Genomic DNA, 57,671 nt, shown 5'->3' on the forward strand with positions numbered 1-57,671 from the left:
AAACGGATGGTCCTTTACAACAGCAATCGATTTGGAAATCAGCTTCTGAATGTCAGCAAGCAGTTTCCTTTCCTCATTGTCACAGAAGGAAATAGCAACCCCTCCCTGTCCGGCACGTCCCGTACGCCCTATCCTGTGGACGTAGGTTTCAGCTACTTCAGGCAGATCATAGTTTATTACATGGGACAATTCACTGATGTCAATGCCCCTTGCAGCAATATCTGTTGCAACAAGTATTCTTATCTTCCTATCCTTGAATTCCTTCAAGGCTTGCTGTCTTGCATTCTGAGACTTGTTGCCGTGGATGGCCAGAGCTTTCAATCCGGCTTTTTCAAGTAAAGTCACAATCTTGTTGGCACCATGCTTGGTTCTGGAAAAGACAAGGACAGAATCCATGTCACTGTTTTTCAAAAGGTGGATCAAAAGCTTCGTCTTATCCCTTTTGTCGACCCTGTAAACAGCCTGCTCTATTATTTCAACAGTGGACGATACGGGTGTTATCTCCACCTTCATTGGGTTCCTGAGTATTGAATTGGCAAGCTTCTCGATTTCATCAGGCATGGTTGCAGAAAAGAACATAGTCTGTCTCACTGTCGGTACATGCTTGATTATCCTTCTTACATCGTGAATCATTCCCATGTCAAGCATCATGTCAGCTTCATCCAGGACAAAATACCTGGTTTGCTTAAGACTCACATATTTCTGATTCATCAGATCAAGGAGCCTTCCCGGTGTCGCCACAAGAATATCCACTCCTCCCTTCAATGCCTTTGTCTGGGGATGCTGCGACACACCTCCGTATATAACCAGTGTCCTGACATCCATATACCTGCTATAAGCTTCAAAGCTCTTGCCTATCTGAATGGCAAGCTCCCTGGTCGGTGCCAGAATCAATGACCTGATCTGTCTTTTTCCCTTGTTGCCTCTTTTTTCCCCTGCAACTCCTTGTAAAACAGGTATTGCAAATGCTGCAGTTTTTCCCGTACCTGTCTGGGCACATCCCAGCAGATCCCTGCCTTCCAGCAATGACGGTATGGCCTTTGCCTGTATAGGCGTGGGTTTCTTATATCCTTCTGTTGACAGAGCCATTTGAATAGGCTCAATTATGTTCAAATTCTCAAATAACAATAAATTTTCTCCTTTGTTTCCCGATAATAAAATAAAGAACGCACCGAATGCGTTCTTCTCAGATTTAGTTTAAAAAATGGAATCATTTAAAACAATTCATATTCTCTTACTTACGGATTCATACTTACTCGCTTAAGTATATACCATTAACTGTTAAAAAGCTACAATTATTTTTAATCGAAAATCATTTTCACAAAAGACTCATAATGGTCTTCCGTATAATAGATCAAACCGTCATTTGTAATCCCCTTTATTTTCAATTCCTTTTTCTATAAAATTTTCAATGTTTTTTACGTTATTTACTTCCATTTTTGCAATTCCCTACATTGAGTCTCAAATATAGTCTTTGTTCCAATAAGTAATACTCATGTTCCCGGCACTAAGAGCTTTTAAATTATACCATGCAAACATATATTTTTTAGAAATTTGTCGATTATACTAGTCAAACTTATTGATTTTTTGTTTATATCAAGTATAATTATAGCAAGGAGGTATTAATAATGATTACTCGAGCCCAATACCTTAACAAACTAATAAACTGGAAAGACAAACCTTTGATCAAGGTTATCACAGGAGTAAGAAGATGTGGAAAATCTTCATTGCTTTTGCTGTTCAAAGACTATCTGAAAGACATTCAGGTTGATGATCAGCATATAATTCATATGAATTTTGAATCCATGTTGTTTAATGAAATAAATGATTACAGAGAACTATATCAAAAGATAGCCGCAACCATAGGGACCTCATCTGAAAAACATTATATCCTATTAGATGAAATACAACTGATTGACAGGTGGGAAAAATGCATCAATGGATTGATGGTAGATCACAATGTCGACATCTATATAACCGGCTCCAACTCATATTTGCTGTCATCAGAGCTCTCTACTCTCATATCAGGAAGGTACGTCGAAATCAAAATGCTTCCCTTGTCATTTAAGGAATATCTTGATTTTTGCCATGCAAGTCTTGATGATAACAGAAACTCAATAGAAAACAGATTTGAAGAATTCATGAAATATGGCGGATTCCCTTCCCTTGCTGTCTTCGGCAATCAGGAAGAATTTGCCGGTGACCTGCTAACCGGTATTTATAATACGGTTGTTATGAAGGACATAATACAAAGAAACCAGGTTAGGGACCCGACACTTCTGGAAAATCTGATACGTTTTCTTGCAGCCAATGTGGGCAGCATAGTCTCAACAAGAAAAATAAGCAACTACCTCACAAGTTCTGGAAGAAAAGTATCAAGCGACACCATAGACAACTATCTGCGAATGATTGAAAGCAGCTACATAATCTATAAGGCGAGCAGGTATGACTTGAAAGGGAAACTATTTTTAAAGACCCTGGAGAAGTATTATATTGTGGACTCAGGTGTCAGAAACATGCTGGCAGGACCTCGAAACACAGATGAGGGTCATGTCCTCGAAAACATTATTTATCTTGAATTGATTCGCAGAGGCTATGATGTTTCAATAGGAAAAGTAGGCGACCTTGAAGTTGACTTCCTGGCAGTCAAGCAAAGCGAAAAAATATATGTCCAGGTATCATTGACCATACATGACGAATCAACAAGGGAAAGGGAAATCAAACCTCTGAAAGCAATTCGAGACAACTACCCCAAATTCATTATCACCATGGACAAGGTGATATTCGATGATCTTGACGGCATTAAAGTAGTTAACGCAATCGACTTTTTGCTTGAGAAATAACCAATTAAAACAAATGCGGCCATTTCCAAAAATAGCCGCATTCACTTTAAATCATGTTTTATATAATCATGATTTAAAGAAATAACTTCGTTTAAGTTTTTTTCAATACATATTCTCCACTTTCAAGAATCTCTTGATAATTCCAAGAAACTTCCTGTCCGCTATATCATGTTCCAGAAACTTCACCATCCATTCATGGTCTACTGTGTCAAAGAATGATTTTATGTCAGCTTCAACTACATAATTCGTCTTTCTGAACTGAACATCCTCAATTACTTCCTTCACTGCCTGGTGACAGTTGCGGTTCGGCCTGAATCCAAAACTCGAGTCATAGAATTTGGGTTCATAAATTTGCGTCAGTATCTGCGCAACGACATATTCCACCAGTTTATCCTCGTAACTAGATATCCCCAGTGGCCTTTTCTTGTTCTTTCCATCTTTCGGTATGTAGACTCGTCTTGACGGTTTCGGCTTGTAACTTCCGCTTTTCATTCTTCTAACAAGATTTTCCAGGTTTTCCTCCAGATTGGCTTCGTATTCATCCTTGTTAACCTTATCGACACCATATGCCTTGTTCCTGCTCATTTGCTTATGGGCTGACCTCAGCGTGTCGATATTGATGTAGAATGCCAGATTCTGCACCTTTCCGTCGGTTCTGTCTGCTTTTGCAATATTAAACTGTATTCCAAACAATTCATTCAACATGTTTCTCAGCTCTCCAATTTGTCTTCATGTTATGTTAATTATCTGAAACACCAAAGTGTCCACCCCTTCCCTCCATCTGCTTTCACAGGTTTCTACGGTACTATGAGCGAATCGGACTTCCTGCCATACATTTGGTTCCCTGGCGCATTTCTTTGTTTTGGGTTCCATACCTCGTTCCCAAGGATATGACAGGACCTCAGCTGTTCCGATAAACTACTTGTCATCAACCTCGCCAAGCTCTCCGATCGGGGGTAGCCATTTGACTCATTGCCATATCGATTCAAACAGTATTGTCTGCTACGTATACGAGCGCATCGACCTAATCCCTCTAGATAATCATTTCCCAGCTCTATCACTTCACTTGCGTTTCGGCTCGGTTGCTCCCTGTCCTACGCTTAAACCTAATGTCACCACTTCGGTTCCAAGGACTCGGTACGAGGCGGTTGGCTAGACCTTACCTCAGCAGGTTTCCTGCTGTATTTTATCAGCTTACCAAAGCTTGCAGAATTTCTTCCACCCGCTAGGGGAAATCAGCTACGCTGATTTCGCAGCTCGCACCTATATCTATTAATACTCATACTTAATTCAAAATGAATCGATGGTTTATAGTTACACTGCCAAGCACCACATGCAAGACAAGTAGATTAGTGGTAATTAAGAATCCAGTCTTTTAATGCTTTGTATGTGCAGTAGAATTAACACTTAATGTTTCAGAATCCGGCAGCTCGTAACTGACTTCCACATTGACCTTGCCGCTCTTATATCTCACACCACCGAAAATGAATGCAAAGGCTACAACCGCCAGATTTGCCAACAGCAAAGGTATAGGCAATTCAATGGCAGACGTGATTCCTGAGAACACTATTACACCTAAATCAAGTAATACTATTACCATCAGCATAGTATTACTGATATAGAAATCCGACTTTTTCCAAGCCTCAGGCAGTACCTTAGGAAGTCTCAGCAAACACAAAACAATCATAGCCTTAGTAATAGAACCGACTGTAATGGTAATATCGCCGATTACACCTATGTCAATATTCGTCATTATAGGCACAAAGCCAATGACATAGTAGATGCCCAGCAGAATAATGGGCGTTCTGAACTTCGGATGCAGTCTTGCGAGAGATCGGGGATACCAGCCATCACTACAGGCCTGCATCAACGGCTTCGTGCAGGTAGCAATAGCACTGTTTAGAGTCGTCAATAGTGCCATCCATGCGCCTCCGATAACAAAGATATAATACAGTGGTTTGGAAAGAATGGTTTCCGCAACAAGTGTCAAGGGTTTACCTGCGACCTGCTCAACAGGTAGAACGCCGGCGGCAACGATGCCCATAAGCCCATAAAAAACTGCGATACCAAGCGTTGAAATTAGCATGACTCTAGGAATATCTTTTGTAGGGTTCTTCGCTTCTCCACTCAATGCAGTTATATACTGCGCACCATCACAAGTATAGCTCATAAGAACGCTCGCTCTCCACAGACCATAGAAGCCACCGGTCATCCAGCTGGCCTGCTCAAAGTAATTTGGCTCCAACTTCGTTAAGCCAACAACCGTAAAGATTGTCAGGGATATAACTAGCAGCGCCACAGCCAGATTTTGTATCTTCGCAAAGATATTGACACCAAAAACGTTAATTACAAACAGAATTGTCAATATGCCAAGTGCGATGGCATTTCTTGTGAAACTGGGTAAAAAGGGCATTGCATAATCAGCAAAGGAAAGCGCATACATGGACAGCGTAACGCTAGTAAGCAGAGAAATCATGGAGTAGGTTCCTGTCCATCTTGGTCCCAAAAAAGTACCAACCATCGTATAGTCACCACCTCTGTATCTTGCAACCGAGTTCAGGAAGATCTGCGGAGATCTTGCCAACAGTATAATTAAACCACCGATTAAAAAAGCTATAAAAACTGATCGTCCTGTACGTTCGATGCCCCATCCCGTCAGCGACATGATGCCTGAACCAATGATAGATCCGGCAGCTATTGCCATGAGATCCCAAAATCCCAAAACTCTTTTTAAATTTTTCGTAGATGTTAGTTTTTCCTTCATTTTTACTCCTTTCTTCTAGTCAAACCAACGCTTCAAACGCTGATTTGACAGATACTGTAACGGCCCACATCGCACAATGCTGAACCATTAAATTATTCTGTATAATTCCTAGCGAACTCAGACTTGATTCTTTCAAGTTCCTCGAGATTTGATCCGATTCTGTAACCCGTAAGCGCCATAAGCTTGCCTGCCAAAATACTCTGATCAATAGGATACTCATTACTCGTCAGTTCAGCCGTTTCGTCAGCATGTCCAACTGGCGTCGGTTCGTTATCTTCCACAATAGGGAACGTTATTTCAACTGTAGGAATCTTATAAGCTACACATCCCAGATCGGAAGACGCCTTCGGTAAATTACCAAAGGTAAATCTAGTTTTATCTATACCAAGATCTGTAGCGTAATTTGCCGTTAGTTGATAAAGACTGGGAACTGGTGTAGCTGAATACCAAGGCGCATCCCACTTATATATAGCAGTTGTGTCCGTCATCAACTCAGCACCCTTAATGGTGTTATCAACCCTCTTCATCAATGCATTCAGTTCAGCGGAATCATTTGTCCTCAGCTCTACATTAAGCGTTGCAAGATCCGGAACGGAATTAGCTGCTGTTCCACCCTTTGAGATGATATAGTGGATCCGGTTAGTTTCCAGCATATGTTCTCTTAAAAACTCCAAACCTAAAGTTGTAAGAATAACCGCATCCAAGGCACTTCGTCCCTTTTCCGGAGAAGATGAAGCATGGGATGATTTGCCCTTAAAGGTCAACCAATTATCATGCGTAGGCCAAACAATAGCTTTTCCAGTCACTTCGGAACCCCAGTCTGCGCCATAATGGCTGGTAATCATAATATCCACTTCATCCATGTATCCGCCTTCCAAAATATAATGCTTGGAGCCTTCTAGTTCTTCTGCGGGAGTTCCATATACGATGACCGATCCCTTTGTTTGAAACACTTCTTTAAGTCCCAGCGCAGCCGCAAATCCGGCAGAAGCAATCAGGTTATGGCCGCAAGCGTGGCCATTAGGCAAAGCATCATACTCAAGCATGAAACCAATAGTCGGGCCATCCTCTTTACCTTCGTATACAGCCTTAAATGCTGTTGGCATATCAATTTCATGGTCAAACTTGGGATGCTTTCCCACCAAACCTCTTTGTACCTGAAAGCCTTCCTTTTCCAGCGCATCCATAATCAGCACCGAAGAACGAAACTCTTCCCATCCAACTTCCTTGAATTCCCATATTTTCTTGGCAATCATGTGAGTTTTTTCTCTGTTGCTGTCGATGACTTCCATCATCCGCTTTTCTTCATAAATCATTTCTTCTTCACTCCTTCTTTATTATAATTATTGTATTTTTCTCCAGCCGCCAAGTTTCAGCAGCTATTCTTCAATAATAACCCCATGCCGTTAAAATTGCGTTAATATTTGCCATGTTTTTATGAATTTTTTTTAAAAAAACAGACTACAGATTTCCAAAATTGAAAATCTGTAGTCTAGATAGCTTCTCATTGAAATCGAAAACACCAATTTAATGAAAGTTTCTTACTGTGCCCTTGCAAAATACGCAAGATATCTATTATGTCATATGTCATTTTGACAGTTCCTCAAAACATTTGCTCTTTCCACATCACCACCGTATTCATAATGCCGTACCGTAAACGGAAGCAATACCTGCCACCTTTCCCCATCCTTCTGCTTTTCATAGAATTCAGCAACAGCATGATGCCAAAGTCTTCTTTTTCCCATAGAAAGGTGCTGATAGACGTAGTCTTTATAAAACTGGTGTCTGAATTTGTAAATAATATTATCGCGCAATATCTGCTCCGTCACAAAACGGTTCAGTACCAGCCGTTCCAGCACTTCGATTAGTTCCATACGATCCATTTCTACCAGCAGTTCCAAATCTTCCAAATCCGCATGTTTCAGATGAATTGACAAAGCATCCAATACCTTTCTTTGCTTTTTTGTGAGTTTTTCCAGTTGCAGCTGAATCAACATGTTAATCCTTGGTAGTGGGCTGCCTTCCTTCCACCCTTCTTGACGAATCATATTCAGCGTATCCATAAGTACCAGCGGATTACCATCCGTGCGCAGGAATATTTCATGGGCATTGATCCCAACATCCCGTCGGTCCCTCAATACATCCTTCATAATTTCTTCTGTTTCTTTATCCGTGAAACACAAAAGAGGAAGAGTTGTCGTAATATGTCGTTCATTCAACGCAACCAGAAGGCCCCGAATGTCCTGCGCCTCACTGATACGGCAGGTCGCTACCATAAAAATCTGACGGTTGCCAAGCTCTATCATAATTCTCTGCAAAAGCCGCCGACTGAAAGTATCCATCCAGTGCAAACTGTCTATATATAAAATAATCTTCCACTGTCCAGCAAGCTCCTTCATAAGATTCAAAATTTCATTCTCCAGTTCTATATAGCTGAAATGCTCCTCGTTTCCCCCACAAACCGTTTCCGTATTCTCTGACACCACCCCCATCTGTACAAGCGGAATCACCTTTGTACTGCTTTCGGTGAGACTGATCTTTCTTGTATTAAGAAGATCCTCCAACTGATTGAAACAATCTCGCCACGCTCTCAAGGGAACTTTCGATTCTGCACTGTAACAATGTGAGACAAGTTCCAATACGCCCATATCACGGTTCATTTCAAAAATCTGCTTCATAAGAGCACTCTTACCGACACCTACTTCGCCTTCAATGATTATCGACTTAGATGGTTCATTACTTAAAAACCAAAAAATTTGTTCATCAATATATTGAAGCTCCTTTAGCCGCCCGAAGAAATGGTCATTGTGATTCTTCTTTCGTCTTAGAGATACTTTTTTTCGATGGAACAACGTTCTAAACAGTAATTCTACCGCATGGGAAGGTTTTTCATCCAAACAAGTGCGCAGACATTTTGCATAATCATGGTATAATTGGATTCCCAAATCATATTGCTCCACTTGTGCATAACACCTCATACCAGTCAGTACCATATCCTCATCCCAAGGTTTCCAATACTTCCATGTATCAATCAGACGGCGCAATTTGGATGCTCGGCATACTGAAGGATCTTTCAACTGTGTTTTAATATATTCCAGATTCCTAGAAATCTGGATTTGCCTTTTGTTTTCTACCCACTCTTCAAAGTCTTGGCAGTTTTTTACATAAAAAAAATCCAAAAACCTCTCTTTGTAGAAAGAAAACTCAACATCAGATACGTCCCAATCTGTACGTATCTCGGATTTTAAATTTAGCTTAAGATCATTTTTCCCATGTTGCAGAATAACATCCTTTCCCATGCAGCGCCTAATCTGAAAAATGGCTTGTCGCAGGTTTTTACGCCCGGTAGCTTCGTCGCAAGAACCCCAGAAAACTGAAATAAGTTCATCTCGGTTGGTTTTTTTCTCTACACAAAGATAATAAAAAATTCCTTCCGCTTTGCGATATGGAAAATGAACAACCTCACCCTTATTGAAAACACTTGGTATCCCAAGAAGTGTTACTTGATATCCTGACATAACTGCAACTCCTTTATTTTTTCTAATTCTTTAACATAAATGGTACCAAAAATGATCAGAGCAAGAAACGACCTATAGGTCGTTTCAACGCTTATTCTCTCTATCAACATCCCAGATATAGTCCTAAGGCATGATAAGTCACGGTAAGTAACCAGCATTTCCCCGAAATCATCTCCCCAAAGGGCAAACACAAACTTCTTCATCATAAGCTAGTCCAAACCTTATGCATATAATACATATCAATTACCCTTAAACTATGATATTAATTAAACTCTACTGATTTCGGCCATTTTAGTATACCATATTTACTCACTAACTGAAATATTGATGTATATCTATGGTTGCTTTAATTTACTCATACTTCGCACATAGATTTTGTCTATACACCTTGAAAATTCAATACCTGGCATTAATTCAGTTGTCAAAGTTCAGCTAAAATCAGACTATTTGAAGTCTATTTTTAAAAACCGAAGGGATAACATTAATAAAGTTATCCATAAGTTCGTTTATCTTCTCTTCTGGTAGTCCACCATTTTCTGAAACTACTCCTTTGAACAATTGAAGTAACGTAAGTGTCCAATAAGACAGTGGATAGATTTCCCTAAATATTCATGAAATAATTGCCTAAACAGAATGTTAAGAGTTTTTCGAGTTAGTCGAAAAACTCCAAAGGAGGTTTAGTAAGTTATTAGACAGGCACGGTTTTCTTTCTTGGCATAGTGTGTTATCAATGTTAAAGAATTATTTTTTAGCAAAAAAGAAGAAATTGGAATCATTAATTCTATCCCAATAACTAAAAAAAACAAATATTCATACCAGTTTAATCCTCGTATTATTGTAATGTGTAAGTTTCTAACTTCTTTCTTATACACATAAAGAAACCGTTCAATCATATATTTCCTTCCATATTTTACTAGTAATATAATTATATTTATTATACAATTTATTAAAATCTAAACACTTTCATTGAGGTTAATAATGGATATAATTTCAAAAGAAGCTCGAAGTAAAAATATGTCAAAAATCAAAAGCAAAAATACAAAACCGGAAATTGAAGTCAGAAAAATTTTACACTCAATGGGTTATCGGTTCAGTTTAAATAAAAAAACACTACCTGGTAAACCTGATATATGGTTAAAAAAATATAATACTGCTATCTTTGTTCATGGATGTTTCTGGCACAGACATGAAAATTGTAAACTAGCTTATACCCCAAAAACCAGAACTGCTTTCTGGACTGACAAATTCAATAAAACAATTATGCGTGATAAAATGAATGTTGAAAAATTAAAAGAAATGGGAATAAGTGTCTTAGTAATCTGGGAATGCGAAATATTCAACAAATCCGATCCTGATCATAAAAATTTAAAAAATATATTAGACAGTTTTTTGAAGAAACAGATCAAGTAAATCACATTTGCTTTTCTTTTACAAGTCGAATAAAAGTCTTTAGATCAAGCAAGTCATTTCTATACTCTTTTGGATAAGCATTATGATAAACCTTTGGAACAACTAGAGTCACCTTATAATCAGTCATTTCCTTTAATTGAGATTTTGAAATGCCTTGTTGGAGAGTAAATAAATGTTTTTCTTCAATTTTATCTGCTTCATTTAATATTTGCCTCCACCTGTCTTTGCATGTAGTTTTTACTCCTAGAAACGTTAAATTATCAATCTCAATATTTGTCATGGCATTAACATATTCCTGTTCTCCCGGGAAAATAAAATCAGGTCTTTTTCTTCCTTCTATCTTAGCTTGTGCTGTAAACTTTAATCTATTATATTCAAAAACTTTCTTCAAGTGGTGTTCTAAAGATTTTCCAGCTCTGCTTTTTCTTCTATTCAGTACACTATTTGCAACTTGAATAAAGCTTTCAACACTATCAAATGGAGTTTTCAATATATCAGAATAAACATACAATTCTATACTCTTAAATAATTCATATTCTATGTCTAACCATTTAATTATTTCATTATCTGGCTGTTCAGAAATACGCCTAATATTATGTCCATTAATAGCATAATAGAATTCCCTTGCCTTATCTGCGACATCAATAGTTACAGGAAAATTTCCATCAATTTTTCTAAGATAGTCATTAAAAAGTCTATTTCTTAATTCATAATCATTAAAGCCTGATTCAATAATTTTATTTGTTTCAACTGATGTCATTCCTAGAGCACTAAAAAAACCTTCATACTCTTCTTCTGTTTCTAAAACATATGCGGAGTACTCTTCTTTATTTTTCTTACATAATATAAAAAGAGCTCCTAAATATTCATCTTTCAGAAAAGGAAATCCTCTCCCAAATCTAGTAATCCTATATTCATTTCTAGTACCCACACCGTAATAAACAAATCGGCTTTTTGTTATAAAATCATCCTGCCACTCAATATCAATGTAATTCTCTTTCCTCTCACCCTTTTTACCTTCTTCATCAAAAAGTATACTAAATGAATTTTTAGGTATATAAATCCCTGCCTGATGCGCACCGGTACTACCAGTGTCATTTGCTGATAGAAATTTACAAAATGCAATTTCAGAATCCTTAACAGAATTTATTGCTTTAAATAATAACTCGCTCATCCTCTATGTACTCCATTTTATCTATATGATTTATAATACTCTCAGCTAAATGTGCAATCAATGGAACAACAACAGAATTACCAAATTGTTTATATGCCTGAGTATTTGAAACAACTATTTTAAATTTTTCTGGAAATCCTTGTAATCTTGCACATTCTCTTGGAGTTAGTCTTCTCGGATTCTTGTTTTTTTGTGGTATTAATATCTCAGATCCGTCTTTATAATATCTAGCACTTAATGTTCTTGTTGTACCATTAAGGTCTGCTAAACCATAACCGAAGCCATTACCCTTAGCCTTATGCTTAGCTGCATAATTCTGCAAATAGTTCCAGAGCTTATCGGAAAGAGTGTATTTATCATCAACATTTTTTTCTAGAATATTGGATAGCACAATTTTTGATCTAGGAAGATCTGGAAATACATAATTAATTTCATTTCCAAAATAATCTTTATCAAACCCAATAATAAAGATTCTCTCCCTATGCTGCGGTACAAAAGATTTACCATCAATTACTTCATACGATATATCATAATTCATTTCCCTTAATGTTTCAGAAATAATCTTAAATGTATTTCCTTTATCGTGCGACTTTAGATTTTTTACATTCTCAAGGAGAAAAGCTTTTGGTCTTTTCTCATTAAGTATTCTTACAATGTCAAAAAACAACGTTCCTTGTGTTTTATCCATAAATCCATGATTTCGACCCATACTATTCTTCTTTGATACTCCAGCAATCGAAAAGGGTTGGCATGGGAAACCTGCTACTAGAATATCATGATTCGGAACTGTTCTTTCATCTATTAAAGTAATGTCTCCATCTGGTAAATCCCCATGATTTGAAAAATATGTTTTTTGACTATATTTATCCCATTCAGAAGAAAAAACACATCTGCCTCCGACTGATTCAAATGCTATTCTCATTCCACCTATTCCAGCAAAAAGATCAATGAATTTAAATCTGCTATCATCATCTTCATAATCTTCATTGATCCTGCTTATATATTGAGATAAAGTTTCATTCACTATTTCCTGTATTGATGTCTTTTTCTGATCTGCCAAATCACTAATTGTATCATAAATATTATCTTCAACGGTTATATGTAATTTTTTCTTGCTCATTTTATGCCTCCAGGTATTATCATATACCAATTATAACCCAGATTTGCGAATAAAGCAAGAACGTATATTCGATTTTTGCATTTAATTGCACTAATCATTAGTAATAGTAATCTAGTTATTTTTCATCAATTTCTCTACAATTGGTTTATCTGCTTCAGCCCAGTCAAGACTGGCAAGTTCTTCAACATCAAGCCAACAAGAATCTACATGCTCATTTAATACGATCTCTTCATCAGCAGCCTTGCAAACATATCCGTGCATAACAAGATCAAAAGAACTGTATTGATGGTTAACAGTCATGAGATAATTACAAATCTTAACTTCAATCTCAAGTTCCTCTTTAATTTCACGCACCAATGCTTCTTCATTGCTTTCTCCATCTTCAAGCTTGCCGCCAGGGAATTCCCATTTCAGAGCAGTTTCCCCTTTGTCAGGGCGCTGGGTGCAAAGTATTTTGTTGTCTTTTTTTATTATGGCGGCTACTACTTCTATTGGTTTCATGGGACCTCACTTCATGAATATTTCATTTCTATGGTAACTAAGATACTGATAATTTTCATGAGAAAATTCACATGAAATACCCGATTCAATCATCAACTTTTTATTATCTGTATACTCAGATAATTTTGGAGATAATATCAAAGAACCTTCACCATTAAAACTAATCCAACCCTTGTCAAATAACTTATCATGATTTGGGCATAATAATAAACCATTGTTTACATCTACTCTTTCACTGTTATTACTCTTTTTCCAAGGCTTTATATGTGATGCTACCAACAAATTCTTGTTTTCAATTCCACAAATAATGCAATCGTCAAAACGTTCTAATAACCTGTTACGAAATTTCCCCTGAGTAAGTCTCTGTTTCACATATCCTTCGCGTTCACTCTCAGAAATATACATATTCTTCGATTCATCATAACGATATTCGTATTCATCTTTCAAATTAATCATAGTATCAATTTTAAAGTCTAATTCTTTTTCTACACGAGCTATACATTCGAATCGAGTTTTCTCATACACTTCTTCCCTTCTATGTGAAGGAATTGAGAGTTCAAACCAGAATTCTCCATTACGATAACAACTGAACTTGCCCCAATATCTCATAGGATTAACTCTAATTAAATATGCTACTTTCTTTACATCATATTTCTTCCTTAAATCTTCTTTCCCTTTATCCGCAAAGGCTAAATTCTTCACATCTTCGTTATCTACCATAAATCTGTAAAAATAAGGAGCAACTTCTTCTGGTTTCACCGGTTTCCACCATTCATCAGGACCTCTTTCGAGCATAGCTAATAGGAGTACGTGTTTATACACTTTTACTCCATGTGATCTATCAATTTTATTTTTCTTATTTGTTCATACCAGAGATTATAATCCATATCTTACCTTCTAAACATTACTATAATAATCAAAAACACAGCTATCCTAAGGATACCTGCGTTCACTATTGAAATTCCATCTTATCTATTATATTTTCACCCATTCTACTTCCCCCAAAGCACTAATGATTCATTTCCCCGTTTCATTCATTAGTATACGAATTTTCTTACATTATCTATTCTATACCCACAAACCTTGAATTTCAACCACTCTTTGCACAAAACCTCGCAAAATTCAACCTAAATTTTGTATCATTTATAGAAAAACGATTTGTTGTCCACGACTCTCATTGTTGCAAGTATTCCATCAAGGTGATCATACTCGTGCTGTATGAGTTCCGACAAGTCATCTTCCAGATCCATTGTCTTCCTTTCCCAATTCTCATCCATATACACCAACCTGCATCTCTTATACCTCAGCACCTTTACCAGAAGTCCTGGAAAGCACATGCAGTCATCCATGACTTCCATTTTCTCTTCTGATTCGAATTCCAGTACAGGATTGATCATAATTGTAGGCGTACCTGTATTCATATAGATCAGTCTCTTGAAATACCCTATTTGCGGTGCAGCTATGGCCCTTCCTGATCCATATTTTTCCCTGAAGTCCATCATGGTATCGTGAAGATCTCCGGCTACTTTCTTTATCTCATCCAAATCCTCTTTCCTGCATTCAACACTCTTCTGATACAGCCTCTCATCACCCAAAAGCATAATTTCCCTGATCATCTTCTACCTCCTAGTTTTATCTCACAACACTAGTTAAGTTGATTCATGTGTTATTGGATATATAAACGGTTCAATTGTATATCAAATCAAGCCCTTCTTCAAATATCCAAGGATATCTTTGGCACTGTTCCAGTTAGCCCTTGAGTTGTTTATAATAAGGTCTGAAGTCTTGATTATCTCTTCTATTTCCCTTTCATATGAAGCAAGTCTTCTTGAAACATCAGACTCATTTCTGTCCATCATCCTTTCCTCACATTCCTCAAAAGGAGCTACCACTCCAATGACAAGAACTCTTTCCACGAGAAGCTCCTTAAGCTTCACGGCACCGTTGTTGTCGACTATTATTGTGGCCAGGCCCTTGCTGTCCATCACTTCAGTAAGTGATTCTATGCCTGTCGCGTAAATGTTGCCGTTGTATTCCGTAAATTCCAGCAGCTTTCCTTTGTCGTAAAGCTCCAAAATTATTTCCCGGGAAATGAAATGATAATCAACGCCGTCTTTCTCACCTTCCCTGGCTTTTCTGCTGGTAAATGTTACAATCCTGTCAAGTTCCATGGAATCCCGCAGCGTCGATTTTCCCGATGCGCTTGGTCCCATGAATGCAATTATATTTATCATGACGGCTCCTCCTTACAATTTAATTTCTTCTACTTTAGATTGTAATACTTTAGAGAATAAGCATCAACAATAATCAAAAAACAAAGAAAAAATCCACAAACCTTTTGCAGTCTGCGGACCTTTCACAATAAAATAAGGGGAGGAGAGTTTAAATCTATCGGTATTTAGTTAAATTCATATGTTATTTGAATACAATACAAGTATACATGTCAAACCTTAATTTAAGCTTGAATAATACTTGATTTGTATTATTTTTTACCTTCCATGCTTTCCTTTTCCACCCATCTGTTCCTGAGTTATTTCCGTTACAACTTCACCATTTACCATTACAGTGCCGCCGTTCAATTCTACTGTGCCGTCGGCATCATAGGATGATCCTGATGTATTTACGTTGATTGTTCCCCCGTTTAAGTAAATGCTTCCGTTTGAATCAAATCCATCCGTATCTCCAGATGCCATTGTTACATTTATATCCCCGTCATTGACTTCGATGACTACGCTGTAGGCTGTGCTCTTTCTTGCTGCATTTATGCCGTCGTCAGTGGAGTATATGTCTATTTCTCCGCCGTTTATCTGAACATATGTCCCTTCAATACCTTCTGTACACGTCTCTATGTTGATGGTTCCACCGTCGACCTGAACTGCACTTGTACCTCTTATCGCATCGTCTGCAGCGGTTATATTCAATGTACCGTTCTGGATGTAGATATATCCAAGAGCATCGTCGTCGTCATTTTCACTGTGCAGGGCGTCCTTGTCAGTAACTATACTTATGTACCCGTCATAGATTCTTATGGAGTCATTTGCCTCAAGACCGTCCAGACTTGAAGTTATTGCATATTCTCCACCGGTTATTTTAAGGTCGTCTTTTGAGGTTATTCCATTACCTTCAGCCGAAACGACTTCCAGCCTTCCTGTACCGTTCAGCACAAGGTCCGATTTTGAAAAGACAACTGCATCGAGATTGGTGTCTCCATCAGCTTCATAGGTACCTGAAACTTCCATATAGTTGTCGCTGTCTGTTGTAGTTACAAACACCTTGTCTCCGGACTTTACATAGATTGCCGGCGAGTCTTCATTCGTTATGCTTACACCGTCAAGCACTATCTGCACCTTTGCTTCATCGTCGACTTCAACTACAACGGTGACGTCTTCCGCCTGTCCACTCAGTACGTATACTCCCTCTTCAACTATATTCACATCGCTTCCGCTTGCAAGACTGATGTATTCTGCACCGTCAAGGTCTGCCGTCTGCTCCAGGTCCCTGTCCGTGAACATGTCTGCCGTATCCAGAAGGGATCCTTCCACAGGCGTTGTATCAGCAGCAATGCCTCCTGCCATTGGGTTCCCGCCAGTGGGCATTTGCGCTCCATCGGACGGCATCCGGTCTCCATCTTGAGGCACTTCACCTATCTCCGGCGGAGTCTGTTCATCCACTTCCGTATTTTCCACAGTTTGATCAACTGTCGCCTCTTCTGTTTCCACCTCTTCAGTCGTACATCCTACGGCAGATACCGCCAGCATCAGTGCCAATCCTATCGCTATGATATTTTTCTTGTTCATTGTTTTCCTCCTTTATGTCTTCCATGGCTATATTATCTACTACAAAAGTGGATTCTAAATGAATGGAATCTGAATTCTATGTGAACTTTGTAAAATGCATAATTATTACGCCTTCCACCTCTTCCAGGAAACCGTTTATCCTCCGGCATGTTGAAATGTGTACATTTGCTGTATTGACATTCATTCATAAATTTCATATAATTGTAACATTATACTATCGAAGGAGGAAATATGGATAATTTTATAATTAATTCCATGTGGGTGTTAATAGCAAGCGTGCTTGTATTTCTCATGCATGCCGGTTTTGCTATGGTCGAAGTCGGATTCACCCAGGCAAAAAATGCAGTAAACATAATCATGAAGAACTTTGTTACTGTATCTGTAGGCGTTATGTGCTATTATTTTATTGGTTACGGAATAATGTACGGCAATGATTTTTTAGGTTTATTTGGTACGGACATGTTTATGCTTATAAACAGACCTGCCGAGACGGCAGGAATTTCATTTGAAGTGTTCTTTTTCTTTCAGGCCATATTTGCGGCAACCTGTGCTACAATAGTGTCAGGTGCAATGGCTGAAAGGACAAAGTTCATTTCATACATAATCTTCTGTTTTGTTGCTACACTGTTGATCTACCCCGTCATAGGACACTGGATCTGGGGTGGAGGCTTCCTTGCGGAGAAGCTCCATTTCATGGACTTTGCAGGAGGAACTGCGGTACATGCAGTAGGTGGTGTTTCAGCCCTTGCCGGCGCATGGCTCGTCGGAGCAAGAAAAGGAAAGTACAAGAATGGGGTTGCCCACGCAATACCCGGACACAATATTCCGCTAGGTGCTCTGGGAGTGCTGATACTGTGGTTCGGCTGGTTCGGATTCAATCCCGGAAGCACCCTTGACATTACTTCGCCGGCTACTGCCCATTCAGCCATCACTACATTGTTAAGCGGTGCAGCAGCTACTCTCAGTGCGCTTGTATGGAGTACTGTCAAATATGAAAAGCCTGATGCAGCCTTAACTCTTAACGGCGCTCTTGCAGGTCTTGTAGGCATCACTGCCGGTGCAAATGTAATATCATTCTGCGGAGCAATAATCGTAGGTCTCATAAGCGGTATACTCATGCTTTATTCGGTGGAAATCATAGACCAGAAACTGAAGATAGACGATCCAGTTGGAGCGATATCGGTTCATGGAGTGTGCGGTATCTTCGGCACAATTGCCATTGGACTGTTTTCAACTGCAGAAGGTGCAGAAGGACTGTTCTTCGGAGGAGGTTTCTCTCAGCTGTTGAGGCAGATATCAGGAGTGGCGATAGCATGTTCGGTGGCCTTTGTCATTTCATACATAACCTTCACAATCATAAAGAAAACCATAGGATTGAAGGTTCACGAACATGAAGAAGTGCATGGCCTGGATGCCATAGAACACGGCATATCTGCATATATCAAGCTGCATTAGATCCAGTAATAATTATTACCTGTATGGTATTAAATGATATATTTATAAAATTAATGTATGGAGGTATTTATGCCAGAAAAAATGACGAAAATCGAGATAATCACAAGAGTGGACAAGCTTGATGAATTGAAAGAGGCATTAATCGGAATAGGAGTAAGGGGCATGCACGTATTTGAAGTATTGGGCTGTGGGAACCAGAAAGGTTTCAAGCAGAAATACAGAGGCGTGGATATGACTGTCGACCTTCTTCCGAAAGTCAAACTTGAAACCATTGTCTGCGAAGTCCCCGTCCAGCTTGTTATAGATACGGCTGTCAAGGTTCTTAGAACCGGTGAAATCGGAGACGGCAAGATATTCACTTACAATGTGGAGTCAGCCTTGAGAATCAGAACTGGCGAAACTGGTGTGAAAGCACTGTAGTTTAATAGTTGAGCCATTAAGCATGCCCCGGAAAACCGGGGCATGTTTTCTTGTATCATAGTTTGATGACATCCTCAAATTTAATGTCTCCTCCGAATATGTCGAGGGCGCTCCCTATGGTGTAGTTCATCCTGCCGCCGCTCATCTTTTCTATGAGCTTCACGTCTTCAATGGATGAAATGCCTCCTGCATAGGTGCATGGTATCTTCACCCACCGGCTGAGCTTTTTTATGAGGTCTTCGTCTATTCCGCTTTTCAGTCCTTCAACATCCACTGCATGTACGAGGAACTCATCGCAGAACTCCGACAGGAAGTCCATGTTTTCCTCATTCACCTCGAAGTTGGTGAATTTCTGCCACCTGTTTGTGACAACATAATACTTTCCGTCCTTTTTCCTGCAGCTCAAGTCGATTACAAGATTTTCCTTCCTGATGACCTTCCTTATCTCCTTCAGGTTTTCAAGAAAAAACTCCCCGTCCTTGAAGATGAAGGATGTTACGATGACATGGGATGCCCCCTTGTCTATATACCACTTGGCATTGTCGGCGTTTATTCCTCCGCCAACCTGAAGGCCTCCGGGATAAGCCGCAAGAGCTTTTTCTATCTGTTCCTGATTTCCGGGGCCAAGGGCAATGACATGTCCGCCTCTCAGGCCTGCTTCCCTGTACAGTTCTGCATAATACCCTGCATCCCTCTGGGAAACAAAATTCTCCTCAGCACCTGAATCATTCAGGCTTCCTCCGACTATCTGCTTCACCTTTCCTTCGTGAAGATCTATACATGGTCTGAATTCCATTTTTCCTCCTGTTATAGCTGCTGTTATAATAATATATATAATAACACATCACCCTTATCAATGCATCCCAATCCATAGAAAAAGCACCTCGAAAACTCGAGATGCTTTCCTGTTTTCATATGTTTTTATGCTTCTTTGTCAACAAGCTGGTCTACAATTACGGCACATGTAGCATCGCCTGTTACGTTTACTGCCGTTCTCATCATATCGAATATCCTGTCAACGCCAAAGAGTATGGGAAGTCCTATTACCGGTATGTTTGCAGCAATCAATACGGCAACAACCAGCAGTGACGGACCGGGAACCCCCGCTTGTCCGATCGACCCGACAGTAGCTGTAAGTATTATTGCAATATACTCCGATGCACCAAGGTCAACTCCAAACCACTGTGCAAAGAAACAGGCTGCAAGAGCATAGTATATCGCATTACCGTCCATGTTAATTGTAGCTCCCAAAGGGATTACAAAGGAGGTTGTGGATTTTGAAACACCGAGGTCTTCCTGACATGTTTCCTCGTTCAGGGGTACAGTTGCCATTGAAGAAGCTGTAGACAATGCAAAGGCCTGTACTTTTGCAAACTTTGCATAGAAGTTCCTTACCGATACCTTGCTGAAAAGCTTAATGAGCAGGCCGTAGAATCCGAATGTATGCACAATCAGTGCAACGGTGTAAATGGCCAGGAGCTTTCCTACACTGAAAAGCACTTCCCAGCCAAATGTACCGACAACGTCTGCCATTAGTGCAAATACTCCAATAGGCGCAATTATCATTACCTTTAGAATTATGTATACAAGTGCATCTGTGACGCCTCCAATAATATTTATCAAAGGCTTTTTCTGGTCTTCCTTCAGCGAATTGATTCCAAATCCAAAGAACATTGCAAAGAAAAGTATCTGAAGTATGTTTCCGGTTACAAGGGATTCGATTGGATTGACAGGCACTATTCCTATCAGCGTTTCCCATATTCCCGGTACGTCACCTCTGGCTACATATTCATCCGAGAACATGTCCTTGAAACCTTCAAGCCCTTCGGCAACGCCAGGCTGGAAAACCTCTCCAAGAATAAGTGCAAATACTACGGCGAAGGCAGTAGTGCCAAGGTAGAATGCAAAAGTGGCAATCCCCACCTTCCCGGCCGAATGCGATTTTCCTATTGCTGCTGCTCCGTTGATTATAGAAAAGAATACAAGAGGTATAACAACCATTTTAATAAGGCTTACAAAAAGTGTACCCAACGGTGCTATGACAGACACCCTTTCTTTAAGCACCGCTCCTGCAGCAATACCCAGGACCATGGCTATTAGAATCCATAGTCCAAGATTTCCAAAAATACTTTTTTCAAGTTTTTTCATTTTGACCTCCAAAAATTTTTTAATATTGCAAGCTGCATGTCATATCAAAAGCTTTTTGTCATGTAAAGTCAAATGTCTATTCAATGCTATGAATAATATAATCATATGCCTGAAGATCGTCCTTTAATTCTCTTCAACCTGAAGAAGTCTTCTCTTTCTTTTTCTTCCAGGACCTCTGAAATATATTTTGTCACCTCCCTGTATCTTGGTATCTGGATTTTATCAAGGGCATTCGCCCTCTTGCTTGTCTTCTTTATTTCCGCAGCAAGTCTGAAAACCGAGTTTTCCACTTCCGCCAGCCTGTAAAGGAGCTTTTGAACTTCATTCATCTTGACTACGGTAATGTCAAGTGCGGAATTGGTTCTGTAAAATCCATAATAAGGCTGGATGTCCGGTGTTTCATCCTTGATGAGTGGAATCTCCACGCCCATTACACTTTTGGTAAGTATGCTTATGTTTTCATCCTTGGGTATGGACAGTGCTATCTCCTCCACGTTTATCATACCCATGGTCAGCGTGGCATACACCATGGCTTCATATGCTTCCTTGAAAATTCTGTCAATCTCCACCTGGATTTCCTTCACTTCATCTATCAGGTCCATCATTTCCCTGATCAGCACATTCCTTTTTTTGTCAAGCAGTTCATATCCCTTTTGTGAAAATTCTAGCATGGATTTTGCTTTTATCAGATTGGCTTTGGTAGGTGTAAGATTTTCCATCCGATCACTTCCTGTAATATTTTTCTATTACTGCATCGTCAATTCTGTCCAGTTCTTCCTTGGGCAATATAGACAGCGCCTTCCACCCGATATCAAGACTTTCTTCCAGTCTTCTGTTTTCCTCAAATCCCTGATTTATGAACCTGTCCTCAAAGTACCTTCCGAATTTCATATACAGCTTGTCGATGTCGGAAAGGTCCTCCTCTCCTATTATCTGCGCCAGGGACCTTATTTCCTGCACTTTTGAATATGACGAAAAGAGCTGATTGGCAATGTCCGGATGATCCTCCCTTGTAAAGCCTTCTCCTATGCCGTCCTTCATCAGCCTTGACAGGGACGGCAAAACATTTACGGGAGGCACTATGCTGTTGTTTGACAGTTCTCTTGACAACACAACCTGGCCTTCCGTTATATATCCCGTAAGATCGGGGATGGGATGGGTGATGTCGTCATTGGGCATTGTCAATATTGGCAGAAATGTTATGGATCCCTTTTTGCTCTTCAGCATTCCTGCCCTTTCATAAAGGGAGGCCAGGTCCGAATACAGGTAGCCCGGATAACCCTTTCTGCTGGGGACTTCCTCCCTGGCAGAGGCAATCTCCCTCAATCCCTCGCAATAGCTTGTCACATCGGTCACAACTACGAGTATGTGCATGTCCTCTTCAAAGGCCAGATACTCCGCAGCTGTCAGAGCACACCTGGGCGTGCTTATCCTCTCGGCTACGGGATCGTCCGCATAATTCATGAACATTACAACATTGTCTATGGAGCCGCTTTCTTCAAATTTTTCACGGAAATAGGCTCCGTCATCCCTGGTTACCCCTATGGCTGCAAAACATATGGCAAATTTCACTTCTTCTTCTGAAGAAATCCTTGCCTGATTCACTATTTGGGCTGCAAGTTCCTTGTGGGGAAGTCCGTTTCCTGAAAATATAGGCAGTTTCTGGCCTCTTATAAGGGTAAGCAAAATATCTATCGAGCTGATGCCGGTTTGAATGAAGTTCCTGGGATACTTTCTTGCAACGGGGTTTATGGGTCTTCCGTTGATGTTGTATTTTTTCTCCGAAAAGAGCGGACCCCCTCCATCAATGGGTTTACCCACTCCGTTGAAGGCTCTCCCCAGAATATTCTTTGATATTGCAATTTCAAAGGGCTTTCCCGTGAATTTTACCGAAGTATTTTTGGTGCTCATTCCGGAAGTGCCCTGAAAAACCTGGGCGGCCACAAAATCTTCCTCAATCCTTACTACCTTTCCCAGCCTCTTTTCATCACCAACACTGATTTCGATTATTTCACCATATTTGGCTTCCCTTATACCTTCGAGAAATATCAAGGGACCTTGAGCCTTTTTTATTTTCAAATATTCTTTAAACATTTCATCACCCTGAATATTTAGACATCAAATTCTCATAAAATTCATCTATCCTGTTTTTTAATTCCTCTATGCCGGACAGATCATCATTGGGAATATTGTACTTCATCCTTATCATTGAATCGAAAATACCCGGATCCTTTGCCTTGGAAATGGGTATGCCTGTCTTGACGCATTCCTTGGCCCTTTCATTGAGATGGTTGATAAGTTTAAGCATCTCATACTGCTTGTTGATGGGTACATAGGTGTCATCCTTGTGAAAGGCGTTTTGCTGAAGATATCCAACCTTCAGCACCCTTGAAATTTCAAGTGTAAGTCTTTGGGAGTCTGGAAGCACGTCCTCTCCAACCAGCATCACTATGTCCAGAAGCTTGCTCTCCTCCTGAAGCAGTCTCATCATATTGCCCCGAAGTTCTATTGCATCCTCTCCAACATTGCCGTCATACCACTCTTCAAGCATTTTAATATATCCGCTGTAGCTGTCGAGCCAGTTGATGGAGGGATAATGCCTTGCATGGGCAAGGTTTTTGTCCAGTGCCAGGAATGCATTTACATATCTCTTGGTATTCTCGGTTACGGGCTCTGAAAAATCCCCTCCTGCCGGTGATACCGCTCCAATTATTGTAACGGATCCTTCCTCTCCCTCCAGGGTTTTTACATATCCCGCCCTTTCGTAGAATTCAGCAAGTCTTGAGGGAAGATATGCAGGGTATCCCTCTTCTGCTGGCATCTCTTCAAGCCTGCCGCTTATTTCTCTCAAGGCTTCCGCCCACCTGGAAGTGGAATCTGCCATTATAGCCACATGATAACCCATGTCCCTGTAGTACTCGGCCATTGTTATGCCGGTGTAAATACTTGCTTCCCTGGCTGCAACGGGCATGTTTGAGGTGTTGGCTATAAGGATGGTCCTTTCCATTATGGGCTTTCCGGACTTGGGATCTATAAGCTTTGGAAACTCTTCCAATACGTCCGTCATTTCATTTCCTCTTTCGCCGCATCCTATATATACGATGATATCCGCATCCGACCATTTAGCCAGCTGGTGCTGGGTCATGGTCTTGCCTGTCCCGAATCCGCCCGGAATCGCTGCAGTGCCGCCTTTTGCTATGGGGAAAAACATGTCAAGGATTCTTTGGCCCGTTATGAGGGGTTTTGATATTTTTAGCCTTTCCCTCACGGGTCTTTTGAACCTTACAGGCCAATTCTGGTACATCCTTATCTCATGTATCTTTCCTTTCCTGCCCTCAATCTTCAGGAGAACATCCTCCATGCCATGGATTCCATCGGTTTCAGCAAAAACAACCTTGCCCCCTTCTCCCGGGGGAATCATCAGCTTGTTGGCAATAAGAGAGGTCTCTTCAACCTGTCCAAAGACATGCCCCTCTTCCAGGTGCTGTCCTTCCTTGGCAAAAATATCCACTCTCCACTTTTTTTCGAAATCTATGGACAGCAGCCCAACCCCTTCGGGAATAAAGTCACTATTCATATCATCTATTTTTTCAAGGGGTCTTCCTATACCGTCAAATATATTTCCAATAAGTCCGGGTCCGAGCTTCAAGGACAAAGGTTCACTGAGTCCATTTATGATTTCATTCAGTTCCAGGCCCTCCGTCTCTTCATAGACCTGGAGGGTTCCTTCATCATCCAGGACACTTATCACTTCGCCGATAAGCTTGTTTTTGCCTACAAGGACCATCTCCCTCAACTTGAAGGATGACATACCCGTTCCCTTTACAACAGGTCCGTTTACATATGTTATTTTACCTTCATTTACACTCATGACCTTCACCTGCCTTATTCGTCATCAGCTTCAAAATAAGACATCCGATATAATCTGAAGCCTCCATGATTTTCCCTTCTATGGAATAGTCATACTTTACCTTTTCATTGGCTATTATATAAAATCCACCTAGAACCTCATCTGATATCTCAACGGTCATTTCACTGCCATCGAGGTATTTCCTGTCATTTTCTCTCATTATGATTCTTAGTTTGTCATCCTCGGAAAAATTTCCTCCTGCCTCTTCCAGATTTTCTAAAAACCAGGAATCATAATTATCGCTTTCAATATACTCTTGTATCTTTTCGAGAAGGTACTCGTTAAAAGAATCCAGCATCCTTGATTTGGTAACCAGTATTTCATTCTGATATGACACCTTTGCCTTTGAAATGATTTTTTTACCTTCCAGATTTCCTTTCTTTCTCATTTTTTCAAAATATTTTTCGTCTTCTTCCAAAGCCTTTTTTTCCAGTTCTTCCATCATTTCGTCATACTTTTTTTCCAGTTCCCTTAGTTTGATCTTGTTCTCGCTGGAATGCTTTTCCAAAACCATTTTTGAAAAAAGATTTATTTTGTTCTCTATAGTAACGATAATATCACCTTCTTTACAGCTTTATGCCGATGGAGTTTTTTATGTATTTCATTATATACTCACTGTCCTGCAGCCCTCCCGGTTCAGGGATTTGTACAATAAGCGTCTTCTTTTGAGAAAGCTTTCTATCCATGACGAAATCCCTGCTGAGATTCAGTATGTTTTCGGATATGAACACAAGTCCTATTTCATTATCCTGCATAAGCTCTTCCAATGAATTCTCCGTCTCCTCCTTGGTTGAAACCATCTTTCCTTCTATCCCTGCAAGCCTCATGCTCAAAAGCGTTTCCTTCTTTTCGCACAGCACAAAGGACTTCATTACAGCCTTCCCAGTATCAATATGGAAACAATGAGACCGTATATGGCTATCCCTTCAGCCAGTCCTACGAAGATCAAGGTCTTTCCAAGGATTTTCGGGTCCTCGGATACCGCTCCAAGAGCTGAAGACCCGACGCTTCCAACTGCATATCCTGCTCCAATGGTGGCCAGACCCGTTGAAAGCGCCGCAGCAATATATCCAAATCCTGAAGGGTCTGCTGCAGCTGTCGTCGAAGTGGCTGCAGCATCGGCAGTGCCGGAAAATGCCATCATTGTTCCTGCAACAATGATGGGTATGTAAATTGAAACATTGGTTCCCAATATTACCTTCAGCTTTTTGTTTCCTTCCTTAATGCTTGGCTGCAGATAATAGAAAATTCCCAATCCTATTGTGATACTGATTAAGACAAGACATAATCCAATAATTAATTTCATGATATCCTCCTAGATTTTATCGGGACTAAACAATACGCCCTCACCTTTATAATATTTGCTGAACAGTTCATAGTAAAAAAGTCTCAAGCCCTGTATGAAGACTATCAATCCTTCAAGACCTATTATTACGATATTGCCTATGATGAACATTGCAACATTGCCGGTCCTGCTTCCTATCATGTCGGCAACGGTCTGAAAGGCAATGAAAAGGCCTACATGGTTGAGCGCAAAAGCTCCAATCCTGATAAAGGAAATTCCATTACTCAAAATGCTGAGGAATGTTTCCAGAACGTTGAATCCGCTTTCCGTATAATACTCTGCGGGAGGTTCCCGGTAAAGAGGTTTCTCCCCCGTCAATAAATTTCCCAACGGTTCTTCCAATATGAGGAGAATAATTGATATTGCAAGAATTATATACAGGATCCCTTTTGGTATGATATAACTTCCTTCAACCATTCCGTATATCAAGGCCAGCAATGTCAAAAACAATGCCATCCCGTTTATGCCGTTTCTACCAAAAAACGCCTCTCCGAATTCCTCTGCCTTCACCTTGTTGAATATGCTGCAGCCATAGCTGATCAGGAGTAGGACCACACCGCTTGCCACTGCCGCCAGAAGTATGGTGTTTATATTGTCCATGGGTCTGATGTATATGGGCAATGGAATATATTTCGATATTATATGCTCATATCCAAAAAAGGAATCATATATTATTCCAAAAAAAACGCTTCCCAGCCCTATTCTCCACATCAGAGACCCGAAATTTGCCATTCCCCTTTTTTCCAAAAAGAAACCTGCCCCCACAAAGACCATGCCCTGTCCCAGGTCTCCAAACATAGCTCCGAAAAAGAACATATATACAAGCCCAAAGAACACCGTTGTATCCATTTCATCGTGGGAAGGCACCCCGTACATGTTTACAAGAGTTTCAAAGGGCCTGAAGAAAAAAAAATTCTTCAAGAAGGTTGGTATCGGAATTTTGTTGGAAACATCTTCTGCATCCTTATATGTTACAAGGGTGTTCGAATACCTTTCGAAAATACTTCCGTAGCTGTCGTTATGTTCTTCCGGGATCCAGGCTGAAATATAGCAGAAATTCCTGGTGGCAGCCACCTTTGTCCTGACATTGTCTATCTTGCTTTCCATAACGATTTTCGAATACAGCCTTTCTATTGTATCCCTATACTCCACCATATATTCATCAGATGTCTTTCGCAACTCCATGAGCTCATTTTCATACTTTTTCCTGTCGGCTGCTATCATCCTTTCCATTTCATAGGGGTATGACAGATACTTCGAATCTATTTCTATCTCAACAAAATCAGTACTCCTCAGAATCCTGGACATTTCAAGGTCGAGACTCTTGGGAGATATTATTATGTACAGTTCCTTTTCTTCATAGGCTCCAATGTGAAGAACTACAGCCATTATATTTTCATAGTTCTGGGATATCTTCCTTCTTTTCTCCCTGGTTAAAAATCCAAACTTCATTGTGAAGAAGTCAAGGTCCATCAACTCCTTGAAATCCACATTGATATTCTTGATTCTATCTATGAAACCCATGGAATCCAGTTTTTTCAGACTGTTTTTGACCGTTTGCATATCATCTGTGATTTTTTCGAATTTTTTTACAACCTCGTCAATCTCGTTTTTTATATTTTCAAACCTGTGCTCCCCAAGCATATGCTCCTTTTTAATCTCGGGCGCATATTCAAGCTTGTTGATGAAGTCATTCATTTTATCAAGATACTCCGTCACAACACTGTTTTCCTTCAATGGCACAATATCTTCCATATCAAGTATTTCGTCGGCATTCTCTTCAGTCATGCCTATGCTGAAGTCGCCCTCCTCAATTTCAGTGATTGTGTTGATAAACTGGCAATTTTCCTCTAAAATCAAATCTCTTAGCAACTCATCAAGATATTCGTTCTTGCATACAATATTCATCATGTTCAATTTCTTGACAGCCAATTTACTCACTCCTTTCAAATCTTCTGACGAGAAAATCTTCAATATTTGCCACCTTGTATCTTATGCATTCAATTATTGTTATCAAATCTCTCATTTCATATTCGCTTTTAAAAATCATTACTATGGGAATGATAATGGACATCCTGCTTTTCTTCAAGTAAACATCCAGATTTTCGAACAGGTATCTCTCCATTGCCCTTTCCATAAGATATTCTTCATCCTGGAACATCGATTTGTATTCCATGGACATTACAAGGGATTTAAACTTGTCCAAATCCATGTAGCACAAATCCTTCAATAATCTGTAATTGTACTTCAGACCATTGTTCAGGGTGAAGTTGAAAAGCTCTTCGGAAGATATTCCAAAGAATTTACGTCCTCTGTAAATCCATTGAATATTGAGAAGGTCCACATTTATTCCATACAATTCCAGCGTCATTTTTTTGTCGTTTTTTTCAAGATTACAGATCGAATCATAAAGTTGCCTGAAATACAGCCTGTCAAGAACCATTTCCATATAAAACAGTATCTTAGACGGGTTTTCATCCACATAGTTTATGAGCTGACTGTAGTAGCCGGTGTTTTTGAGCCTCCCAACAAACTCCTTGATATCGGAGGCTTCTGACAGTCCGTCATAGTCAATGGTCGAAAAGACTTCTGAATATACGAGTCTATCTTTGATGTTTTGCACATCTTCATTCCTGGCTATGGCCCTCAGCATCAATTTTATGTTTTCAACTTCATATCTCATAAGCAATGATTTGAAAAAAAATCTATACTCGTCAATATAGAAGTGGTATAGCTTTTCATAATTCTTATACATGTGACTCTTGATCAGGTACTCTATATTTTTATTCTTTTCATTCAAGTCATTGAATTCCGGTGAATAACAAGTGTTTTTCATAAGGTAATTTTCAAATTCGTCCAGGCTTTCCATTCCTGCCAGTTTGATGAAGTCATCAACCTTCAACATACCGCCCATAATTGCCATTGACTTGGTGCTTGCCGCACCATGGATTCCAACTTTATCCATCACATCACCCTTTTATCGGAATCCCAGTTTCTCAAAAACCTTGTCTCCGAGATTTTCCTTGTTTTCATCAAACAGGCTGTCCAGTTCCTTCGTACGTTCAAAACAGCTTGAAATAATAGCATTTTTTTCTTCCTCGGCCAATGCAACAAGTTCATCAAAAATTTCCCTGCCTCTGGCAAGCCTGGCTTCTTCAATTTCCTCTTCCCTCTTCTTTAGGTCCGACTGCAGCTTTTTTTCTCTTTGTTCCATTTCCTCATTTGTCATGCGTATTTCTTCTGCTGTCTTCTTGTCGATTTCAATAATTTTTTTGAGTACCGATTCGATTGACTTGTCATCCAAAATAATCACCTGCTTTCATGAATGTTTTCCATTAATAACTTAGTAACTTTATAACAATTATACACCTCCTTGATTAAATAAACAAATTCATATTCAGAATTTGATTGCCTGAGTTTTTCAAAAATACAAATCCAACTTTTTTAAATACAACAAAATCAGCACCCGAAGGTGCTGATTCCTTTTTGCAGCGAAGCTGCTTGCTTATTATATAATCAAATCGATGTTAGTGTGCGTGGTCGTGATCTTCTCCGTCTTCGTGGTCGCATTCGTCCTTGTCCAGTCCGTATCCTCTTCCGTCTCCGGGAGCGCATGTGCTTGCCCCTCCAACCAGTTCATCCTTCTTGAGGGCTTCAATGGCATCCTCAACAGTTCCAGTCACTCCAAGGATAGTCTTGATGTTGAAATCGGCAAAGAATCCCTGTGCCTTTGCTCCCATTCCACCGCATACGATGCACTGTGCACCCTTGTCGTTCAGGAAGTTTGGAATGTTTCCAGGTGCATGACCCGGATTGTCTACAGTATGTTGGATTACGGCCTCTCCGTCTGCTATGTCCACTATGGTATACGAGGGGCATCTTCCGAAGTGTTGTGCCACCATGTTTCCGTCAGTTGATATTGCTACTCTCATAATAATTTACTCCTTATTTATTAATTTATTGGTCACCTTTTCCCAAAGGCTCTTAACTTCGTCAATGAAGTCCTGGTTTCCCGCATCCACCGGGGTCTTGTATTCCTGCAGCGCCTTGACGATTGCAGGGTCGAAAGGAATTCTTCCCACTACGTCAAATCCGTTTTCAATGCAGTAGTCTTCCATCTCCCTGGTTATGTCCATGTTGAGGTCGTACTTGTTTATGCATACGAAGGCTGGAATGTCGAAGTGCCTCGAAAGGTCCAATACCCTCTTCAAGTCGCTGAGACCCGATTTTGTAGGTTCGGTTACTGCTATAACAGCATCCGTGCCTGTAATTGACGCTATTACGGAGCATCCTATCCCCGGAGATCCGTCAATTATGAGCCAGTCTTCTCCATTTTCGAAAGGTATTATCTGTTTCCTTACCTCAGTTACGAGCTTTCCCGATCCTTCCGCACCTATGTCAAGAAGGGCATGGGCGAAGGTTCCCCGTTCCGTTTTGGATACCGATGTCCATCCTGTTTTCACGTCCTCAAGATGTATTGCGTCCTGGGGGCATGCTACTACACAGGCATTGCAGCCTTCACATTTCAGGCTGCTCACCACTATGTCCTCGCTTATTGCACCGAATCTGCATGTATCTCTGCAGATGCCGCACTTGATGCAGAGGTCATAGTTTATCCTTGCTTCCTTTGCTCCCGAATAGTCCCATTTCTGCTGGTCCTTTTCTTTAAGGAGCAGGTGAAGGTTTGGAGCGTCCACATCGCAGTCCGCTATCATCTTGCTGCCAATAAGCTGTGACAGGGATGATACGAGGGTGCTTTTTCCGGTGCCGCCTTTTCCGCTGATTACCGCTATCTGTTTCATATGAGCACCTTCCCTTCTATTTCCTTGAACATGTCTCCAAATTTGTTCTTGAGGTCTGCATCGACTTCAACTGGGAGTATTCCCTTTGAATATGCCTCGGCAATCTTTTTGGAGAATGGTATTTCCAAAAGTATGTCTATGTTTCTTTCATCGCAGTATTCGTTTATTATCCTGCTGTTTTCGGAAGCCTTGTTAAGTACGATTCCGAAAGGAATGCCAATTTTCTTCACAAGTTCCACTGCAATGTTCAAGTCATGGAGACCGAAAGGAGTGGGCTCCGTAACCAGGATGCAGAAGTCGCAGTCCTCCACCGATTCCACTACGGTGCATGATGATCCGGGAGGGCAGTCTATTACCACATTTCCCTCTTCCTTCACCATATCCTTAAGCATGGCTATGATAGGTATGCTTATGGGCTCTCCTACATTGAGCTTTCCGTGCATAAAGGATTCGTCGCTGTTTGTTTCAACAACTCCTATCTCCCTCTCAACTTCAATCATGGCATCCTCGGGACATGCAAGTACGCAGGCACCGCAGTGATGGCAAAGCTCGGGGAAAATGAGAACGGTACCCTTCACTACTGCCATGGAATTGAACTGGCATGCCTTGGCGCATTCGCCGCAGCCTGTACATTTATCCTTGATAATTTCAGGCACCTTCACCATGACAGGATGTACCTTGGTGATTTCAGGCTTTAGGAATATTCCTCCATTGGGCTCTTCAACGTCACAGTCGATATACTGGCAGTTTTCTATGGATGACTTGAGACTGGCAGAAACGGTAGTCTTTCCCGTTCCTCCTTTGCCGCTTAAAACCGCTATCTTCATTCCGTCACCTTACTTCATTCCCGAGTGAGACGGCACAGTTGTGTCAATTACCTCAAGCTCGTTTTTCTTGAACATTTCCACGTTTTCATTGAGGGAAACTTTCTTTCCTCTTACTATCTTAATCTTTGCAGCTTTCAACACGTCGTTTGCATTCGGTCCCACATTTCCTGTGATTAAAACCTCAACGTCATTGTCAACCATAAGCTGTCCTGCAGCTATTCCTGCTCCGCCGCCTGATTTTGCAGCCGCATTATCTATAAGTTTGGTTTCATTGGTTTCAGTATCCACAATGGCAAAGAATTCACATCTTCCAAATCTCGGATCCATTTGACTTTCCATGGAATTTCCTGTTGATGATATACATATTTTCATATTCTATACTCTCCTTTTCGATTTTAATATATTTAACCATTACCCAATATGAGTTTACAACAATTATGAGCATATGTCAATAACAATATTAAAAAAACCGGAGCATTCCTCTCAAAATGCTTCGGTTTCCATGTTTAATACTTTTTTATTATATCATTTTGCCCGGGATAGTTCAATGTGCAAAATCCCTTGAAACACTGGTCTTTTACTTCACCACGATGTTGTAGATCTTTCCGGGAACGAATATTTCCTTGACTATCTTCTTGTCTCCTATTGCCTTCTGTACGGAAGGATTGTCCATTGCAACCTTGTTTGCGGCAACCTTGTCCGCATCCTTTGCAATGCTTATCTTCGCCTTCACCTTTCCGTTGATCTGCACAGGCATTTCTATTACATCTTCAACAGTCTTGGCTTCGTCGAATGTCGGCCACTGAGCCTGATTAAGCATTCCGCCGAAATTCTGCATTTCCCAGATTTCCTCTGTTATGTGAGGCGCAACGGGGTTGAGAAGTATAAGAAGTGTCTTCAACTCTTCAGCTGTAACGCTTCCCTTGTCGTATATATCGTTCAGCAAAGTCATCATTGCGGCAATTGCAGTGTTGAACTTAAGCTCCTCGTAGTCGTGAGAAACCTTCTTGATTGTCTGGTGGACAGATGTCTCAAGTTCCTTTGAATATCCTTCGCCCTCTGCCATCATTTCCTGCAGCTTCCACACCCTGTCAAGGAATCTCTTGCAGCCCTTTACTGCGTTAGGATTCCACGGAGCAGGCTTTTCATAGTCTCCTATGAACATTATGTACGCCCTCAAGGTGTCGGCACCGTAGTCTGCTATTATGTCGTTGGGGTTTACTACATTTCCCTTTGACTTGGACATCTTGTCTCCGTCAGGTCCAAGGATCAGTCCCTGTGCAGTTCTCTTTGCATAAGGCTCCTTTGTAGGGACTACCCCGATATCATAGAGGAATCTGTGCCAGAATCTGGAGTAAAGAAGGTGGCGGGTTACGTGCTCCATTCCTCCATTGTACCAGTCAACCTGTTTCCAGTAATCAAGGTTTTCCTTGCTTGCAAGCGCTTCATTGTTTTTGCTGTCCATATATCTCAGATAGTACCAGCTTGATCCTGCCCATTGAGGCATTGTGTCTGTTTCCCTCTTTGCAGGGCCGCCGCATTTAGGACAGGTAGTGTTTACCCATTCGTCCATTGCAGCAAGAGGCGATTCTCCTGTATCCGTTGGCTGATAGTTTTCAACTTCTGGAAGTCTTACAGGAAGGTCTTCCTCCGGCACTCCCACTATTCCGCATTCCGGACAGTGAACGATCGGGAAGGGTTCTCCCCAGTATCTCTGTCTGTTGAATGCCCAGTCCTTCATCTTGTAGTTTACGGTCCTTTCTCCAATTCCCTTTTCTACAAGAAAGTCTGTTATCTTGGCTATGGCTTCCTTGACTCTCATTCCGTTGATGATATCGGAATTCACAAGGATTCCGTCGCTTGTATCGGTATATGCTTCCTTGGTTATGTCTCCACCCTGGATTACTTCAACAATAGGTATGCCAAACTTTGTAGCGAATTCCCAGTCTCTTGTATCGTGGCCCGGCACCGCCATTATTGCTCCCGTTCCATATCCCATCATTACATAGTCTGCAATCCATACCGGGATTTCTTCGTCGTTCACAGGATTTATGGCCTTGAGGCCCTTTATTTCAACACCTGTCTTTTCCTTTGCCAGCTGCACCCTTTCGAACTCTGTCTTTGTCTGGGCATATTCCTGGTACTGGTGTATTTCATCAATATTTGTTATCTTGTCGTGGTATTTCTTCACCAGTGGATGCTCAGGTGCGATTACCATGAAAGTTGCTCCATACAGGGTGTCTGGTCTTGTTGTGAATACCCTGAGAACCTCGTCTTCTCCCTTGATCCTGAAGTCAACCTCCGCACCTACTGATTTCCCTATCCAGTTTGCCTGCTCCAGTCTTATCCTTGGAAGGTAGTCAACCTCGTCAAGCCCTTCAAGAAGCTTTTCCGCATAGTCCCTTATCTTCAGGAACCATACGTCCTTTTCCATCTGCACTACTTCGTTTCCGCACCTGTCGCAGACTCCGTCCCTGAAGTCTTCGTTTGCAAGTACAACCTTGCAGTCCGTACAGAAGTTTACATAGGTCTTGTCCCTGAAAGCCAGTCCGTTTTCGAAAAGCTTCAGGAATATCCACTGAGTCCACTTGTAGTAGTCAGGATCCGTAGTGTCTATTACCCTGTCCCAGTCAAATGAATATCCTATCTTTCTAAGCTGGTCGGAAAACACTGCAATATTCCTGTCAGTTACCTTTCTTGGATGCTCTCCCGTCTGGATGGCATAGTTTTCAGTAGGAAGTCCGAATGCATCGAATCCTATCGGAAACATTACATTATAGCCTTCCATTCTTCTCTTTCTTGAGATAACCTCAAGAGAAGTGTATGCCCTTACATGTCCTACGTGAAGTCCTGCTCCCGATGGATATGGAAACTCCACCAGATTGTAGTATTTCGGCTTTTCCGAATTGTCATCAGCCTTGAATGTCTCTTTTTCTTCCCAAATCTTCTGCCATTTCTTTTCAATGGCACTTGGATTGTATGAAACCATGTTTGCCTCCTAAACAAAAATAGAGCTTTTCATCCCATGGGACGAAAAACTTCCGCGGTACCACCCATTTTAGACAAAAAGTCTCTCTTATTTTAAATTAAGCTCACGGGTAAGTTCAGCCTCTGAAAATACTGTTTCACACCTTCCAACAGCTCTCTTGAATCTTCCTTCGGCCTACTGCTCCCCTTCAACGCTCTATTAATTTCTAAACTGTATTATATCAAAGGAATATGAATTTATCAACAGATTTTCTACACTATGCCTGCCATTTTTGTGACTTCCATCCCTTTTTCCTCCCATTTGGCAATAATCCTGTTAAGGCCAATGGAATCGCTGGCCATATGGCCTGCAATAATTATGTTTCCTATGTTTTGCTTCTTCACTTCGTCAATTACAGCCTTTGGTGCATGCATGGCAACTATGGTTCCCACTCCGGCCTCGAAATATGACTTGTACACATCCTCGCCGCCGTTTGTCCCTCCAGCATAGAGAACTGCTATCTTTCCTGCATAGCTGCCGGGACTTCCAACCCTTATAACCGGCTGCGTCAACGCTCTCTTGTATTCGTCGATTTCCATAAGAGCATCCAGAATGTCCTGAAGTGTCTTTTTGGGATTGTCCGCAAACTTCTCGTCAAGATGATTCTGCACGATTTCCTGACCTATGAGGTCCGCAGGTATGTGAATGTTCATAAAGGGCATCTTCATAAGTCTTGCAGCCGATGACACCACATCATAGTTGGCTACGTGATCGCCTATGTCTATTATATTCTTCTTCTTTTCCAGCATTTTCTGCGCCTTGTTTATTGGCACTCCGAACTCCACCATCTTGTCTATCTGGAAATCCAGCACCTTGTGGAACTCCGATACCGCACTGTCCGCCTTTGGATGGTGGCTAACCACGCAGTCGTATTTCATGTCCCTTCCAAGGAGCAGCTCAGACGTTCCCATGTCAACTCCCATCAGTATTCTTTTTATGTTTTCCCCTTCCACGCTTATTGTTGTGTCAGGGGGCATACTGTCAAGCCCGGCCATTTCAAGGGCTATATTCATCATTTCTCTTGTGTTCATGCTTAAACCTCCCGTTGTTTCGCTCTTAATTGTCTTTGTTGCTTGCACATTTAACGTTACGTAGTCTCTTTCTGGAACATGTCGCTGTAGGCAGCGAAGTGGACATGGTCTTCCCATATTCCATTGATTAGAAGATACCTTTTGGAAAAGCCTTCCCTTTCAAGTTTTAGCTTTTCTGCAACCCTCATTGACTTCAGGTTTCTTGGTATGATGTTCACCTCCACCCTGTGGAGATTGTACTCCGTAAACATAATCTCCAATCCCTTGGTTACGGCCTCAGTCATATATCCTTTATTTATTTCATCCTTGTCCAACTTGTATCCAAGAAAGCATGACTTGAAGTTTCCATAGATAATATTGCTGAAGCAGAGATTCCCGATTGTCCTTGAATCGTCTCCCTTATTGAATATCCATAATCTTATGAGCCTCTTGTTTAAAAATTCTGCAAATTCGTACTTCAGGGATTCCATCTGACCCTGCCTTGTGTAGAAGAATCCATCCCTGTCAGGATCCCACTCGGCCAGAAAGTCCTTGTTCCTCTTATAGTAATCAAGGGCAAGCTGAGCGCAATCAGGCTTGAAGATCCTGAGAACCAGCCTGTCAGTATGATATTCCTTGTGAAATGTAGGATTTCTTTTCCCGAAAATATTCATTATACTCATTTGGCAATCTTTCCTTCTTTATGTTCTATTTCTATCTTTACAACACAGGTATTGTTGCCGACTTTTTCGATTTCCTTCTCTACCTTGTCCTCAAATCCCTTGGAGAACTTGTTTCCAATTTCATGAAGGGCCTTATTCTTTTCATCCCCTTCAACTATGTAGGCATTTCCAAATACAATCACGCTGGAAAACCTTGTGTCCAAATCTTCAGGAAGGACCTGGCTCTTGTCCACAACCAGATAGCTTACCTTGCTGTTTCTCTCAATGGCATCCATCTTGTGGCCTGCATAGGCACAGTGAAAATATATTGCACCGTCCATGTATATGTGATTTACCGGAACTCCATAGCCGTATCCTCCGTCTTCGACACAGGACATCACTCCATATTCGACTTCCTCAAGAAGCTTTTCAATGAGCTCAGGTTCCATTTTCTTGTCTTTTCGTCTCAATTCTCTAAACATGACATACCTCCCATATCCTTATATTTTACAACTTCAGCAGCCTTTAAGCAAGTTTAAGCTTAACTTTTGTTACCTTTTCCTGCTATTCCAGGATGATATATCATCCTTCACGTAGCATAATGCTTAAACCAACTTAATGTCACTTTAATTATAAAAAAAACGGTCCCTTCCGGGACCATTTCAGTTTAAGTTTAACTATCAACATTATCCAGTTGTCGGCTTAACCTTTCATGAACAGCGCTTCGAATTCCTTGCCGTCGAGGGTCTCTTTCTCAAGAAGTCCTTCGGCAACCTTGTGAAGCTTTTCGATGTTGTCTCTGAGGAGAGACTCTGCTGTATGGTATGCCTTGTCTATGATGGATCTCATTTCCCTGTCTATCTGGGCCGCAACCTCTTCGGAATAGTTTCTGCTCTTGGCAAAATCCCTTCCCAGGAACACTTCATCGTCGTCCCCTGTATATGACATAGGTCCAAGGTTGTCACTCATTCCATAATGGGTAACCATTCCCCTTGCTATCTTGGTTGCTCTCTGGATGTCGTTTGACGCTCCGGTGCTTATGTCGTCAAGAACAAGCTTCTCTGCAACCCTTCCACCTAGAAGGTGAACAAGATTCTCTTCCATTTCAGTCTTGGACATGTAGCTTCTGTCCTCTTCAGGAAGAATCATTGTGAATCCTCCTGCTCTTCCCCTTGGTATTATTGACACCATATGTACAGGGTCTGAATTTGGAAGAAGTCTTGCAACAACTGCATGGCCGGCCTCGTGATATGCCGTAAGCCTTTTTTCCTTGTCGCTTATTACCTTGCTTTTCTTTTCAGGTCCTGCAATCACCTTTGTAATCGCTTCTTCAAGAGTGTCCATTGATATTTCCTTATCACCCACTCTTGCTGACAGAAGTGCCGCTTCGTTCAGTACATTTTCAAGGTCTGCAGGTGTAAATCCAGGTGTTCTTCTTGCTATTACACCAAGGTCGACGTCTTCAGCCATGGGCTTGTTCTTTGAATGTATCTTGAGAACAGCTTCCCTTCCCCTGATGTCAGGAACTCCTATATGTACCTGCCTGTCGAACCTGCCCGGTCTGAGAAGTGCAGGATCAAGGATGTCCGGTCTGTTTGTTGCGGAAATCATTATGATTCCTTCATTTTCACCGAATCCGTCCATTTCAACCAGAAGCTGGTTAAGAGTCTGCTCCCTCTCGTCATGGCCGCCGCCAAGGCCTGCGCCTCTTCTTCTACCCACTGCATCGATCTCATCTACGAATATAATGCACGGGGCGTTTTTCTTTGCCTGCTCGAAGAGGTCCCTTACTCTCGATGCTCCAACACCGACAAACATCTCGACAAAGTCGGAACCACTGATGCTGAAGAAAGGTACTCCAGCCTCTCCGGCAACTGCCTTTGATATGTATGTCTTACCTGTTCCCGGAGGTCCAACCATAAGGATACCTTTCGGTATTCTGGCTCCAAGGGCAGTAAATTTCTTTGGATCCTTCAGGAAGTCGACTATCTCGGTAAGCTCTTCCTTTTCCTCGTCAAGTCCCGCTACATCTGCAAAGGTAACTCTTTTTGCCGGATCGTCCTTGTGCATCTTGGCACGGCTCTTTCCGAACTGCATCACCTTTCCACCGCCGCCTCCCTGGGACTGGTTCATGAATACAAACCAGAATATGGCAAACAGCCCTATCATGGCTATTGTAGGGAGCATCTGTATATAGAATGGAGTAGTCGGCGTAGGTTCGCCCTCCACGACTATGGTTCCGCTCTTAACGCTTTCTTCAAGATAATCGCTGACCTTGAAGAGTTCAGGATAAGGAATGTAGGAAGTGAACGTAGTTCCGTTCCTCATTGTTCCAGTTACATTGTTGTCAATAAACTTGATTTCCGCTATATTGTCGTTCTGTATCTGAATGACAAGCTCTGTATAGGTAAGCTGTTGCGATTCGACATTTGAATTCGACAGCATGCTAACTATAAGCAAAATGATTATGAAAATCACTATATAAAAACTTATGCCTTTTGCAAAATTCTTCATTTCGTCCTCCTTTCGGCATTTTTATTTTCCATTTTAAGTCATTTACCCGATTTTATATTCTACCACATTAATATTTTGATTTCAAGAAATCCGCGCATGCAGATTTCCAATCGCGCAGCTGCAAGAATGCATCTACGAATAGACCTCTTCCTTCAGAACAAAAATATATGGTACGTTCCTGTATTTTTCAGCATAGTCAAGACCATATCCCACTACGAATTCATCCTTTATGTCAAATCCCTTGTATTTGGTGTGTACATCCGCCTTTCTTCCCGACGGCTTGTCCAAAAGGGTGCAAATTTCAACACTTGCAGGTCCTCTTGACTTAAGGTTGTCAATAAGGTAGTGAAGAGTGAGTCCCGAGTCTATTATGTCTTCAACTATGAGTATATGTTTTCCTTCCACAGACTTGTCAAGGTCCTTGATAATCTTTACAACACCAGACGACTTTGTTGAGTTGCCGTAGCTGGATACTGCCATGAAGTCTATTTCCACCGGCAGGTGGATTTCCTTCATAAGGTCAGACATGAACATTACCGCTCCGTTCAGCACACATACCAGCAGCACATCCTTGCCTTCATAGTCCCTTGTTATTGCTGCTCCCAGCTCCCTTGTTTTTTCAGCCAATTCTTCCCTGGTTAGCATTACTTCTTTTGTGATTTTGTTTAAATCCATTTAAATCTCCTTTATTTCAATTACAAGCACTTTTTCAGTGTTTTTGTCAATCTTGTACAGGTCGCTCATTCTATACCCTGCTATCCAGATGATGTTTTCCTCATCTGCAAGTACAGGGACCTTGTTTCTTTTGTCCCTTGGAATCCTTTCATCGATGAAAAAATCCTTGAGCTTTTTCTGGCCTTTCATTCCCAGAGGTACGAACCTGTCTCCAGGCCTTCTGTTTCTCACAACAAGACCGCCCTTTATTTTATCACAATCCACAAATATTCTGTTAGGGGATTTGTCAAAATTTCCATCATCAGTGATATAAGTTTTTAATTCAGCTTCCGCTTCCCTTATGATGACGGTTTTACCTTTAGATACATTATACACGTAATCCTTAACTTCTTCTTTAGTTTTTACGACTATTTGGCTGTATTCTATTCCAATGGAAATATTTCCAGGCAATGTGACGGTTTTCCCGGTATTTTTTCTTTCACAGATGGACAAAACCTGCTCCAGATGGGAAAATTCCACATTTACAAGATTTCCCTTGAGATTCTCAATAGCATGTCTCAGAACTCTTGTCTTGAGCCCCTTGACAAGAAGGTTGAACCTTTCAAGATCCAGCCTGACCGCTTTGTTTTCAGATTCAAGGACTTCTTCATATGCCTTTTTGACGCTTTCCTCTATGATTTCCCTGTCATTCTTCACAGTCTGCGACAGTCTGAATATGCTGTCCTGGAACTTGGGATTGTAGTTTTGTTCCACATAGGGTATGAAGTCAAGACGTATCCTGTTCCTGCCGTATATGGCTTCAAGATTTGTCTTGTCTATGCAGTATTCATAGTCATTCCCGTGGAGGTAGTCTTCCAGTTCCTTCCTTTTTACGTCAAGGATGGGCCTTACTATATTCCTCGCCCTGAATTCCATGCCTGAAAGTCCGTCAATCCCCGTTCCCCTGATTATCCTCTGGAGAAGTGTTTCGACCTGGTCGTTGTAGTTGTGGGCAGTGGATATGTACCCTCCGCCAAGTTCGTTGAGAATACAGTTGAAGAAATCGTATCTCATCTTCCTTCCCGCCTCTTCCTCAGTCATGTTAAGCTCTTCTGCATATTCGGAAGCATGCTTTCTCAAAAGATAGCATTTGAATCCATGCTTTTCACACAGGTCCTTGGCGAATTTCTCGTCACTGTAGGCGTCTTCGCCTCTGTATAGATGGTTCACATGGGCACAGTAAAGATTGTATCCCAACTCATCCTTCAGAAGCCTGAGCATATGGAATAAAAATACCGAATCCGGTCCTCCTGAAAGTCCCAGAAGAATATTGTCATTTTCCCTGATGCCGCAGTTTTTTATCAAATTGTATTTGACTCTCTTTTCCATTGAATCACATCCTGAAATGTCATTTTAACATCAAAATTATTTTTATACAAGATTCATTGCAAAATATAATTAAATTGTAACTATCTTATTATTCTGTCTTCCGTCACTATGATCTTCATCTTGATATCATGACTTTCCGCAGGCACTTTCTCAAGAACCTGGTACTCGTATGCCATGGCAGCAGTGACGGCATCATCCCTCAGTTTTGAAAGGTATTTGTCATAGTATCCCTTTCCAAAGCCTACCCGATTTCTTTCCTCGTCAAAAACAACTCCCGGAACAACAACAAAATCCAGGTCTTCTTCCGCCGCCGTCTCAAGCTGGTCAACCTTTGGTTCAAGGTATCCCCATGCTCCTTCCACAAAGTCATTTTCAATATCATTTATATATACTGGAATCAGCACCACTTCCCTGGATTCGGTATATGTCACCACTATCCTCTTGCCGGATTCCTTGAGAAGCTTAAGGAGTTCAAAGGTATCCACTTCGTTGTCAAAGCTAAGATACAGTCCTACAGTTGCCGCATTCCTGAATTCTTCAAGTCCTGTAATCCTGTCGAATATCAGGGCGCTTTTTTCAGCGGCTTCCGCCGGATCCATCTCCCTTCTCTTCTTGAGTATCCTTTTTCTTATTTCCTTCTTCGATTCCATATTGTCTCCTGCATTTATATCATTTATAGTCGTAGCTTACTTCACCGTCAGCCATGTAGAGGGTGAAGCATTCACCATATGTTATGAATCTCATCCCATCTTCATATCTTATGGATGCCTCTTCATCCGTGCCTTTCGACACTATGAAGATCTTATTGTTTTCACTGAGACACTTCATGTAGCTGACCAGTGTCTTTCTCTCGCTGCTTTTGATGCTCCCATGGTCTATGTCGGTTTTTACGACAATTGTCCTGTCTTCGTATTCCCCAAGATCCAGCAAAGCATCCCACTGTGTCTTGTCGTATGAACTTATGCTTCCATGCAGGGTGGACAGTTCCACAACGACTACATCTTCATTGTCGCAAACAGGTTGTCCATTAGAATCCGCAATGTCATAGAATTCTTCATTTCCTTCTTCATCATTTCCCATATGCAGTTTCAGCTCATATTCCTCGGGAACATCCATCAGCAGATCTTCCACCCTGGAATTTTCCGGCAATTCAATGTCGTCACATCCAAGAGGATAGTTGGCCCTGAGTCCGTCTACATGGATATATCCCTCGTCAGCCTTGTCGTTGTATATCTCCGCTACATATATGCTGTTGAGAACAACCGGATAGCTTATGTTTTCAGGCAGGTCCGCCCTTACTTCCTTCCAGCCGTACCAGTCTATTTCCTTCTCGAAATCTATCTTGTACATTACTCCATTGGCATCGGTAACCCTGCATCTCAGCCAGTGGTCACTCTTGTCTCCGTATACCCACATGGAAAGACTGTCCGGCTCATCCTGAAGAAGAAGTCCCTTTTCACCAAATTCAAGAAATGCTATTGACTGGTCGTCAGGCTTCATGGTGGTGAAGTCATAATAGAGCTTGACGCTTTTGCCGCCTTCCCTGCTCTTTGAATGGTTGATGATCCTTCCGTCAGAGTCTTCCGGGTATTGAACAAAAGTTATATTGTCCGTATTCTCAAATCCCTCTATAAGCCTTTCCGCACTTCCTACAGCAAGGGGAATGTAGATTTCTCCATCTTCAAACACACCTTCGAGGACCGCCTTGCCGGACTTGCTTCTGGCTTCGATTATACCGTCGTCTATATTGGCTATTCTTTCCGACAGCGACCAATCAATCTCGGAAGCATGTATTGTTGCAGTGTTTCCATTCTCATCCACTCCAATGAAGTCGGGAAGTTCATATTCCGATTTTTCATTCAGGGAAATGGAATCTACAGCAGAATAAATCTCCTTTACATCTCCAAGAACCTCTACTTCAAATGTGCATTTCACGGAACCGTAGACAAGTTTAACCTCTGCCGTACCTGATTCAAGAAATCTTATTCCATGCCTGTCCTTTTTATAGTCGAGTCCGCTTATTTTAATATCCAGTCTTGAATCGGAAATGGCTACGGGTACCATGTATTTATTGTATCCCTTCACATCAAAGGTCAAATACTGTCCCTTGAAGAGCTTGTCTGCAGCATCGTAAACTTCAAGTGACTTCACCGTTGAACTCCTTGGATGTGAATCGAATGCTCCCAGTCCGGAGACAAGAAGCCTCTCATCGCCGTCGGAAGGGTTGTTTACTATCTCGTAGTCCCCCTTGCCGTAATAGTCAACAACCATTTCCGAAGAACCTCCACCGTCAAGATTCACACCGTTCCAGCATCCAAGCTCCAGCATGAAATCCAGAAGTTCGCTTTGAAGCATTCCTATGGAATCCTCACTTCTGCCGTCTACGGTTATGAGATATGCCGTTTCCTCGTCTTCCGTAAAACCTATTGCAGTCCTTGGATGTCTCCCAAGGACATCATTGTTGTAGTCTCCTTCCTGACCTTCCCTGAGAAGATAGTTCACTCCTCCGGAAGCCCAGTCTATATCGTCAATGTCAAAGCCAAAGTCCACATCAAAATAGACCTTGTCCCCGACCTTGAATTTATCAAGAATCTCTGTATTGCATGCACTGAAAGCTATTACATAGCCTGAGGAAGGTATGTCCACAGGGTCCTCTCCTATGTTTATGCTTTTTACCCTGTTCCTGTTTACAACTATTTCAGCAAGATTCCTGGTATCGTTGCTGCCCATTGATTCCTCGCCCCAGGAACTGTTTAGCACTATTATTTCACCGTTGAAGGCACCAATCTTGTTCACTGCGGCTACGGGGAGTACCTCACCGTCGACTTCAAGTGTCATTTCAGGTTCTATGATTGAAATGTCAAAATCATCGCCAGCCTTCACTATGGTAGGAAAATTGTAAAGATTGCTGTTTGGCGAAGATATGATGTCGTCGCCGTCCATCAATGTTCCAAAGGTGAATGCCGGGTCTGCCATATTGAAAAAATCCCCGTTTACAGCTCCCGCCGCACTCCATTCATCGGCAATTGCTGCGAGAGTGTCCCTTTTTGATATTTCTTCCGAATAAACCGGTTTCAGGTCCGTATGTCTGTCATCAAGGTCTATCTTCAGCACGTCTATTTCCACTGGCCCGTCAATGGTCTGCCTTGTGATGCTCATATGCTCTATACCCTCGGACAGATACTCCACTCTTGTTTCCTCAACCATTGTTTTCATTTCCCCACCGGCATTCATTGTAAAAGCCAGAGCCAATGCCATTGCCATTGAAAAAATTCTCTTTTTCATATTGTCTACCCCTTTCTATCTATGTCATCTTTTATTTAGAACCACAAACTGAGCTGGTCCTTGTTCCTTATGGCCCTGATGAGCCTGTCCCTTCCTTCGGGAATATCCTTGTAGATGCTTTTCAGGAGAAGCTTCATGTCTTCCCTTTTTGTGTGCCTGTCCATTGGACATGGACTCTCAACTACGGGAATATCGTGTCTGTTCATTACTCCCTCAACCTGCGCCTCCTTCAGAAGAAGCATTGGCCTGATGCAGTGTATGTCCTTGTTGGAAAGATAAGTGACCGGCTTGAATGTGGAAATCCTTCCCTCGTAAAACATGCTGAGGAACAAAGTCTCCAGTGCATCGTCCGCATGGTGTCCAAGAGCCACCTTGTTGAATCCCAGGTCCTTTACCTTGTCGTGAAGGGCTCCCCTTCTCATCTTGGCACATAATGCACAGGGATTCTTCTCCTTCCTTATATCAAATATGATCTCTGCAATGTCCGTATCCACCACATAATAGGGTACATCTATCTTTTTGCAGAATTCCTCTATTGGACTTGTATCAAAATTCTCGAAGCCCATTCCTATAGTAACTGCAGCCAGGTCGTACTTGACGGGACTGAATCTCTGAAAAAGCTTCATCCCGTAAAGAAGAACCATGCTGTCCTTTCCTCCTGATACGCCAACTACAATCTTGTCGCCGTCCTGAATCATATCGTATTCTTCAACCGCTTTTCTAATGCCGCCTAAAATCTGTTTCATTGCTATCTTATTGGCATGCTTCAAAACATATGCATGCCTGCCTTTCAATATTTTAATGTTTACGGTCTAATGATATCAGATATTTGTCCATTATTACATTAAATATTTATTATATTTTCCATTTCCTCAAGGGCCACAATTTCATCTACATACTATTGGACTTATTTCCAATTAAAATGTTTCATATTTTTTGCAAATAGTATATAATGATTAAGTTATTCGATTAATGCAGGATGGTTTATGCATAGTAGACTTTCCCAAGATATGTCAACAAGGGGTATAAAATGAATTTTATTGTTGAGAATTTCAGCAGTGAGGCTGCAGTATTCATACTGGCAATGCTTCCAATATCAGAGCTGAGAGGCGCAATTCCACTTGGAATAGGTCTTGGGATCGACCCGTGGAAATGCTACTTCATCGCCGTTGCGGGAAACATGATAGTGGTGCCTGTTCTGCTGAAGATATTCAGACCTTTAATTAGGTTTATAGCAAGAACAAGGCTGCTGAGAAAAACGGCAGGAAAAATAGTTGAAAAGGTGGACAAGAACGCCAAGAAGGTCCTGAAGTACGAGCTAATAGGACTCTTTCTTCTGGTGGCGGTTCCCCTTCCCACTACCGGAGCATGGACAGGCTGCGGAGTGGCGTCATTCCTTAAGCTCGACTACAAGAAGTCCCTGGGATTCATCTCACTGGGAATAATGGCTGCCGGACTCATAGTCATGGCGCTTAGCTTCGTGGGTTTCGGAATTGTCGGCTAGCACAAAAAACATGGTTCAATTTAATTTATGTTGACAAATGGACGCCATGTGATATAATTTCTATGGTAACAAAGCCTTATCAAGAGAGGTGGAGGGACGGGCCCTATGAAACCCGGCATCCTGTACGAAAAGTATCAGGTGCCAATTCCCGCGGTTAATCCGGAAGATGAGGAGCTATAGCAGACTATACTCTTCTTTGTGGAGAGTTTTTTTTATGCTTTTTTGAGCGATACAAACCCGGAAAATGATTATAGGAGGAGATTATCAATGAAAAAATGGCTTTTTACTTCAGAATCAGTGACAGAAGGTCATCCAGACAAAATCTGTGATCAGATTTCCGATGGAATTTTGGACGCGATATTTGCACAAGACCCAAATGGAAGAGTAGCATGCGAGACATCTGTAACAACAGGTCTGGTACTGGTATCTGGAGAAATCACAACAAACTGTTATGTGGACATACCAAAGGTGGTAAGGGACACCATAAGAGAAATAGGATATACAAGAGCAAAGTACGGCTTTGACTGCGACACTTGTGCCGTTCTAACCTCAATAGACGAGCAGTCTTCGGACATAGCAATGGGCGTTGATGCAGCAAAGGAATACAAGGACAACGGACATGACGAGTTCGACATCATAGGTGCAGGAGACCAGGGAATTATGTTCGGATTTGCCTGCAATGAGACTCCCGAGCTTATGCCTCTGCCCATATCAATGGCACACAAGCTGGCGAGAAGGCTTTCCGCAGTAAGAAAGGACAAGACCCTTTCTTACCTGAGACCCGACGGCAAAACACAGGTGACTGTCGAATATCACGACAACACTCCTGTAAGAATCGATGCAATAGTCGTTTCAACACAGCACAGTCCAGAGGTTTCACTTGAAAAAATCGAACAGGACATAATCGAGCATGTAGTGAAAGCCGTTGTTCCTGCCGACCTTCTGGATGAGAATACAAAATACTATATCAATCCTACGGGAAGATTTGTAATAGGCGGGCCACAGGGAGATGCAGGTCTCACCGGAAGAAAGATAATCGTCGATACATACGGCGGATATTCAAGACACGGCGGCGGCGCCTTCTCGGGAAAGGATCCTACAAAGGTTGACAGATCTGCTGCATACGCCGCAAGGTACGTAGCCAAGAACATAGTTGCTGCTGGACTTGCAGACAAGTGCGAGGTTCAGCTTGCCTACGCAATCGGAGTTGCACACCCTGTTTCGATCATGGTGGATACCTTTGGAACAGGAAAGGTTGACGAGGAAGTAATCGAGAAGCTAATAGAAAAGCATTTCGACCTGAGACCTGCTGCAATAATAAAGAACCTTGACCTTAGAAGGCCTATATACAAACAAATTGCAGCCTATGGACATTTCGGAAGAACAGATGTCGACCTTCCATGGGAAAAGACAGACAAGGCCGGAATCCTTAAAATGGAAGCTGCCCTTGAAGTGGCCAAATAGTTTATATTCATCTTGACACGATCAGCAAAAGAGTTCCGCGGCATGCCTGCCTGCGGGACTTTTTTAATTTTTTTTGCTTTATTAATGCCTCCTGTCATATTATAATAATTATATGATCAAGTTTACATGGTCCGAGTCATGAAACGGACACTATTAAAAAGTATTGTCCGTGTAAAAACGAAAGGGATTATTTATGGGAAAAAGGAAGAGAAGGAAAAAAGAAAAGAAAAGCTTCAAGCTTAATATAGTAAGTCTATTGTTTTATGCCGTAGCCTTTTATATGATTTTCACAATTGTCGGACAACGAAGATCATTGGCGGCCATTAATGAACAGAAGGAAGCAAAGCTTCTTGAAAAGGCAGAGACGGAAATGGAACTCCAGGAGTTAAGGGAAGACTATGAAAAAATAAATGACCCGGAACAATTTCTCGAAATCGTAGAGAAAATCGCCCGGGACGAATATAAAATGGTCAAACCATATGAAACTGTCTATATAGACAAGAATAAAACCAAGAACAAGTTTATCATGGGCATAGGGACCGAGTAATACATAGAATCTTTGCAATTTCCCCTCTGGTTATGCTGTCAAGGGGAGCAAAGGAGCTTGTACTCTTTCCGTTCATGATTTCAAGGGAAAACACCTTTCCCAGCTTTTCAAGATCATCGGTGCTGAGATCAGCCACATCTTCAAATTCAAAGTCTTTTGCCATTTCAGGATCCTCTGCAATGGCAGCAAGAGCTCTAACAGCCTCTATCCTGGATAGAGGTCTTTTTGGGCAGAAATTGCCTTCCTCCGTCTCCATTACACCAAGTGAAACTACCGTTTCCACATTGCTGTAGGCCCATCCTCCTATGTCGGACTTGTCGTCTATTTCATAGTTCTTGTCCGACTCGAAATCGAAAGACCTGCACAGCAGTGCAGCAAACTGTTCCCTGGTGACCGTATCATTGGGGGCAAACTCCTCGTCCGTCATTCCCTTGATTATGTCGTCCTGGTAGAGTTCAACTATGTAGTCTCTTCCCCAGTATCCGTCTATGTCCTTGAACAGTACTTCCTTGAGTTCCCTTTCAGGTTCAAGCTCCACCGGTTCATCCGGTTCTTCAAGATCTATTGCTTCCTCCGTTGTGCTTTCACCGTCTGAGTAATCATCGGTTTCCGGACCGTCGTAATAGATGAGCCAGTTCCTGGCAGCCCATCCGATCTCTTCACCGTCTTCATCAGCCAGATTGTACCAGTAATAACCGTCCTCGAGAACCGCTTCTCCAATGACCGTATATACTTCATCGTCAGTAAGCTCTCCGACGATCTTGCCGTTTGGTTCTCGTCTCAGGTTCAGCTTCCCTCCTGAAGACACCATCACTTCGTCTCCATCAGAGCAGAAGAAAAGATCAGCCTCATGGCAGTCTTCAGGCGTGGGGACATTGAGATTTTTTGAAGGCGTTCCCGATTCAGGCAGACAGTCAGGATCCACGGGGGTTATTGCCTGACCGTATTCATTCTCAGCAACAAGATAGATAAGGTCCTGGTAAGTGTACTTTTCGCCGTATTTATCCAGTGCATTGGGATTGTTCCTTTCAACATATGAATTGTATCCCCACAATGCAAAATACCAGTTTTCAAGTATATTGGGGTCCATGTCTCCCACTGACGGCAAATACCCGTATTCGGAAAGACATGCCTCCCATTTGTTTAGCAGGGTATCGGCGCCTGCATTTATATTGTACTTTATGTCGTTGATAAGAAGATTCTCATCATATTGATTGAAGTTGTTGTGTATCTGCATAAGTCCTATGCTGCCCGATGTTCCCCTGGCAACGGTTCCGTCCTCTTCATAATGTCTGAAGACAGTCTCCACCCTTGCAATGGACATCAGTATGACTGTAGGTATTCCTCTTTCAATTGCAACTTCCGTTATAAGAGCTTCCAGTTCGGCCCTTGACGGGTTTTCCGTTGCCGAAGCAAAAACGGGGTATATAGCCGTATTTAGTATCATTATGAATGCTGCAAGCATTGCCAGTTTTTTCCTCATAATTCACCTGCCTGTAATTTTTGTAGATTACTACTCCTTTTATCTATACCCTGTCGATCAATCCGTAAACATATTCCGTTATTTCATTGAATTTATTTTCTGAAGCAACCCTGTCCCCGTCAACAACGGAGGAGTATATCTTTATCTTAGGTTCCGTTCCCGAAGGCCTCAAGACGAACCATGATCCATCTTCAAGAACGTATTTCAGTACATTTGACTTGGGCAACTCAATTTTTTCCTCGCTGCCGTCGGCAAGCTTCCTCACACTCGTACTGTAATCGCTTGTGGATGCAATCTTCAATTCTCCTATGGAGTCTATTTCAGTATTCCTGAACCAGTTCATGATTTCAAGGATCTTACGGCTTCCTTCCATTCCTTCCATGGTAATGGACTTGAGACCTTCCTTGAAGTAGCCGTGGGTCCTGTAGAGCCTCTCAAGCTCATCGAGAACGTTGCTGCCCCTTTTCTTGTAATATGCCGCCATTTCACAGGCAATCATGGATGCCGTAACAGCGTCCTTGTCCCTTGCCAGTGTTCCTATGAGATAACCTATGCTTTCCTCGAACCCAAAAACATATTTCTTCTCGCCGCTTTTTTCATATTCCTCTATCTTCTCGCCGATAAACTTGAATCCTGTCAAGGTGTCCATGCATTCAGCACCATGGTATTCAGCTACGGCTCTTCCAAGCTCGCTTGTAACTATTGTCTTGATTACAAGGGGATTCTCGGGCATTGTTCCATTTTCCTTCATCCTTGACAGTATATAGTCCATCATCAGGGCGCCCACCTGGTTTCCGCTTAAAAGGACATACTCACCTTGGCGGTTTTTCACGGACATCCCAACCCTGTCGCAGTCGGGGTCGTTTGCTATGATTATGTCCGCATCGACTTCCGATGCCTTCTTGTAGGCAAGTTCAAACGCCTTTTCATCTTCCGGATTCGGATAGTTGACAGTGGAGAAGTTCGGATCCGGAACAGTTTGTTCTTCCACCAGTGAAACGCCGGTAAAGCCTCTTTCGTCAAGGGTCCTTCTTACAAGCATGTTTCCCGCTCCGTGAAGGGGAGTGTAGACAATCTTTATATCCTTGTATATGTCTTCGGAAAGTGTATTTTCCAGTACCGCAGCGATAAACTTGTCATCCATGGACTTGTCAAGCTCCACAATCATTCCACTTTCAACCGCTTCCTCCAAGTCCATTGTAGTGATATCCTTGAAGTCTATCTTGTCGATTTCCCCGATGAGGTCTTCAGCCATTTCGGGAAGCATCTGGCATCCGTAGTTCCAGTATGTCTTGTAACCGTTGTACTCCGGAGGATTGTGGCTTGCAGTTATGACTATTCCGGCATCCGCACCAAGCTCCCTCACTGCGAAGGAAAGCTCAGGTGTAGGTCTAAGGTCATCGAAAATATATGTTTTTATTCCCGATGCGGCAAGAACCCTTGCTGATATTTCAGTGAAATATCTTGAATTGTTCCTGGAGTCGTGTGCTATTACACAGCTCTTTTCACCCTCTGCGTTTTTTTCAATAAAATTAGCAAGACCCTGTGTAGCCTTGCTTATTATGTGCTTGTTCATCCTGTTGGTGCCCGCACCCATGATTCCCCTCATTCCACCTGTTCCGAACTCCAGATTCTTGTGGAATCTTTCCATTATTTCCTTTTCGTCTCCGGAAATAGTCTTAAGTTCTTCCTTGATGTCATCTGATATGCATGCACTTGTCAACCACTCTTCATATCTCTTTTTATAATCCATATCTTACCCCCGCAGTTTATTTTTTAGATTAATATCTTTTTCTTTCGTCGGTAATCAGGGAGCTGGAGTAGACATCTATGTTTTCAAGAGCCTTTCCAGTTCCAAGAGCTACGCATGAAATTGCTTCATCCGCAATGTATACAGGCACTCCTGTTCTCTTGGCAATAAGCTTGTGCAGACCCTGAAGGAGGCATCCTCCACCTGTCATTATTATACCCTTTTCACTTATATCCGCAGCAAGCTCCGGCGGTGTCCTCTCAAGTACGGAGTGCACTGCATCTGCAATGGCCATAACCGTCTCCTCAAGTGCCTCGAGCATGTCTGTAGAAGATATTGTAAGGTTCTTTGGCAGTCCCGTAACAAGGTTTCGGCCCCTCACCTCTACGAATTTTTCCTCTTCTTCAGGGAAGGCAGCGCCTATTTGTATCTTAAGCTCCTCGGCACTTCTCAGCCCTATCATTACATTGTATTTCTTTCTTATGTATCTTACTATCGCCTCGTCAAACTTGTCTCCGGCAATCTTTATTGACTTGCTTACAACAATTCCTCCAAGTGAAAGAACTGCAACATCAGTAGTTCCGCCACCCATATCTATGATCATGCTTCCCTGCGGCTTTGAAAGGTCGATTCCTGCACCTATGGCTGCGGCTACAGGCTCCTCTATCAAATATGTCTTGTGGGCTCCAGCCTGATTGCAGGCGTCTATTACGGCTCTCTTTTCAACTTCCGTTACCCCACTTGGCACGCACACGATAACCCTCGGCTTGAACACTACGCTTCCCAACGCCTTCTTTATGAAGTACTTGAGCATTTTTTCAGTTATGTCAAAGTCGGATATTACTCCATCTCTCAACGGTCTTATGGCAACAATGTTTCCAGGAGTCCTTCCAAGCATCATTCTTGCCTCTTCCCCAACAGCAAGAATCTTGTTGTTGTTCCTGTCAATTGCAACAACAGACGGTTCCTGAAGAACAATTTCCTTTCCTCTTATATATACCAGCACTGAAGCAGTACCCAGGTCTATTCCCATATCAGATCTAAATCCCATTCTATTCCTCCGTTTTTATTTGTACTTTTCTATTCAAACCCATTGTCAAAGTCTGTCAGGGGCTTTAACGCCGGATTTATACTCATCATTTAATTATACAATATTATGATTATTTTTAAAGCTTTTATTTTATTTTTTCCGCTAATTTTAAGCCTGTTTCAGTAATTGCTATGCCGCCCTTCGCCGTTTCCTTGAAATTTTGATGCATTCCAAGTCCGACATTGTACATTGCCTCCACCACTTCATCAAAGGGTACTATGGATTCCACTCCCGAAAGGGCCATGTCGGCAGATATCATGGCATTGACAACTCCCGATGCATTCCTCTTTGAGCATGGTGATTCAACAAGACCGGCAATGGGATCGCAAATGAGCCCCATTATGTTTTTGAGAGCTATTGAAGCAGCATGAAGAGACTGTTCGGGACTCCCTCCCCTCATTTCCACTATTGCCGCAGCAGCCATTGCAGCTGCTGCACCGCATTCCGCCTGGCATCCTCCCTCGGCTCCCGATACAGTTGCATTTTCGGATATGATCTTGCCGAGTCCCGAGGAAACCAAAAGTCCCTTCAGTAAAACGTCCCTGTCGAGGCTGAACTTTTCTCCCACAGTCAGTATGGCAGCTGGAATTATTCCGCACGAACCTGCCGTTGGAGCAGCACATATTTTCCCCATGGATGCATTGTATTCAGAACAGGCAAAGGCCCTTGCCATTGCCTTGATTATCCATTCTCCCGTTACTGTATCTCCTGACAGGAGGTATTCCATCATCTTCCTGCCTTCGCCTCCTATGATTCCACCAAGGGTTTCCACCTTGTTTGAAAGGGAATAGGATGATGAATTCTCCATTATGGAAAGAACCTCATCAAGGCGCTCGAGAACACTTTCCCTGTCCATGTTTGTATTTTCCATTTCCTCAATAAGGACCAGTTCGGATATGGATATTTTCCTTTCACTGCAGAGGTCCGCAAGTGCTCTTCCGCTATTATACATTTTCCGCCTCCTTTACAGGCTTTATCACTATGAGAGACAACATCTCATCAAGACTCCTTATTTCCTCCACAACATCAGGATCCACATTTTCGTCCGTTTCTATGATCATTGAAGCTTCCTTCATGTTGACGTTTCTTCTCACTTTCATATTTCCGATGTTCACATTGTTCCGGGCCAGAAGTGTAGTAACCTTGCTGATTATTCCCTTTATATCCACATGCTTGGTGATTATGGTGTAGTATTCTCCCGTAATTTCCACATCAAAACCGTTTATTTCAGTCACCATTACGGCCCCTCCGCCGATGGATGCACCGGTTACAGTAACAAGGCTCCCGTCACTTCTTGTGATATGGAACCTTGCCGTATTGGGGTGTGCGCCGCGTATTTCCACGGCTTCAAACTCTATGTCCACTCCCGATTCATCTGCAATCTCAAGGGAACGCCTCAACCTTTCATCATATGGCTCCATTCCAAGAATCCCCGCTGCCAACGCCTTTTCAGTACCGTGTCCCTTTGCCGTCTCGGCAAAGGAGCCGTGAAGATATATCTTTACACTTTTTACATCCTTTTCAGCTGCATACCTTGCTATTTTGCCAAGCCTTGCCGCTCCTGCCGTATGGGAGCTGGATGGACCTATCATCACCGGTCCAAGAACATCAAAAATAGAATTTATTCTTTTCATCCCTTATCCTTTCAAAATTAATTTTAACTTTCTTTCGCGTCTTGATAAATGCTTGCACATTTATCTGCTTTTGCATTTAACACAGCATAGCTGCTTTCCTGCATATATTTTAATTATAACAAAATTCATCTTAATTTTCCCTTTAAACACTACAATTTTATATATTTTTCCATCATTAGTACAGTCAATTTTTGTAAAATCCTGTTAACAAAACTTAATAAAACTTTACAAATAGCATGTATTCCCATCCTTTGACTAAACTGCTTCTTTGTGGTATAATGTATACACTATTCAAAAACTATTCAAATTTTCTATTCTGTTATTTACAATTCTGTTAATAATCAATAGGGTTATAATCAAATAGTTAAATCACGGTTTTTTCCGAACCGTTTATTTATTATACTGATTTGTTGCCAGACTACTGTTTGACCGACAGATCATACAAATTAAAAAAGGAGTGATGTATTTAATGTTGTCTTGGAAGGATTTATTAAAAGATAACGTTGTTAGCATTGAGGACTTGGACGAGGTACTGAACATGTCACCCGAAGAGAAGGAAGATCTGGTAAAGGTTGCCGAAAGGCATCCCATGAGAATTCCAAAGTATTATTTTGACCTTATCGACTGGTCCGATGAAAACGACCCCATAAGGAAGCTTGCAGTACCAGCATCCATGGAACTTAATGCTTCAGGAGACTACGATACCAGCGGTGAGTCAACAAATACCAAGATGCCCGGATTGCAGCACAAGTACGGAGCTACTGCATTGGTTCTTTCAACCAATGTTTGTTTTATGTACTGCAGACACTGCTTCAGGAAGAGAATGGTAGGCTATTCCGCCGAAGAAATCAGCAACAGGATGGAAGAAGCTGTTGACTATATCAGCAGCCACAAGCAGGTAAACAATGTCCTGATAACAGGTGGAGATTCCTTTGCACTGTCAAACAACATGATAGAGGAATACCTGAAAAATCTTACTGAAATCGATCATCTTGATTTCATAAGATTCGGAACCAGGGTTCCTGTTGTCTTCCCTCAAAGGATCTACATGGATGACGAACTTCTCGGCATACTGAAAAAATACGGCCAAAAGAAGGAAATCATCGTTATAAGCCAGTTCAACCATCCCAATGAATTGACAGAAGAAGCAAGAAAGGGAATAAAAGCATTAAAAGACATAGGAGTTACAGTAAGGAACCAGGCTGTACTTCTTAAAGGAATAAACGATAATGCAGATACCTTGTCCACCCTCCTCAACAATCTAACGGCTATAGGAGTACATCCATATTATGTATTCCAATGCAGACCGGTAAAATTCGTAAAAGAACATTTCCAGGTTCCTATTTCCGAAGGAATTGACATAATATCGGAAGCAAAGAAAAATCTCAACGGACTGGGCAAGGGCTTCAGATACGCCATGTCCCACCCGAGAGGCAAGATTGAAATCTTCGGCAAGGCCGAGGGCAAGATCATATTCAAGTTCCACCAGAACAAATATGAAGAAGATTCAGACAAACTGTTCATGAGAGACATCGACGAAGAAGCAAGATGGCTCGATGCAGACTTGAACCTTATTCGTTAGTCTACTCGATCATATCGGTTTGAACCTTGAAAAACAGGACAGGACAGGATTAGCATAATGTTAATCCTGTTTTTTTCATAATTTTCATCATACAGTTAAGATTCGGAAAGTTGTCAGGCTTAATTTAATTACGTATATATATAATTTATTTTTTTAACGAAGCTTTATGTTCAAAATACCTTATATTAAAAGTTGCTATATTAATTGGCCATTTACCCTTGACAGGGATACTCTATCGTGTATAATTATAGGAAATTCTTAAATATTATACTCAATTTTATAAATCAGGAGGCACCCATGATAAGAGCAGGAATAATAGGTTCCACTGGATATGCGGGACAGGATCTCGTAAGACTGCTGCACCACCATCCGGAAGTGGATATAAGCTTTGTATCCTCACAATCCTATTCAGATAAAGAATACAGCGAAGTCTTTGGAAACTTCTATGAAATCATGAATATAAAATGCATAAACACACCGGAAAATATTGAAGAGCTTGACATTGACGTACTATTCACGGCACTTCCCCACGGAATTACGTCGGGAATGATAAGCCGGAAGGCCCTTGACAAGTTCAAGATCATAGACCTTGGAGCGGACTTCAGGCTTAAGGATGTTGAAGTATATGAGAAGTGGTATACGGGCCACATGGCAAAGGAACTTTTGAAGGATGCTGTATACGGACTTTGCGAGCTGAACAGGGACAGCATAAAGGATACTTCTCTCCTGGCTAATCCCGGATGCTATACAACTTGCAGCATACTTGCAATGACTCCTCTTCTGAAGGAGGGTCTCATAGACAAGAACTCCATAATACTGGATGCGAAATCAGGTGTTACAGGAGCAGGAAGAGGATTGAATCTCGCAACACACTATACCGAATGCAACGAGTCAATAAAGGCATACAAGGTTGCCGCACACAGGCATACCCCGGAAATAGAGGAGCAGCTCTCATACGCTGCAGGAGAGGATATCCTTGTGAACTTCACACCTCACCTGGTTCCCATGAACAGGGGTATACTTGTCACAGCCTATGCCAACCTTACTGACGGCGTAGAGTATGAAGAAGTCAAGGAAGCCTATGAAAACCATTACGGCAGCGAACAATTCATCAGACTCCTCCCCGAGGGAATACAGGCCGAAACAAAATGGGTAAAGGGATCGAATTTTACGGATATAGGCTTTACAATTGATGAAAGAACCAATAGAATTATAGTAACGGCAGCCATAGACAACCTGATAAAGGGAGCTGCAGGCCAGGCCGTGCAAAATATGAATATAATGTTTGGACTAAGGGAAAACATGGGACTTGAATACCTGTCACCATTCCCCATTTAGGAGGTAAGTCATGAGAATAAACCACGACGGAGTTACAAAACCAAAAGGATTTTTAGCCTGCGGAAGATATACGGGACTTAAGAACAAAAGAAGGGACCTTGCCATAGTATTTTCTGAAGTACCTGCCAACTTTGCAGGAGTTTTCACCACAAACAAGGTAAAAGCAGCGCCGGTTCTTAGAAACCTTGAAATAAGGGAAAAGGGCGGAAAGGTGCAGGCAGTCGTAGTAAACAGCGGAAATGCAAATGCTTGCACCGGAGAACAGGGACTCATAGACAACCAGACAATGGCCCAGACAGTTGCGGACACATTCAACATCGATGTTGACACCGTAGTAACGGCTTCAACAGGAGTCATAGGAGTGCCCCTGCCAATAGACAAGATAGTGGAGGGAATAGAGAAATCTTCCACCTTCCTTACAGGAGACAGACAGGGCGCCATCGATGCTGCATCTGCCATAATGACTACGGACACCGTGCCGAAGGAAGTATCGGCTCACTTCATGATTGGAGACAAGGAAATAAACATAGGAGCCATGGCAAAGGGATCGGGAATGATCCATCCCAACATGGCAACAATGCTTGCCTTCGTCACCACGGACCTTGCCATAAGCACCGAACTGCTTCAGAAGGCAATGTCAGAAAGCACCCTTGATTCATACAACATGATATCAGTAGACGGAGACACAAGCACCAACGACATG

The 57,671-nt window shown here is 41.8% G+C and carries 52 protein-coding genes, 1 riboswitch and 1 other annotated feature (1 of these 54 running past the window's edge); of the genes, 10 read left to right on the forward strand and 42 right to left on the reverse strand.

Going from position 1 to position 57,671, the window contains the following annotated elements; genetic code table 11:
- Positions 1-1,128 (reverse strand): DEAD/DEAH box helicase (locus tag BUB05_RS10935; protein WP_073049656.1); only part of this gene is annotated, 1,128 nt, incomplete at its 3' end.
- Between the two features lie 500 nt (positions 1,129-1,628).
- On the opposite strand from BUB05_RS10935, the gene BUB05_RS10940 reads away from it, so the two are divergent.
- The gene (locus BUB05_RS10940) at positions 1,629-2,843 is read left to right on the forward strand and encodes an ATP-binding protein (RefSeq protein WP_073049657.1); all 1,215 of its coding nucleotides are present in this window, start codon (positions 1,629-1,631) and stop codon (positions 2,841-2,843) included.
- A 102-nt stretch (positions 2,844-2,945) separates the two neighbouring features.
- Here BUB05_RS10940 and BUB05_RS10945 read toward each other — a convergent pair whose 3' ends face one another.
- The 4 genes from BUB05_RS10945 to BUB05_RS10960 all read right to left on the reverse strand — a co-directional run bounded on the left by BUB05_RS10945 (position 2,946) and on the right by BUB05_RS10960 (position 9,125).
- The gene (locus BUB05_RS10945; RefSeq protein WP_094762873.1) at positions 2,946-3,548 is read right to left on the reverse strand and encodes a reverse transcriptase domain-containing protein; all 603 of its coding nucleotides are present in this window, start codon (positions 3,546-3,548) and stop codon (positions 2,946-2,948) included.
- 670 nt (positions 3,549-4,218) lie between these two features.
- Positions 4,219-5,607 carry an APC family permease gene (locus BUB05_RS10950; protein WP_073049658.1) on the reverse strand — a complete coding sequence of 463 codons (1,389 nt, stop codon included), beginning with the start codon at positions 5,605-5,607 and terminating at the stop codon, positions 4,219-4,221.
- Positions 5,608-5,699: 92 nt separating this feature from the next.
- Positions 5,700-6,923, reverse strand: coding sequence for an amidohydrolase (locus BUB05_RS10955; protein WP_073049659.1), 1,224 nt, complete (start codon positions 6,921-6,923; stop codon positions 5,700-5,702).
- Positions 6,924-7,187: 264 nt separating this feature from the next.
- Positions 7,188-9,125, reverse strand: a complete 1,938-nt coding sequence (locus tag BUB05_RS10960) for an ATP-binding protein (RefSeq protein ID WP_073049660.1) — start codon at positions 9,123-9,125, stop codon at positions 7,188-7,190.
- A 978-nt stretch (positions 9,126-10,103) separates the two neighbouring features.
- Here BUB05_RS10960 and BUB05_RS10970 point away from each other — a divergent pair.
- Positions 10,104-10,535: a very short patch repair endonuclease gene (locus BUB05_RS10970; RefSeq protein WP_073049662.1), complete on the forward strand. Its 432-nt coding sequence runs from the start codon at positions 10,104-10,106 to the stop codon at positions 10,533-10,535.
- A gap of 1 nt (position 10,536) precedes the next feature.
- On the opposite strand, the gene BUB05_RS10975 is transcribed toward BUB05_RS10970, so the two are convergent.
- From BUB05_RS10975 to BUB05_RS11005, 7 genes are all read right to left on the reverse strand, one after another.
- The gene (locus BUB05_RS10975) at positions 10,537-11,709 is read right to left on the reverse strand and encodes a type II restriction endonuclease (protein ID WP_073049663.1); all 1,173 of its coding nucleotides are present in this window, start codon (positions 11,707-11,709) and stop codon (positions 10,537-10,539) included.
- Complete coding sequence (dcm, locus tag BUB05_RS10980) at positions 11,690-12,829, reverse strand: DNA (cytosine-5-)-methyltransferase (protein WP_073049664.1); 1,140 nt, start codon at positions 12,827-12,829, stop codon at positions 11,690-11,692. Before dcm ends, BUB05_RS10975 begins: the two co-directional genes overlap by 20 nt.
- 111 nt (positions 12,830-12,940) lie before the next feature.
- Positions 12,941-13,330 carry a (deoxy)nucleoside triphosphate pyrophosphohydrolase gene (locus BUB05_RS10985; RefSeq protein WP_073049665.1) on the reverse strand — a complete coding sequence of 130 codons (390 nt, stop codon included), beginning with the start codon at positions 13,328-13,330 and terminating at the stop codon, positions 12,941-12,943.
- A gap of 6 nt (positions 13,331-13,336) precedes the next feature.
- Positions 13,337-14,089 carry an HNH endonuclease gene (locus BUB05_RS10990; RefSeq protein WP_175548554.1) on the reverse strand — a complete coding sequence of 251 codons (753 nt, stop codon included), beginning with the start codon at positions 14,087-14,089 and terminating at the stop codon, positions 13,337-13,339.
- Positions 14,090-14,469: 380 nt separating this feature from the next.
- Positions 14,470-14,946, reverse strand: a complete 477-nt coding sequence (locus tag BUB05_RS10995; RefSeq protein WP_073049667.1) for a peptide deformylase — start codon at positions 14,944-14,946, stop codon at positions 14,470-14,472.
- Positions 14,947-15,027: 81 nt separating this feature from the next.
- Positions 15,028-15,564 (reverse strand): guanylate kinase, encoded by a 537-nt coding sequence (locus BUB05_RS11000; RefSeq protein WP_073049668.1) that lies wholly within the window; start codon positions 15,562-15,564, stop codon positions 15,028-15,030.
- Between the two features lie 255 nt (positions 15,565-15,819).
- The gene (locus BUB05_RS11005; protein WP_073049669.1) at positions 15,820-17,127 is read right to left on the reverse strand and encodes a carbohydrate-binding domain-containing protein; all 1,308 of its coding nucleotides are present in this window, start codon (positions 17,125-17,127) and stop codon (positions 15,820-15,822) included.
- A 231-nt stretch (positions 17,128-17,358) separates the two neighbouring features.
- Between BUB05_RS11005 and BUB05_RS11010 the strand changes: the two genes are divergently transcribed.
- Both BUB05_RS11010 and BUB05_RS11015 read left to right on the forward strand, forming a co-directional pair.
- Positions 17,359-18,582 (forward strand): ammonium transporter, encoded by a 1,224-nt coding sequence (locus tag BUB05_RS11010; RefSeq protein ID WP_073049670.1) that lies wholly within the window; start codon positions 17,359-17,361, stop codon positions 18,580-18,582.
- Between the two features lie 69 nt (positions 18,583-18,651).
- Positions 18,652-19,002, forward strand: a complete 351-nt coding sequence (locus tag BUB05_RS11015) for a P-II family nitrogen regulator (protein ID WP_073049671.1) — start codon at positions 18,652-18,654, stop codon at positions 19,000-19,002.
- A 55-nt stretch (positions 19,003-19,057) separates the two neighbouring features.
- Here BUB05_RS11015 and hisA read toward each other — a convergent pair whose 3' ends face one another.
- The 25 genes from hisA to BUB05_RS11140 all read right to left on the reverse strand — a co-directional run bounded on the left by hisA (position 19,058) and on the right by BUB05_RS11140 (position 45,322).
- A complete protein-coding gene (hisA, locus tag BUB05_RS11020) occupies positions 19,058-19,798 on the reverse strand; it encodes a phosphoribosylformimino-5-aminoimidazole carboxamide ribotide isomerase (RefSeq protein ID WP_073049672.1) in 741 nt (246 codons plus the stop codon).
- Between the two features lie 125 nt (positions 19,799-19,923).
- On the reverse strand, positions 19,924-21,150 hold the full coding sequence (locus BUB05_RS11025) for a dicarboxylate/amino acid:cation symporter (RefSeq protein ID WP_175548555.1): 1,227 nt from the start codon (positions 21,148-21,150) through the stop codon (positions 19,924-19,926).
- Between the two features lie 101 nt (positions 21,151-21,251).
- Positions 21,252-21,869: a V-type ATP synthase subunit D gene (locus BUB05_RS11030; protein WP_073049674.1), complete on the reverse strand. Its 618-nt coding sequence runs from the start codon at positions 21,867-21,869 to the stop codon at positions 21,252-21,254.
- A 4-nt stretch (positions 21,870-21,873) separates the two neighbouring features.
- Positions 21,874-23,244, reverse strand: coding sequence for a V-type ATP synthase subunit B (locus BUB05_RS11035; RefSeq protein ID WP_073049675.1), 1,371 nt, complete (start codon positions 23,242-23,244; stop codon positions 21,874-21,876).
- Between the two features lie 4 nt (positions 23,245-23,248).
- On the reverse strand, positions 23,249-25,021 hold the full coding sequence (locus BUB05_RS11040; RefSeq protein ID WP_073049676.1) for a V-type ATP synthase subunit A: 1,773 nt from the start codon (positions 25,019-25,021) through the stop codon (positions 23,249-23,251).
- A complete protein-coding gene (locus tag BUB05_RS11045) occupies positions 25,008-25,568 on the reverse strand; it encodes a hypothetical protein (protein WP_139257997.1) in 561 nt (186 codons plus the stop codon). Before BUB05_RS11045 ends, BUB05_RS11040 begins: the two co-directional genes overlap by 14 nt.
- Before the next feature lie 58 nt (positions 25,569-25,626).
- Positions 25,627-25,932: a V-type ATP synthase subunit F gene (locus BUB05_RS11050; protein WP_073049678.1), complete on the reverse strand. Its 306-nt coding sequence runs from the start codon at positions 25,930-25,932 to the stop codon at positions 25,627-25,629.
- Positions 25,932-26,366 (reverse strand): ATP synthase subunit C, encoded by a 435-nt coding sequence (locus BUB05_RS11055; protein WP_073049679.1) that lies wholly within the window; start codon positions 26,364-26,366, stop codon positions 25,932-25,934. The genes BUB05_RS11050 and BUB05_RS11055 overlap by 1 nt, the downstream gene beginning before the upstream one ends.
- 9 nt (positions 26,367-26,375) lie before the next feature.
- Positions 26,376-28,337, reverse strand: a complete 1,962-nt coding sequence (locus tag BUB05_RS11060; RefSeq protein WP_073049680.1) for a V-type ATP synthase subunit I — start codon at positions 28,335-28,337, stop codon at positions 26,376-26,378.
- Between the two features lies 1 nt (position 28,338).
- Positions 28,339-29,370 carry a V-type ATPase subunit gene (locus BUB05_RS11065; RefSeq protein WP_073049681.1) on the reverse strand — a complete coding sequence of 344 codons (1,032 nt, stop codon included), beginning with the start codon at positions 29,368-29,370 and terminating at the stop codon, positions 28,339-28,341.
- Between the two features lie 12 nt (positions 29,371-29,382).
- A complete protein-coding gene (locus BUB05_RS11070) occupies positions 29,383-29,709 on the reverse strand; it encodes a hypothetical protein (RefSeq protein ID WP_073049682.1) in 327 nt (108 codons plus the stop codon).
- A 223-nt stretch (positions 29,710-29,932) separates the two neighbouring features.
- Positions 29,933-30,337: a NifB/NifX family molybdenum-iron cluster-binding protein gene (locus BUB05_RS11075; RefSeq protein WP_073049683.1), complete on the reverse strand. Its 405-nt coding sequence runs from the start codon at positions 30,335-30,337 to the stop codon at positions 29,933-29,935.
- A gap of 6 nt (positions 30,338-30,343) precedes the next feature.
- Positions 30,344-31,207, reverse strand: coding sequence for an ATP-binding protein (locus tag BUB05_RS11080; protein WP_073049684.1), 864 nt, complete (start codon positions 31,205-31,207; stop codon positions 30,344-30,346).
- Complete coding sequence (locus BUB05_RS11085; protein ID WP_073049685.1) at positions 31,204-32,034, reverse strand: 4Fe-4S binding protein; 831 nt, start codon at positions 32,032-32,034, stop codon at positions 31,204-31,206. Before BUB05_RS11085 ends, BUB05_RS11080 begins: the two co-directional genes overlap by 4 nt.
- A 9-nt stretch (positions 32,035-32,043) precedes the next feature.
- Complete coding sequence (locus tag BUB05_RS11090; protein WP_073049686.1) at positions 32,044-32,406, reverse strand: NifB/NifX family molybdenum-iron cluster-binding protein; 363 nt, start codon at positions 32,404-32,406, stop codon at positions 32,044-32,046.
- Positions 32,407-32,611: 205 nt separating this feature from the next.
- Entirely contained in the window at positions 32,612-35,023 is a 2,412-nt protein-coding gene (leuS, locus tag BUB05_RS11095; RefSeq protein WP_073049687.1) for a leucine--tRNA ligase, read from the reverse strand.
- 34 nt (positions 35,024-35,057) lie between these two features.
- Positions 35,058-35,223, reverse strand: a binding site (T-box leader).
- Between the two features lie 51 nt (positions 35,224-35,274).
- Positions 35,275-36,093 (reverse strand): hypothetical protein, encoded by an 819-nt coding sequence (locus BUB05_RS11100; protein ID WP_073049688.1) that lies wholly within the window; start codon positions 36,091-36,093, stop codon positions 35,275-35,277.
- 56 nt (positions 36,094-36,149) lie between these two features.
- On the reverse strand, positions 36,150-36,755 hold the full coding sequence (locus BUB05_RS11105) for a GNAT family N-acetyltransferase (protein WP_245819861.1): 606 nt from the start codon (positions 36,753-36,755) through the stop codon (positions 36,150-36,152).
- Positions 36,752-37,216 (reverse strand): pyridoxamine 5'-phosphate oxidase family protein, encoded by a 465-nt coding sequence (locus BUB05_RS11110; protein ID WP_073049689.1) that lies wholly within the window; start codon positions 37,214-37,216, stop codon positions 36,752-36,754. Before BUB05_RS11110 ends, BUB05_RS11105 begins: the two co-directional genes overlap by 4 nt.
- Before the next feature lie 220 nt (positions 37,217-37,436).
- Positions 37,437-39,248, reverse strand: a complete 1,812-nt coding sequence (gene ftsH, locus BUB05_RS11115; protein ID WP_073049690.1) for an ATP-dependent zinc metalloprotease FtsH — start codon at positions 39,246-39,248, stop codon at positions 37,437-37,439.
- 132 nt (positions 39,249-39,380) lie between these two features.
- Positions 39,381-39,923 (reverse strand): hypoxanthine phosphoribosyltransferase, encoded by a 543-nt coding sequence (gene hpt, locus BUB05_RS11120; RefSeq protein WP_073049691.1) that lies wholly within the window; start codon positions 39,921-39,923, stop codon positions 39,381-39,383.
- Entirely contained in the window at positions 39,924-41,291 is a 1,368-nt protein-coding gene (gene tilS, locus BUB05_RS11125; protein ID WP_073049692.1) for a tRNA lysidine(34) synthetase TilS, read from the reverse strand.
- An 80-nt stretch (positions 41,292-41,371) separates the two neighbouring features.
- Positions 41,372-41,941: a 5-formyltetrahydrofolate cyclo-ligase gene (locus BUB05_RS11130; protein WP_073049693.1), complete on the reverse strand. Its 570-nt coding sequence runs from the start codon at positions 41,939-41,941 to the stop codon at positions 41,372-41,374.
- 19 nt (positions 41,942-41,960) lie between these two features.
- Positions 41,961-44,576, reverse strand: coding sequence for a phosphodiester glycosidase family protein (locus BUB05_RS11135; RefSeq protein WP_073049694.1), 2,616 nt, complete (start codon positions 44,574-44,576; stop codon positions 41,961-41,963).
- 35 nt (positions 44,577-44,611) lie between these two features.
- On the reverse strand, positions 44,612-45,322 hold the full coding sequence (locus BUB05_RS11140) for a tRNA 2-thiocytidine biosynthesis TtcA family protein (protein ID WP_073049728.1): 711 nt from the start codon (positions 45,320-45,322) through the stop codon (positions 44,612-44,614).
- A gap of 284 nt (positions 45,323-45,606) precedes the next feature.
- Between BUB05_RS11140 and BUB05_RS11145 the strand changes: the two genes are divergently transcribed.
- The 3 genes from BUB05_RS11145 to BUB05_RS11155 all read left to right on the forward strand — a co-directional run bounded on the left by BUB05_RS11145 (position 45,607) and on the right by BUB05_RS11155 (position 48,091).
- Positions 45,607-46,080 (forward strand): COG2426 family protein, encoded by a 474-nt coding sequence (locus tag BUB05_RS11145; protein WP_073049695.1) that lies wholly within the window; start codon positions 45,607-45,609, stop codon positions 46,078-46,080.
- Positions 46,081-46,153: 73 nt separating this feature from the next.
- Positions 46,154-46,253, forward strand: a riboswitch (SAM riboswitch).
- 94 nt (positions 46,254-46,347) lie between these two features.
- The gene (gene metK, locus BUB05_RS11150) at positions 46,348-47,544 is read left to right on the forward strand and encodes a methionine adenosyltransferase (RefSeq protein WP_073049696.1); all 1,197 of its coding nucleotides are present in this window, start codon (positions 46,348-46,350) and stop codon (positions 47,542-47,544) included.
- Positions 47,545-47,737: 193 nt separating this feature from the next.
- The gene (locus tag BUB05_RS11155; protein ID WP_073049697.1) at positions 47,738-48,091 is read left to right on the forward strand and encodes an FtsB family cell division protein; all 354 of its coding nucleotides are present in this window, start codon (positions 47,738-47,740) and stop codon (positions 48,089-48,091) included.
- On the opposite strand, the gene BUB05_RS11160 is transcribed toward BUB05_RS11155, so the two are convergent.
- The 5 genes from BUB05_RS11160 to sdaAB form a co-directional block, all read right to left on the reverse strand.
- A complete protein-coding gene (locus BUB05_RS11160; protein ID WP_073049698.1) occupies positions 48,069-49,574 on the reverse strand; it encodes an S-layer homology domain-containing protein in 1,506 nt (501 codons plus the stop codon). The genes BUB05_RS11155 and BUB05_RS11160 overlap by 23 nt on opposite strands.
- Before the next feature lie 43 nt (positions 49,575-49,617).
- A complete protein-coding gene (locus tag BUB05_RS11165) occupies positions 49,618-51,327 on the reverse strand; it encodes a phospho-sugar mutase (RefSeq protein WP_073049699.1) in 1,710 nt (569 codons plus the stop codon).
- 28 nt (positions 51,328-51,355) lie between these two features.
- A complete protein-coding gene (mreB, locus tag BUB05_RS11170; RefSeq protein WP_073049700.1) occupies positions 51,356-52,375 on the reverse strand; it encodes a rod shape-determining protein in 1,020 nt (339 codons plus the stop codon).
- A gap of 124 nt (positions 52,376-52,499) precedes the next feature.
- Positions 52,500-53,366 carry an L-serine ammonia-lyase, iron-sulfur-dependent, subunit alpha gene (sdaAA, locus tag BUB05_RS11175; protein WP_073049701.1) on the reverse strand — a complete coding sequence of 289 codons (867 nt, stop codon included), beginning with the start codon at positions 53,364-53,366 and terminating at the stop codon, positions 52,500-52,502.
- Positions 53,359-54,048, reverse strand: a complete 690-nt coding sequence (gene sdaAB, locus BUB05_RS11180) for an L-serine ammonia-lyase, iron-sulfur-dependent subunit beta (protein ID WP_073049702.1) — start codon at positions 54,046-54,048, stop codon at positions 53,359-53,361. The genes sdaAA and sdaAB overlap by 8 nt, the downstream gene beginning before the upstream one ends.
- A 472-nt stretch (positions 54,049-54,520) precedes the next feature.
- Here sdaAB and BUB05_RS11185 point away from each other — a divergent pair, with 472 nt between their 5' ends.
- The 3 genes from BUB05_RS11185 to argJ form a co-directional block, all read left to right on the forward strand.
- Complete coding sequence (locus tag BUB05_RS11185; RefSeq protein WP_073049729.1) at positions 54,521-55,630, forward strand: KamA family radical SAM protein; 1,110 nt, start codon at positions 54,521-54,523, stop codon at positions 55,628-55,630.
- 297 nt (positions 55,631-55,927) lie between these two features.
- Positions 55,928-56,968: an N-acetyl-gamma-glutamyl-phosphate reductase gene (gene argC, locus BUB05_RS11190; protein ID WP_073049703.1), complete on the forward strand. Its 1,041-nt coding sequence runs from the start codon at positions 55,928-55,930 to the stop codon at positions 56,966-56,968.
- A 10-nt stretch (positions 56,969-56,978) separates the two neighbouring features.
- Positions 56,979-57,671 carry the 5' portion of a bifunctional ornithine acetyltransferase/N-acetylglutamate synthase gene (gene argJ, locus BUB05_RS11195; RefSeq protein ID WP_073049704.1) on the forward strand. It continues 528 nt past the right edge of the window, so 693 of the gene's 1,221 nt are visible here — the first part of the coding sequence; its start codon is at positions 56,979-56,981; the stop codon falls past the right edge of the window.

It is taken from the genome of Dethiosulfatibacter aminovorans DSM 17477 (assembly GCF_900142005.1).
GTDB lineage: Bacteria > Bacillota > Clostridia > Tissierellales > Dethiosulfatibacteraceae > Dethiosulfatibacter > Dethiosulfatibacter aminovorans.

Bases quoted from the DNA above. Each gene is read 5' to 3' on its own strand.
- BUB05_RS10940 (WP_073049657.1), top strand. From the start codon at position 1,629: ATGATTACTCGAGCCCAATACCTTAACAAACTAATAAACTGGAAAGAC.
- BUB05_RS10945 (WP_094762873.1), bottom strand. From the start codon at position 3,548: ATGTTGAATGAATTGTTTGGAATACAGTTTAATATTGCAAAAGCAGAC.
- BUB05_RS10950 (WP_073049658.1), bottom strand. From the start codon at position 5,607: ATGAAGGAAAAACTAACATCTACGAAAAATTTAAAAAGAGTTTTGGGA.
- BUB05_RS10955 (WP_073049659.1), bottom strand. From the start codon at position 6,923: ATGATTTATGAAGAAAAGCGGATGATGGAAGTCATCGACAGCAACAGA.
- BUB05_RS10960 (WP_073049660.1), bottom strand. From the start codon at position 9,125: ATGTCAGGATATCAAGTAACACTTCTTGGGATACCAAGTGTTTTCAAT.
- BUB05_RS10970 (WP_073049662.1), top strand. From the start codon at position 10,104: ATGGATATAATTTCAAAAGAAGCTCGAAGTAAAAATATGTCAAAAATC.
- BUB05_RS10975 (WP_073049663.1), bottom strand. From the start codon at position 11,709: ATGAGCGAGTTATTATTTAAAGCAATAAATTCTGTTAAGGATTCTGAA.
- dcm (WP_073049664.1), bottom strand. From the start codon at position 12,829: ATGAGCAAGAAAAAATTACATATAACCGTTGAAGATAATATTTATGAT.
- BUB05_RS10985 (WP_073049665.1), bottom strand. From the start codon at position 13,330: ATGAAACCAATAGAAGTAGTAGCCGCCATAATAAAAAAAGACAACAAA.
- BUB05_RS10995 (WP_073049667.1), bottom strand. From the start codon at position 14,946: ATGATCAGGGAAATTATGCTTTTGGGTGATGAGAGGCTGTATCAGAAG.
- BUB05_RS11000 (WP_073049668.1), bottom strand. From the start codon at position 15,564: ATGATAAATATAATTGCATTCATGGGACCAAGCGCATCGGGAAAATCG.
- BUB05_RS11005 (WP_073049669.1), bottom strand. From the start codon at position 17,127: ATGAACAAGAAAAATATCATAGCGATAGGATTGGCACTGATGCTGGCG.
- BUB05_RS11010 (WP_073049670.1), top strand. From the start codon at position 17,359: ATGGATAATTTTATAATTAATTCCATGTGGGTGTTAATAGCAAGCGTG.
- BUB05_RS11015 (WP_073049671.1), top strand. From the start codon at position 18,652: ATGCCAGAAAAAATGACGAAAATCGAGATAATCACAAGAGTGGACAAG.
- hisA (WP_073049672.1), bottom strand. From the start codon at position 19,798: ATGGAATTCAGACCATGTATAGATCTTCACGAAGGAAAGGTGAAGCAG.
- BUB05_RS11025 (WP_175548555.1), bottom strand. From the start codon at position 21,150: ATGAAAAAACTTGAAAAAAGTATTTTTGGAAATCTTGGACTATGGATT.
- BUB05_RS11030 (WP_073049674.1), bottom strand. From the start codon at position 21,869: ATGGAAAATCTTACACCTACCAAAGCCAATCTGATAAAAGCAAAATCC.
- BUB05_RS11035 (WP_073049675.1), bottom strand. From the start codon at position 23,244: ATGTTTAAAGAATATTTGAAAATAAAAAAGGCTCAAGGTCCCTTGATA.
- BUB05_RS11040 (WP_073049676.1), bottom strand. From the start codon at position 25,021: ATGAGTGTAAATGAAGGTAAAATAACATATGTAAACGGACCTGTTGTA.
- BUB05_RS11050 (WP_073049678.1), bottom strand. From the start codon at position 25,932: ATGAAGTCCTTTGTGCTGTGCGAAAAGAAGGAAACGCTTTTGAGCATG.
- BUB05_RS11055 (WP_073049679.1), bottom strand. From the start codon at position 26,366: ATGAAATTAATTATTGGATTATGTCTTGTCTTAATCAGTATCACAATA.
- BUB05_RS11065 (WP_073049681.1), bottom strand. From the start codon at position 29,370: ATGGATAAAGTTGGAATCCATGGTGCGGCAAGCACCAAGTCAATGGCA.
- BUB05_RS11075 (WP_073049683.1), bottom strand. From the start codon at position 30,337: ATGAGAGTAGCAATATCAACTGACGGAAACATGGTGGCACAACACTTC.
- BUB05_RS11080 (WP_073049684.1), bottom strand. From the start codon at position 31,207: ATGAAACAGATAGCGGTAATCAGCGGAAAAGGCGGCACCGGAAAAAGC.
- BUB05_RS11085 (WP_073049685.1), bottom strand. From the start codon at position 32,034: ATGAAGATAGCGGTTTTAAGCGGCAAAGGAGGAACGGGAAAGACTACC.
- BUB05_RS11090 (WP_073049686.1), bottom strand. From the start codon at position 32,406: ATGAAAATATGTATATCATCAACAGGAAATTCCATGGAAAGTCAAATG.
- leuS (WP_073049687.1), bottom strand. From the start codon at position 35,023: ATGGTTTCATACAATCCAAGTGCCATTGAAAAGAAATGGCAGAAGATT.
- BUB05_RS11100 (WP_073049688.1), bottom strand. From the start codon at position 36,093: ATGAACACAAGAGAAATGATGAATATAGCCCTTGAAATGGCCGGGCTT.
- BUB05_RS11105 (WP_245819861.1), bottom strand. From the start codon at position 36,755: ATGAGTATAATGAATATTTTCGGGAAAAGAAATCCTACATTTCACAAG.
- BUB05_RS11110 (WP_073049689.1), bottom strand. From the start codon at position 37,216: ATGTTTAGAGAATTGAGACGAAAAGACAAGAAAATGGAACCTGAGCTC.
- ftsH (WP_073049690.1), bottom strand. From the start codon at position 39,248: ATGAAGAATTTTGCAAAAGGCATAAGTTTTTATATAGTGATTTTCATA.
- hpt (WP_073049691.1), bottom strand. From the start codon at position 39,923: ATGGATTTAAACAAAATCACAAAAGAAGTAATGCTAACCAGGGAAGAA.
- tilS (WP_073049692.1), bottom strand. From the start codon at position 41,291: ATGGAAAAGAGAGTCAAATACAATTTGATAAAAAACTGCGGCATCAGG.
- BUB05_RS11130 (WP_073049693.1), bottom strand. From the start codon at position 41,941: ATGGAATCGAAGAAGGAAATAAGAAAAAGGATACTCAAGAAGAGAAGG.
- BUB05_RS11135 (WP_073049694.1), bottom strand. From the start codon at position 44,576: ATGAAAAAGAGAATTTTTTCAATGGCAATGGCATTGGCTCTGGCTTTT.
- BUB05_RS11140 (WP_073049728.1), bottom strand. From the start codon at position 45,322: ATGAAACAGATTTTAGGCGGCATTAGAAAAGCGGTTGAAGAATACGAT.
- BUB05_RS11145 (WP_073049695.1), top strand. From the start codon at position 45,607: ATGAATTTTATTGTTGAGAATTTCAGCAGTGAGGCTGCAGTATTCATA.
- metK (WP_073049696.1), top strand. From the start codon at position 46,348: ATGAAAAAATGGCTTTTTACTTCAGAATCAGTGACAGAAGGTCATCCA.
- BUB05_RS11155 (WP_073049697.1), top strand. From the start codon at position 47,738: ATGGGAAAAAGGAAGAGAAGGAAAAAAGAAAAGAAAAGCTTCAAGCTT.
- BUB05_RS11160 (WP_073049698.1), bottom strand. From the start codon at position 49,574: ATGAGGAAAAAACTGGCAATGCTTGCAGCATTCATAATGATACTAAAT.
- BUB05_RS11165 (WP_073049699.1), bottom strand. From the start codon at position 51,327: ATGGATTATAAAAAGAGATATGAAGAGTGGTTGACAAGTGCATGCATA.
- mreB (WP_073049700.1), bottom strand. From the start codon at position 52,375: ATGGGATTTAGATCTGATATGGGAATAGACCTGGGTACTGCTTCAGTG.
- sdaAA (WP_073049701.1), bottom strand. From the start codon at position 53,366: ATGTATAATAGCGGAAGAGCACTTGCGGACCTCTGCAGTGAAAGGAAA.
- sdaAB (WP_073049702.1), bottom strand. From the start codon at position 54,048: ATGAAAAGAATAAATTCTATTTTTGATGTTCTTGGACCGGTGATGATA.
- argC (WP_073049703.1), top strand. From the start codon at position 55,928: ATGATAAGAGCAGGAATAATAGGTTCCACTGGATATGCGGGACAGGAT.